This window comes from Cupriavidus sp. SS-3 (assembly GCF_035818815.1).
Lineage (GTDB): Bacteria > Pseudomonadota > Gammaproteobacteria > Burkholderiales > Burkholderiaceae > Cupriavidus > Cupriavidus taiwanensis_C.
This window is the reverse complement of record NZ_JAYLVT010000003.1, coordinates 1-57,015: the sequence shown is the minus strand read 5'-3', so window position 1 is coordinate 57,015 and position 57,015 is coordinate 1. Positions and strand designations below refer to the sequence as shown.

Annotated in this window: 49 protein-coding genes, 1 tRNA gene and 1 riboswitch (1 of these 51 only partly in view); of the genes, 30 read left to right on the top strand and 20 right to left on the bottom strand. The window is 66.5% G+C overall.

Features of this window, described 5'->3' with window-relative positions; translation table 11 throughout:
• The 4 genes from U9J39_RS06155 to U9J39_RS06140 all read left to right on the top strand — a co-directional run.
• On the top strand, positions 1 to 1,111 hold the 3' portion of the coding sequence (locus tag U9J39_RS06155) for a glycosyltransferase family 4 protein (RefSeq protein ID WP_116312320.1). Its footprint begins 29 nt before the window's first position; only the last 1,111 of its 1,140 coding nucleotides appear in the window; the start codon falls outside the window, past its left edge; it ends in the stop codon at positions 1,109 to 1,111.
• Positions 1,038 to 1,523, top strand: a complete 486-nt coding sequence (locus U9J39_RS06150) for a diacylglycerol kinase (protein WP_115708754.1) — start codon at positions 1,038 to 1,040, stop codon at positions 1,521 to 1,523. The genes U9J39_RS06155 and U9J39_RS06150 overlap by 74 nt, the downstream gene beginning before the upstream one ends.
• Before the next feature lie 107 nt (positions 1,524 to 1,630).
• A complete protein-coding gene (locus U9J39_RS06145; protein WP_115708753.1) occupies positions 1,631 to 2,332 on the top strand; it encodes a TetR/AcrR family transcriptional regulator in 702 nt (233 codons plus the stop codon).
• Positions 2,329 to 2,913 carry a TIGR00730 family Rossman fold protein gene (locus U9J39_RS06140; RefSeq protein WP_116312319.1) on the top strand — a complete coding sequence of 195 codons (585 nt, stop codon included), beginning with the start codon at positions 2,329 to 2,331 and terminating at the stop codon, positions 2,911 to 2,913. Before U9J39_RS06145 ends, U9J39_RS06140 begins: the two co-directional genes overlap by 4 nt.
• A 34-nt stretch (positions 2,914 to 2,947) precedes the next feature.
• Here the strand turns inward: U9J39_RS06140 and U9J39_RS06135 are convergent, their stop codons facing one another.
• From U9J39_RS06135 to U9J39_RS06115, 5 genes are all read right to left on the bottom strand, one after another.
• A complete protein-coding gene (locus U9J39_RS06135) occupies positions 2,948 to 3,544 on the bottom strand; it encodes a DUF924 family protein (RefSeq protein ID WP_115708749.1) in 597 nt (198 codons plus the stop codon).
• Positions 3,545 to 3,588: 44 nt separating this feature from the next.
• Positions 3,589 to 4,005: a group II truncated hemoglobin gene (locus U9J39_RS06130; RefSeq protein WP_115679806.1), complete on the bottom strand. Its 417-nt coding sequence runs from the start codon at positions 4,003 to 4,005 to the stop codon at positions 3,589 to 3,591.
• A gap of 36 nt (positions 4,006 to 4,041) precedes the next feature.
• On the bottom strand, positions 4,042 to 6,657 hold the full coding sequence (locus tag U9J39_RS06125; RefSeq protein WP_326346759.1) for an ABC transporter permease: 2,616 nt from the start codon (positions 6,655 to 6,657) through the stop codon (positions 4,042 to 4,044).
• Positions 6,658 to 6,742: 85 nt separating this feature from the next.
• Positions 6,743 to 7,342 carry a DUF4126 domain-containing protein gene (locus U9J39_RS06120; protein WP_115708746.1) on the bottom strand — a complete coding sequence of 200 codons (600 nt, stop codon included), beginning with the start codon at positions 7,340 to 7,342 and terminating at the stop codon, positions 6,743 to 6,745.
• Positions 7,343 to 7,450: 108 nt separating this feature from the next.
• A complete protein-coding gene (locus U9J39_RS06115; RefSeq protein ID WP_326346758.1) occupies positions 7,451 to 8,548 on the bottom strand; it encodes a substrate-binding domain-containing protein in 1,098 nt (365 codons plus the stop codon).
• Positions 8,549 to 8,691: 143 nt separating this feature from the next.
• Between U9J39_RS06115 and U9J39_RS06110 the strand changes: the two genes are divergently transcribed.
• The 5 genes from U9J39_RS06110 to U9J39_RS06090 all read left to right on the top strand — a co-directional run bounded on the left by U9J39_RS06110 (position 8,692) and on the right by U9J39_RS06090 (position 13,765).
• A complete protein-coding gene (locus U9J39_RS06110) occupies positions 8,692 to 9,525 on the top strand; it encodes a substrate-binding domain-containing protein (protein ID WP_326346757.1) in 834 nt (277 codons plus the stop codon).
• A 533-nt stretch (positions 9,526 to 10,058) separates the two neighbouring features.
• Positions 10,059 to 10,220, top strand: coding sequence for a hypothetical protein (locus U9J39_RS06105; protein ID WP_172581725.1), 162 nt, complete (start codon positions 10,059 to 10,061; stop codon positions 10,218 to 10,220).
• A 58-nt stretch (positions 10,221 to 10,278) separates the two neighbouring features.
• On the top strand, positions 10,279 to 11,172 hold the full coding sequence (locus tag U9J39_RS06100; protein WP_147299311.1) for an aKG-HExxH-type peptide beta-hydroxylase: 894 nt from the start codon (positions 10,279 to 10,281) through the stop codon (positions 11,170 to 11,172).
• 49 nt (positions 11,173 to 11,221) lie between these two features.
• Positions 11,222 to 12,583 (top strand): ABC transporter ATP-binding protein, encoded by a 1,362-nt coding sequence (locus U9J39_RS06095; RefSeq protein ID WP_326346756.1) that lies wholly within the window; start codon positions 11,222 to 11,224, stop codon positions 12,581 to 12,583.
• 9 nt (positions 12,584 to 12,592) lie between these two features.
• Positions 12,593 to 13,765, top strand: coding sequence for a JmjC domain-containing protein (locus U9J39_RS06090; RefSeq protein WP_326346755.1), 1,173 nt, complete (start codon positions 12,593 to 12,595; stop codon positions 13,763 to 13,765).
• Between the two features lie 539 nt (positions 13,766 to 14,304).
• Here the strand turns inward: U9J39_RS06090 and U9J39_RS06085 are convergent.
• Positions 14,305 to 15,258 (bottom strand): LysR substrate-binding domain-containing protein, encoded by a 954-nt coding sequence (locus U9J39_RS06085; RefSeq protein ID WP_115708736.1) that lies wholly within the window; start codon positions 15,256 to 15,258, stop codon positions 14,305 to 14,307.
• 231 nt (positions 15,259 to 15,489) lie between these two features.
• Here U9J39_RS06085 and xdhA point away from each other — a divergent pair, with 231 nt between their 5' ends.
• The 7 genes from xdhA to U9J39_RS06050 all read left to right on the top strand — a co-directional run bounded on the left by xdhA (position 15,490) and on the right by U9J39_RS06050 (position 25,275).
• The gene (xdhA, locus tag U9J39_RS06080; RefSeq protein ID WP_116312315.1) at positions 15,490 to 16,992 is read left to right on the top strand and encodes a xanthine dehydrogenase small subunit; all 1,503 of its coding nucleotides are present in this window, start codon (positions 15,490 to 15,492) and stop codon (positions 16,990 to 16,992) included.
• A 27-nt stretch (positions 16,993 to 17,019) separates the two neighbouring features.
• Complete coding sequence (xdhB, locus tag U9J39_RS06075; protein WP_326346753.1) at positions 17,020 to 19,380, top strand: xanthine dehydrogenase molybdopterin binding subunit; 2,361 nt, start codon at positions 17,020 to 17,022, stop codon at positions 19,378 to 19,380.
• Between the two features lie 143 nt (positions 19,381 to 19,523).
• Positions 19,524 to 20,513 carry a xanthine dehydrogenase accessory protein XdhC gene (gene xdhC / locus U9J39_RS06070; protein ID WP_116312313.1) on the top strand — a complete coding sequence of 330 codons (990 nt, stop codon included), beginning with the start codon at positions 19,524 to 19,526 and terminating at the stop codon, positions 20,511 to 20,513.
• Positions 20,514 to 20,568: 55 nt separating this feature from the next.
• Positions 20,569 to 21,624, top strand: coding sequence for an adenosine deaminase (locus tag U9J39_RS06065; RefSeq protein WP_062797700.1), 1,056 nt, complete (start codon positions 20,569 to 20,571; stop codon positions 21,622 to 21,624).
• 76 nt (positions 21,625 to 21,700) lie between these two features.
• Entirely contained in the window at positions 21,701 to 23,023 is a 1,323-nt protein-coding gene (guaD, locus tag U9J39_RS06060; RefSeq protein ID WP_326346752.1) for a guanine deaminase, read from the top strand.
• A 190-nt stretch (positions 23,024 to 23,213) separates the two neighbouring features.
• The gene (locus U9J39_RS06055) at positions 23,214 to 24,386 is read left to right on the top strand and encodes a fatty acid desaturase (protein ID WP_326346751.1); all 1,173 of its coding nucleotides are present in this window, start codon (positions 23,214 to 23,216) and stop codon (positions 24,384 to 24,386) included.
• A gap of 49 nt (positions 24,387 to 24,435) precedes the next feature.
• Positions 24,436 to 24,672: riboswitch (yybP-ykoY riboswitch) on the top strand.
• Between the two features lie 27 nt (positions 24,673 to 24,699).
• Positions 24,700 to 25,275, top strand: a complete 576-nt coding sequence (locus tag U9J39_RS06050) for a TMEM165/GDT1 family protein (protein ID WP_115708726.1) — start codon at positions 24,700 to 24,702, stop codon at positions 25,273 to 25,275.
• Between the two features lie 165 nt (positions 25,276 to 25,440).
• Here U9J39_RS06050 and U9J39_RS06045 read toward each other — a convergent pair whose 3' ends face one another.
• Entirely contained in the window at positions 25,441 to 26,646 is a 1,206-nt protein-coding gene (locus tag U9J39_RS06045) for a urate hydroxylase PuuD (protein ID WP_115708724.1), read from the bottom strand.
• Between the two features lie 31 nt (positions 26,647 to 26,677).
• Entirely contained in the window at positions 26,678 to 27,031 is a 354-nt protein-coding gene (gene uraH / locus U9J39_RS06040) for a hydroxyisourate hydrolase (protein WP_012352291.1), read from the bottom strand.
• Between the two features lie 299 nt (positions 27,032 to 27,330).
• On the opposite strand from uraH, the gene U9J39_RS06035 reads away from it, so the two are divergent.
• The 6 genes from U9J39_RS06035 (at position 27,331) to U9J39_RS06010 (ending at position 33,025) form a co-directional block, all read left to right on the top strand.
• Positions 27,331 to 28,107: a GntR family transcriptional regulator gene (locus U9J39_RS06035; RefSeq protein WP_115708723.1), complete on the top strand. Its 777-nt coding sequence runs from the start codon at positions 27,331 to 27,333 to the stop codon at positions 28,105 to 28,107.
• Positions 28,108 to 28,277: 170 nt separating this feature from the next.
• Positions 28,278 to 29,684, top strand: a complete 1,407-nt coding sequence (locus tag U9J39_RS06030; protein ID WP_115708721.1) for a nucleobase:cation symporter-2 family protein — start codon at positions 28,278 to 28,280, stop codon at positions 29,682 to 29,684.
• A 155-nt stretch (positions 29,685 to 29,839) separates the two neighbouring features.
• Entirely contained in the window at positions 29,840 to 30,790 is a 951-nt protein-coding gene (gene puuE, locus U9J39_RS06025) for an allantoinase PuuE (protein WP_326346750.1), read from the top strand.
• A complete protein-coding gene (gene uraD / locus U9J39_RS06020; RefSeq protein ID WP_092308361.1) occupies positions 30,787 to 31,305 on the top strand; it encodes a 2-oxo-4-hydroxy-4-carboxy-5-ureidoimidazoline decarboxylase in 519 nt (172 codons plus the stop codon). The genes puuE and uraD overlap by 4 nt, the downstream gene beginning before the upstream one ends.
• Before the next feature lie 179 nt (positions 31,306 to 31,484).
• Positions 31,485 to 32,552, top strand: a complete 1,068-nt coding sequence (locus U9J39_RS06015) for a porin (RefSeq protein ID WP_115708717.1) — start codon at positions 31,485 to 31,487, stop codon at positions 32,550 to 32,552.
• 227 nt (positions 32,553 to 32,779) lie between these two features.
• A complete protein-coding gene (locus U9J39_RS06010) occupies positions 32,780 to 33,025 on the top strand; it encodes a hypothetical protein (protein ID WP_012352285.1) in 246 nt (81 codons plus the stop codon).
• A 104-nt stretch (positions 33,026 to 33,129) separates the two neighbouring features.
• On the opposite strand, the gene U9J39_RS06005 is transcribed toward U9J39_RS06010, so the two are convergent.
• Both U9J39_RS06005 and U9J39_RS06000 read right to left on the bottom strand, forming a co-directional pair.
• Positions 33,130 to 35,451 carry an NADP-dependent malic enzyme gene (locus U9J39_RS06005; protein WP_115708715.1) on the bottom strand — a complete coding sequence of 774 codons (2,322 nt, stop codon included), beginning with the start codon at positions 35,449 to 35,451 and terminating at the stop codon, positions 33,130 to 33,132.
• A gap of 335 nt (positions 35,452 to 35,786) precedes the next feature.
• Positions 35,787 to 36,425, bottom strand: a complete 639-nt coding sequence (locus U9J39_RS06000) for a DUF4136 domain-containing protein (RefSeq protein ID WP_326346749.1) — start codon at positions 36,423 to 36,425, stop codon at positions 35,787 to 35,789.
• Between the two features lie 274 nt (positions 36,426 to 36,699).
• On the opposite strand from U9J39_RS06000, the gene pepN reads away from it, so the two are divergent.
• The 3 genes from pepN (at position 36,700) to U9J39_RS05985 (ending at position 40,748) form a co-directional block, all read left to right on the top strand.
• A complete protein-coding gene (gene pepN / locus U9J39_RS05995) occupies positions 36,700 to 39,411 on the top strand; it encodes an aminopeptidase N (protein ID WP_326346748.1) in 2,712 nt (903 codons plus the stop codon).
• A 99-nt stretch (positions 39,412 to 39,510) separates the two neighbouring features.
• Positions 39,511 to 40,527 (top strand): class 1 fructose-bisphosphatase, encoded by a 1,017-nt coding sequence (locus U9J39_RS05990; protein ID WP_018006958.1) that lies wholly within the window; start codon positions 39,511 to 39,513, stop codon positions 40,525 to 40,527.
• Positions 40,528 to 40,672: 145 nt separating this feature from the next.
• Positions 40,673 to 40,748, top strand: a tRNA-Thr gene (locus U9J39_RS05985).
• A gap of 40 nt (positions 40,749 to 40,788) precedes the next feature.
• Here U9J39_RS05985 and U9J39_RS05980 read toward each other — a convergent pair.
• The 3 genes from U9J39_RS05980 to U9J39_RS05970 all read right to left on the bottom strand — a co-directional run bounded on the left by U9J39_RS05980 (position 40,789) and on the right by U9J39_RS05970 (position 43,547).
• Entirely contained in the window at positions 40,789 to 41,043 is a 255-nt protein-coding gene (locus tag U9J39_RS05980) for a hypothetical protein (RefSeq protein WP_115708709.1), read from the bottom strand.
• Between the two features lie 68 nt (positions 41,044 to 41,111).
• On the bottom strand, positions 41,112 to 42,029 hold the full coding sequence (gene ppk2, locus U9J39_RS05975; RefSeq protein WP_115708707.1) for a polyphosphate kinase 2: 918 nt from the start codon (positions 42,027 to 42,029) through the stop codon (positions 41,112 to 41,114).
• Positions 42,030 to 42,158: 129 nt separating this feature from the next.
• On the bottom strand, positions 42,159 to 43,547 hold the full coding sequence (locus U9J39_RS05970) for an FAD-binding oxidoreductase (protein ID WP_116313247.1): 1,389 nt from the start codon (positions 43,545 to 43,547) through the stop codon (positions 42,159 to 42,161).
• A gap of 226 nt (positions 43,548 to 43,773) precedes the next feature.
• Between U9J39_RS05970 and U9J39_RS05965 the strand changes: the two genes are divergently transcribed.
• Complete coding sequence (locus tag U9J39_RS05965; protein WP_326346746.1) at positions 43,774 to 44,886, top strand: CapA family protein; 1,113 nt, start codon at positions 43,774 to 43,776, stop codon at positions 44,884 to 44,886.
• A 281-nt stretch (positions 44,887 to 45,167) separates the two neighbouring features.
• On the opposite strand, the gene U9J39_RS05960 is transcribed toward U9J39_RS05965, so the two are convergent.
• Positions 45,168 to 46,781, bottom strand: a complete 1,614-nt coding sequence (locus tag U9J39_RS05960; RefSeq protein WP_326346745.1) for a DUF342 domain-containing protein — start codon at positions 46,779 to 46,781, stop codon at positions 45,168 to 45,170.
• Positions 46,782 to 46,969: 188 nt separating this feature from the next.
• On the opposite strand from U9J39_RS05960, the gene U9J39_RS05955 reads away from it, so the two are divergent.
• A complete protein-coding gene (locus U9J39_RS05955; protein WP_115708701.1) occupies positions 46,970 to 47,812 on the top strand; it encodes a class I SAM-dependent methyltransferase in 843 nt (280 codons plus the stop codon).
• On the opposite strand, the gene U9J39_RS05950 is transcribed toward U9J39_RS05955, so the two are convergent.
• Positions 47,813 to 48,424, bottom strand: a complete 612-nt coding sequence (locus tag U9J39_RS05950; RefSeq protein WP_326346743.1) for a DUF1415 domain-containing protein — start codon at positions 48,422 to 48,424, stop codon at positions 47,813 to 47,815. It lies immediately after the preceding gene.
• A 91-nt stretch (positions 48,425 to 48,515) separates the two neighbouring features.
• Here U9J39_RS05950 and U9J39_RS05945 point away from each other — a divergent pair, with 91 nt between their 5' ends.
• The gene (locus tag U9J39_RS05945) at positions 48,516 to 49,799 is read left to right on the top strand and encodes a TIGR03862 family flavoprotein (RefSeq protein WP_326346742.1); all 1,284 of its coding nucleotides are present in this window, start codon (positions 48,516 to 48,518) and stop codon (positions 49,797 to 49,799) included.
• Here the strand turns inward: U9J39_RS05945 and U9J39_RS05940 are convergent.
• Together U9J39_RS05940 and U9J39_RS05935 are read right to left on the bottom strand one after the other, a co-directional pair.
• A complete protein-coding gene (locus tag U9J39_RS05940; RefSeq protein WP_115708697.1) occupies positions 49,796 to 51,421 on the bottom strand; it encodes an NAD(P)/FAD-dependent oxidoreductase in 1,626 nt (541 codons plus the stop codon). The genes U9J39_RS05945 and U9J39_RS05940 overlap by 4 nt on opposite strands.
• A gap of 67 nt (positions 51,422 to 51,488) precedes the next feature.
• Positions 51,489 to 51,860 (bottom strand): hypothetical protein, encoded by a 372-nt coding sequence (locus U9J39_RS05935; protein ID WP_326346741.1) that lies wholly within the window; start codon positions 51,858 to 51,860, stop codon positions 51,489 to 51,491.
• A 175-nt stretch (positions 51,861 to 52,035) separates the two neighbouring features.
• Here U9J39_RS05935 and U9J39_RS05930 point away from each other — a divergent pair, with 175 nt between their 5' ends.
• On the top strand, positions 52,036 to 53,472 hold the full coding sequence (locus tag U9J39_RS05930) for an aminotransferase-like domain-containing protein (RefSeq protein ID WP_326346740.1): 1,437 nt from the start codon (positions 52,036 to 52,038) through the stop codon (positions 53,470 to 53,472).
• Positions 53,473 to 53,652: 180 nt separating this feature from the next.
• Positions 53,653 to 55,158: a sensor domain-containing diguanylate cyclase gene (locus U9J39_RS05925; protein WP_116313244.1), complete on the top strand. Its 1,506-nt coding sequence runs from the start codon at positions 53,653 to 53,655 to the stop codon at positions 55,156 to 55,158.
• Between the two features lie 25 nt (positions 55,159 to 55,183).
• On the opposite strand, the gene U9J39_RS05920 is transcribed toward U9J39_RS05925, so the two are convergent.
• The 3 genes from U9J39_RS05920 to U9J39_RS05910 all read right to left on the bottom strand — a co-directional run bounded on the left by U9J39_RS05920 (position 55,184) and on the right by U9J39_RS05910 (position 56,889).
• Positions 55,184 to 55,441, bottom strand: a complete 258-nt coding sequence (locus U9J39_RS05920; RefSeq protein ID WP_326346739.1) for a putative hemolysin — start codon at positions 55,439 to 55,441, stop codon at positions 55,184 to 55,186.
• Positions 55,442 to 55,510: 69 nt separating this feature from the next.
• Positions 55,511 to 56,413 (bottom strand): lipid A hydroxylase LpxO, encoded by a 903-nt coding sequence (lpxO, locus tag U9J39_RS05915; protein ID WP_115706358.1) that lies wholly within the window; start codon positions 56,411 to 56,413, stop codon positions 55,511 to 55,513.
• A gap of 164 nt (positions 56,414 to 56,577) precedes the next feature.
• The gene (locus U9J39_RS05910) at positions 56,578 to 56,889 is read right to left on the bottom strand and encodes a hypothetical protein (protein WP_326346738.1); all 312 of its coding nucleotides are present in this window, start codon (positions 56,887 to 56,889) and stop codon (positions 56,578 to 56,580) included.
• Between the last annotated feature and the right edge of the window lie 126 nt (positions 56,890 to 57,015).

Sequence of the window (57,015 nt, the reverse complement as noted above, 5' to 3'; positions counted from 1 at the left end):
GGAACCGCAGGTCAATGGCGTGGTGCGCACGCTCAAGTCGACGCGCCGCGAACTGGAGGCGATGGGCCACACGGTCGACATGATCACTCCGCAGGAATTCCGCACGGTGCCCTGCCCGACCTACCCCGAGATCCGGCTGTCGCTGCTGCCGGGCGCGCGCGTGCGGCGGCGCATCGAGGCCTTCGGCCCCGACGCGCTGCACATCGCCACCGAAGGCCCGCTCGGGCTGGCGGCGCGCAGCCACGCGCTGCGCCGCAAGCTGCCCTTCACCACCGCCTACCACACGCGCTTTCCGGAATATGTGCAGGCCCGCTTCGGCATTCCGCTGGCGTGGACCTACCGTTTCCTCGGCTGGTTCCATGGCCCCGCCCAGGCGGTGATGGCGCCGACGCCGGTGGTGCTGGACGACCTGCGGCGCTACCGCATTACCAACGCCGTGCTGTGGACGCGCGGCGTGGACCTCGACGTGTTCACGCCGCAGCGCGCCAATGTGCTCAACACCGCCCACCCGATCTTCCTGTACGTGGGCCGCGTGGCGGTGGAGAAGAACGTCGAGGCATTCCTGGCGCTGGACCTGCCCGGCTCCAAATGGGTGGTCGGCGACGGCCCGGCGCTGCCGGCGCTGCGCGCGCGCTATCCCGGCGCCAACTATCTGGGCGTGCTGAGCCAGCCCGAGCTGGCGCGGGTGTATGCTTCCGCTGACGTGTTCGTGTTCCCGAGCCGCACCGACACCTTCGGGCTGGTGCTGCTGGAAGCGCTGGCCAGCGGCTTGCCGGTGGCCGCGTATCCGGTCACCGGCCCGATCGACGTGCTCGGCGACAGCCCCGCCGGCGTGATGCACGAAGACCTGCGCGAGGCCTGCCTGGAAGCGCTGCGCATCGACCGCGCCACGGCCCGGGCCCACGCCGAGCGTTTCTCGTGGCGCGCCGCGTCCGAGCAGTTCCTGGCCCACCTGCGGCCGTTCGCCGCCGCCAGGCCAGGCCGGGGCGGCGCAGCGGCCCAACCCGCCACAGCCCAGCCTTCCGCCCCGCAAACCCATGCCGAAACCGCATCCGGAACTGCCGTCCGACCCGCCAATGCAGAGGCCGCCGCCCGCCATGCAGAGCGCTGACTACTCCGTCGACCAGAATCCGCACAAGGGCAACCGGGGCCTGGCGCGTGCCTGGCATGCCGCCATCAATTCGCTGTCGGGGCTGCGCTATGCGGTGCTGGAGGAGAGCGCGTTCCGCCAGGAGCTGACCCTGGTGGTGTTGCTGACGCCGTGCGCCTTCCTGGTGCCGGTGACGGCGGTCGAGCGCATCCTGCTGCTGGGCACGCTGCTGGTAGTGCTGATTGTCGAACTGCTCAACTCCAGCGTCGAGGCCGCGGTCGACCGCATCTCGCTGGAGCGGCACAGCCTGTCCAAGCGCGCGAAGGACTTCGGCAGCGCCGCGGTGATGCTGGCGCTGGTGCTGTGCGGCGGCACCTGGATCACCATTGCCGGACCGCACGTGCTGCGGTGGGTGCAGGCGCTGGCGGGCTGAGCCGGCCCGCGGGGGACCGAGGGGCACAGAATGGGCAAGGCAGGCCGATTGCTTATAATCGCAACCCTGCCCCCGACTTACCGATCGCACCGATCGCCCGGACGCCCATGGAACCGAAACCGCAAACCGGCCCCCGACGCACCAGGGACCGCATCCTCGACGTCTCGCTGCGCCTGTTCAACGAAGTCGGCGAGCCCAACGTCACCACCACCACGATCGCGGAAGCGATGGAGATCAGCCCCGGCAATCTCTACTACCACTTCCGCAACAAGGACGACATCATCAACTCGATCTTCGTGCGCTTCGAGCAGGAGATGGAGCGCCGCCTGAAGATGCCGGACGACCACAAGGCCACGCTCGACGAAAGCTGGGGCTACCTGCAGTACATGTCCGAGTTCCTGTGGAACTACCGCTTCCTGTACCGCGACATCAACGACCTGCTGGCGCGCAACCGGATGCTGGAGACCAACTTCAAGCGCATCGTCGAGCAGAAGCAGCGTTTTGCGCACGAGATCTGCCGCCAGTTCATCGAGGACGGCGAGATGGAAGCCACGCCCGATCAGGTCGAGGCCATCTGCACCAACATGGTGGTGGTCGCCACCTACTGGCTGTCGTTCCAGTTCGTGCAGCATCCGCGCCAGTACAACGACCCCGAGCAGATCCGCGGCTACCTGCACGGCTCGAGCTACCACATCTTCTCGATCCTGGCCCCGTATCTGCGCGGCCGGGCACGGGAGGCATTCGACCAGCTGGCGCGCGACTACGCGGCAGCCAAGGCCGCCGCCGGCGCGGCAAAGGAAGCCAAGTGAAATCCGTCTGCGTGTATTGCGGGTCCAGCCCCGGCAACCGTCTCGAATACGCCGAGGGCGCGCGCCTGCTCGGCCGCACCCTGGCCGAAGGCGGCCTGACGCTGGTGTACGGCGGCGGCAAGGTGGGCCTGATGGGCATCGTCGCCGATGCCGTGCTGGAACATGGCGGCAGGGCCGTCGGCATCATCCCGGAAGCGCTGATGCAGAAGGAAGTCGGCCACCGCGGCCTGACCGAGCTGCACGTGGTGCGCAACATGCACGAACGCAAGCAGATGATGGCCGACCGCGCCGATGCCTTTGTCGCCATGCCCGGCGGCGTGGGCACCTTCGAGGAACTGTTCGAAACCTTCACCTGGCTGCAGCTGGGCTACCACGCCAAGCCGGTGGGCCTGCTGAACCTGGCCGGGTTCTACGACGGCATGCTGGGCTTCCTGTCGCACGCGGTGCGCGAAGGCTTCCTGAAGCAGGTACACGCCGACCTGCTGCACGTCGGCGACACGCCCGCGGGCCTGCTGGCGCAACTGGCCGCCGCGCCGCGCGTGCGCGTCGACAAGTGGCAGGAGGCGCGCGACAAGACCTGAGTGCGCCCCGCCGGGCCGGGCCTCCCGGCCCGGCTCAGAACGACGAGCCCGGCTGCTGCAGGAACGCCTGTTCCTCGGCCGTGAGAGGCCGGCCCAGTAACGCGTTGCGATGCGGGAAGCGGCCAAAGCGCGCGATGATCGCGCGATGCTTGTCGGCCCATTCCACCACGTCGACCGCGCCACCGCTGGCATCGCGCAGCTGCGTCATCAGCCGCACCGCCTCGTCCTGGTCTTCCAGCGCCTCGGAATGCTCGAACGGCATGTAGCAGAACATGCGGTGATAGTCGGTGGGCAGCGCGCGGTCCATGCCGGAGGCGACGATGCGCCGGGCCAGTGCCAGCGCCAGCGCATCGGTGCCGAAGCTGCGCGGATCGTTGCGGAACATGTTGCGTGGGAACTGGTCCAGCAGCACCACGCGCGCGCACGCGCCCTCGGGCGTCACCGACCAGTCGTCAGGCGCCCCGTCGCAGGCGACCTGCCAGTCGGACAGGAAGTTTGCGCGAATCTGCGCGTCGAACGCATCCGACTTGGTGAACCATTGCGGCCGCGCGGTATTCCAGGCGGCCGAGCCGGGGCGGTCGAACCAGAAATCCAGCACACGCAGGGCGTCTTCAGGCAGTTGGGCTGTCATCGGCAGGGGAAACCTCTCGGTGTAGAAACGGGAGCCTCGGCGCCCTAGCGCGCCACGTTGCGCATCCAGTCGGCAGTCTGGAAGAAGGCCTGCATCAGGCGCAGCTGCAGGTCTTCGGACAGGCCGATGTCCTGCATCGCCAGCGCCATGCAGCGCATCCACTGGTCGCGCTCGCTGACGCCGATCTCGAACGGCATATGCCGCGCGCGCAGGCGCGGATGGCCGAAGCGCTCGATAAAGTGGTTGGGGCCGCCCAGCCAGCCGCACAGGAACCAGAACAGCTTGTCGCGCGAGCCGTCGAGCGACGGCGGGTGCAGCGCGCGCAGCCCCGCGAACTGCGGCTCCAGGTCCATCAGGTCGTAGAAGCGGTCGACCAGTTCGCGCACGCGCGCCTCGCCGCCCACCAGTTCAAAGGCAGTGACCTCGGCATTGCCGGGCTTGTCGTCGGATTCAGTACTCATCACACACTCGGTCTGCGGCGGCAGCGGCACGCGGGCTCAGGCATCGCGCAAGGTCGCCAGCGCAGGCTGGCGCAGCACTTCGCGCAAGCCCAGCCAGCCGCCGGCAAAAGCGCACAGCATGCCAGAAACCACGCCGACCGGCACGATCCACGCATTGAAGCGGTAAGGGAAGTCGAACACGAACTGCGACAGCCCCCAGCCCACCGCGATCGCGCCGAGGCTGGCCAGCAGGCCGGCGAGGCCGCCCACCACCAGGAACTCGGCATATTGCGTCTGCCGCACCAGCGCCGCGGAAGCACCCAGCGCCTTGAGCAGGCCCGCGTCGCGCATGCGCTCGTCGCGCGCGCCGGACAACGCCGCGTACAGCACCGTCACGCCGGCGGCCAGCGTGAACACGAACAGGAACTCCACCGCCGCGATCACCTGGTCCAGGATGTCCTGGATCTGGCGCAGGATCATGTCGGTGTTGACCACGGTGATATTGGGAAAGGCGGCGATCAGCCGGTTGCCCAGCGCGGCGCTCGCGGGCGGCAGGTGGAACGAGGTGATGTAGGTCTCGGGCATGCCCTGCATCGCCCGCGGCGGCAGGATCACGAAGAAATTGACCCGCATCGAGCCCCAGTCGAGCTTGCGCAGCGAGGTCACGCGCGCCTGCACGGGCTGCCCGGCCACGTCGAAGCGCAGCGTGTCGCCCAGCCGGATCCCCAGGGTCTTGGCGATGCCCTCTTCCACCGATGCGCCCGCCTCCGCACCGTCGGACCCGTTCGACCAGCGGCCGGCGATGACGCGGTTGCCCTCCGGCAGCGCATCGGTATAGGACAGGTTGAATTCGCGCTCGACCAGGTTGCGCGCGCGCCCGTCCTCGAAGCTGTCGCCGCGGATGGTGCGCTCGCCGATATGGGTCAGGCGCCCGCGTACCATCGGATAAAGCAGGTCGGTGATGCCGGCGCCGGCCAGCATCTGGCGCAGCGGCTCGCGCTGGTCCGGCTGGATATTGATGATGAAGCGGTTGGGCGCGTCGGCCGGCGTGGCCTGGCGCCACGAATCGACCAGGTCGTTGCGGGTCATGCCGAGCAGCAGCAGCGCCATCAGCCCGACCGCCAGCGCCACGGTCTGCAGCACCGTGACCGCGCGGCGGCGCTCCAGCACCGCCAGCGCGAAGCGCCATCCCACCGCCGCGCGCCCGCGCAGGCGGCCCCGCAGCAGCCGCGACAGCAGCGTCAGCAGGCCCAGCGCCAGCACGCCGAACACCACGCCCGCGGCGACAAAGCCGCCGGCGGTGGTCAGCCCCAGCCGCAGGTCGCGCGCCGCCACCAGCAGCAGCGCGACAAAGGCGCCCAGCCCCAGCGCATAGGCCACCCAGGCCGACACCGGCGGCAGCCCGATATCGCGCCGCAGCACCCGCAGCGGCGCCACCCGCGTCAGCGCCAGCAGCGGCGGCAGCGCAAACCCGGCCAGCAGCACCAGGCCCGCCAGCACGCCCACCAGCGCAGGCAGCAGCGACGGCTGCGGCAGCGACACCTTGAGCAGCCCGCCCAGCGACAGCAGCAGCCCATAGTGCGCCAGGTAGCCGAGCAGCACGCCGGCCAGCGCGCCGGCCGCGCCGACCAGCAGGAATTCCAGTCCGAAGGCCCGCAGGATCTGCCCGCGCGACAGCCCCAGGCACTTGTAGACCGCGCAGGCATCGGTGTGGCGCTGCATATAGCGGCGCGCCGACATGGCAATCGCCACCGCCGCGATCATCGACGACAGCACCGCCACCAGCGACAGGAAGCGCTCGGCGCGGTCCAGCGTGGCGCGCATCTGGGGCTGGCCGGATTCCAGCGACTCGACCCGCGTGTTGCGCAGCTTGCGGCGTTCGATCTCGTCCTGCGCCCATTTCTGGAAGGCCGCGCCGGCGGCGTCGGGACCGGCCACCAGCAGCCGGTAGGTCACGCGGCTGCCCCAGCCGATCAGCCCGGTGCTGTCCAGGTCCGCCAGCGGCATCAGCACGCGCGGCGCGAAGTTCATGAAGCCAGTGCCGCGGTCGAGTTCCTGCGTGATGATGCGGTCGATGCGGAAGCTGCGGCTGCCCAGCTGCAACGTGTCGCCCACGGCAACCCCCAGGGCGCCCAGCAGCGCCTCGTCGACCCATACGGTGCCCGGCGCGGGAATGCCTTCGGCGGGCGCATCCGGCGCCCCCGCCGCGCTGGCCACCTTGAGCTTGCCGCGCAGCGGGTAACCGTCGCTCACTGCCTTGAGCGCGGCCAGCTGGCTGGGGGCGTCGCCGCCGGCCGGCGCCTTGCCGTTGGCGGTAGCCATGCTCGGGAAAGTGACGGTCTGGGCCACGGCCAGCCCCGCCGCTTGCGCACGCCGCGCGAAGGCGGCATCGAAGGGCTGGTCGGCGACCAGCAGCACGTCGGACGCGATCATCTGGCGCGCGTCGCGCTCCAGGCCCAGCCGCATGCGGTCGGCCATGAAGCCCACGCTGGTCAGCGCGGCCACGGCCAGCACCAGCGCAAACAGCAGCAGGTAGAGCTCGCCCGCCAGCCAGTCGCGCCGGGCCATGCGCAGCGCCTGGCGCCAGGCGGAAAATTTGCCGCCGGTGGCGGCGTGCAGTCCGGCGGGTTGGGCCGCAGTGGCCGGGACGTCGATGGCGGACTCGGAGGGCATCGGTTGGTTGGTTCTTGGTTGCTGGCGCCGGTGCGCCTCGGGTCAGTCGGGCAATGCAAAAAAGCTGGCAGGAACGGCCGCGCCGCTAGCGCGGCGCGTCATGCCGGGCTCCGCCGCGCAGGCTGGCATGAAGGCGGCGCACCCCGCGCCACAACTTCGGCAGCAGCCACACCGAGCCCAGCAGGAACACCGCCAGCAGGACCAGGAACAGCACCGGCACGAAGAAGGCCAGCAGCAGGCTGCCGGTGGCGGTCAGGTCCTCAGTGAATGAGGCCGTCCAGTTGGAAAACGGTTCCGGCGACACGTTGATCAGCGCGCGCGTGCCGGCCTTGACGGCATGCGCGGTGCCGGCCAGCGTGCCGCCGACCAGGCCCGCCGCCACCACCCATTGCGGATCCAGCTGGCCGAACGCGGCGGCGGCCAGGATCGCCCCGGCGGGAATGCGGATGAAGGTATGGATGCCGTCCCAGACGGTGTCGAAGGCCGGCACCTTGTCGGCGACGAACTCGGCCACGGCCAGCACCGCGGCCACGCCGATCACCCACCAGGACTCCAGCGGCTGCAGCCCCGGCGGCAGTTCCAGCCAGCCCAGCCGCGCCAGCACCCCGGCGGCCAGCACGGCCAGATACAGGCGAAATCCGCTGGCCCAGGACATGCCCGCGGCCAGCGCGGCGGTTTCCAGCATGGCGCTCCTTGCAAGGGTCCGGCGCGGGCCGGCGCAGAGACCGGCGCGCCCTGGCAGGGAGTGTAATACGGACCGGCCCGACCGGTCCGGGATCGGCCCGGCCCTGGCTCAGCTGCCTTCCTTGCCGTCCGGGCCAAACCACGGCAGCGCCTCCTGCGGGGTCAGGATCCCCGCCGGCTCGGCCATGGTATAGCCGGGCAGCGCCTCGATGCGCCGGGCAAAGACCGGATCGGCCAGCAAGGCCAGCAGCGCGGCCATCCAGGCGGCGGTCTGGTCGTTCTTGCGCAGCGCCAGGTAATAGGCCTCGCGCGTCAGCGGCACGAACGCCAGACCGTGGGCCTCGGCGTTCATGCGCAGCCCGAAACCCGCCTGGGCGCGGCCGCTGTGCACCGCTTCCGCCACTTTTTCATTGCTGAACTCGGTCTCGTCGTAGCCGTTGACCAGATCGGGATACAGGCCCTCGGCCGCCAGCAGCTGGTCGAACAGCATGCGCGTGCCCGAGCTGCGCTGCCGGTTGACGAAACGCGCCTGGCTGCGCGCCAGGCCGCGCAGGTCGTGCACCTCGCGCGCCAGCTCGGGCGCCAGGATCAGGCCCTGCTCGCGCCACGCCAGCCGCAGCAGCCGCACGGCGCCGGGCCGCAGCCACTTGCGCAGGGTCACATGCGCCACCGAGCCCGCGGTCTGCACCGGCGAAACATAGAACCCGGCCAGCTCCGACTGGCGCTCCTGCAGGCAGATCAGCCCTTCCACGCTGCCGCAGAACACCGTGTCGAGCTGCAGCGGACTGCCGGCAGTGCCCAGCGCAGCGGCCAGCACTTCCACCGCCGGGTCATGGCTGCCGGTGAAATGTAGGCACGACTGCGGCTGCTGGGCGTCGTCCAGGTCGGCGATGAACTCCGCCATGGCGCGCTGCACCGCCGGCTCGATCGACTCGCGCAGGCGCAGCTCGGCGCGCAGCAGGCGCTCGCCGAAGCGCGTCAGCGAGGCGCCGCGCCCGCGCTCCATATCCAGCATGCTGCGGCCGAGCATCTCTTCCCACGACCGCATCACGCCCCAGGCGTGGCGGTACGACAGCCCGATCTCGCGCGCGGCACGGTGCAGCGATCCGGTTTCGCGCACCGCCTTGAGCAGCTGGAACACCTTGGCATTGGCGCGCGGATTGTCGTCGGAGGCGATCACCGGAAACAGGTCGAAGCGGAAGGTCATAGGTTCCCCGCTACATATTTACTTGTCGATCTCGGCTGGACCACAATGAATACCCCATTCTTATGTTGTTTTGCCGAATTCTCCCTGAGATCCGAAGGCAAAATCAATTATGTCTGCAAGAACATAATAACGAGGAGTCGCCGATGCCCCGCCGTGCCCAATCCTTGCGCCACCGCGCGCGCCACGTTGCCGTGCCGCTGCTGTGCCTCGGCCTGCTGTCGGCCGCGCAGGCCGGCGAGATCAAGCTCGCCACCACCACCAGCACCGAGAACTCTGGTCTGCTGAAGCACCTGCTGCCGCGTTTCGAGCAGAAATCAGGCGTCACGGTGAAAGTCATCGCCGTCGGCTCCGGCAAGGCCATGAAGATGGGCGAGATGGGCGATGTCGACGTGCTGCTGGTGCACGCGCGCAAGATGGAGGATGCCTTCGTCGCCGCCGGCTACGGCGTCAACCGGCGCGATGTCATGTACAACGATTTCATCGTGGTCGGGCCGGCCAGCGACCCGGCTGGGGTCAAGGGCGGCAAGGACGTGCTGGCCGGCTTCCGCAAGCTTGCCGCCAGCGGCAGCAAGTTCATCTCGCGCGGCGACAATTCCGGCACCGACGTGATGGAAAAGGGCTACTGGAAGCAGCTGGGCATCGAGCCCAAGGGCCAGCCGTGGTACGTCAACGCCGGCCTGGGCATGGGCGAGGTCCTGACCATGGCCGCGCAGATGCCGGCCTATACGCTGTCGGACCGCGCCACCTATGGCGCCTACCGCGCCAAGACCGGGCTTGCGATCGCCATCGAGGGCGATCCGAAGATGTTCAACCCGTACGGGATCATCGCGGTCAACCCGGCCAGGCATCCGGACACCAATTACAAGGATGCGATGAAGCTGGTGGAGTGGATCACGTCACGTGAAGGACAGGACGCGATTGCGGGGTACAAGGTAGGTGGGGAGCAGCTGTTTTTTCCAAACAACAGTACGAAGTAGCACCCAGCGTGAGGCTTGCCTCAGGACCTCACCTCACTCCAGCAACCATCCAGATCAACTTTCTTACAGCGTTATCTGGTCGCCATACGATCTTCGCGGACTACATTTCGGTCTGCAGCCAACTCATCGCCAGTCTCTGAGCGTTGCTACCAGAAACTGCTTCTACCTGCCTCCGACAGAGCGCCATTCTTCACCAGAGAAGACTCACGGATTCTGGCTATTGCCACAATGCGCAGCAATTTTCTGATTTGCCCATCAAATTTCAGAAACAAGCATCAAATATCGAATAACTAATAAACCTTGATGCAAGCATTGAATCATTCCAGCTCATTTCCTACCATCCTTTAGGCAAAGGCTGGATCTCCCTTTTTCCAACTCGATCCCTTTTGCAGACTTTCGGGGCAAAAAGTAGCGGTAGACATTTTTTATCTACCTTACATCGGGATTCTCACAGGAATTTTCCCAAAGAAGCTTCCCATCAAACGCCACGAATTTGATTGCCAACTTAAAGAGGTTTATCTAAAGGAGCTATCATGCAAGATATGGATATCGACACCATCATCCAATCATCTGTCGAGGAAGCCACGGATCAGGATATTGACAAGGCCGCGCGAGAAATCGAACGCCAGATTCAAGGCCGTTCTTGGAATATGAATCAACCCCTCAACATGATTGCGTACGAAGATCAAAGCTGACATCGGCAGAAGCGGCGCCCCACGGGGGCGCCGTCACTTCCCCCAAAAGGAGTGGATCATGCTTTTGCAATTTGGAATTCAGTCTCAAATCAGCAACTTGGTGACCCTGATCGGCGCCCAAGATCTGTCCACCGCTCGCTCCCTAACCTCCATTGGCGACATCCAAAGTGCCTATCGCAGTTTCATCGAGCATGTACAAAATCGGCGTCCAAGCGGGTCGCCTGGTGCTACTAGGATCATCACAAGCGCGAGAGAAGCGAATCAATTTCGCTCCGTGTTCACAAATGACTCCTTACTAAATGACAAAAAACAATCAGAAGTCATCAGAACGTGTCGGGATGCGCAAGCAACAGAGAAGCGGGCCCTGCTCAAGCGTGCACTAAAAGAGCTCGCTCTGCACTCCAATGAACACCGACTTCTGTTCGACACCGTTATCACCGACATATTTATTCTCCCGTCGGAAATCGCGAGAGCAGGCTCAACGTCCAGCGCATTGGGTGTGATATGGGCAAATCCGAAACTTCAATATAGCCTGCATGATGTCATTGAGATGCTCGTGCACGAACTCACACATCACGAGATGTTCTTGGACGAATTGCGTCATGCACACTATGACTACAAGACCATGCTCGACAAGCGAACGTGGGCTCAATCGGCGATTCTTCATGTCTCACGCCCGCTTGATAAGGTTTTGCATAGTGCAGTGGTTGCAACCGAAATATTGCTGCTGCGGGAGCAGATTCTTGGTCATCCCATTCGTCCGGCAATTCACCCGCCGACGCCGATGCTAATGAGATATGTGGGTGAATCCCTGGCTTCAATGGATGCCGTGCTTCAGAGCAAATCGGCGAGCAGCGGGATCTTTCTAGATCGCGCCTTTGAAATCCTCGAAAGCGTAAAGCGAAGCTATGCCGCGCTTATACATAACCCTTGGACCGCAACGCTGCATTAGATTGACTCGCAGGAGATAAACGCCAATGAGGAAAATAGGAGTCAGCCGCATGACTGACCTCGAATCGCGCCAGTGGAAAGACCTCTTCCTCCTTTCGGCGGCAGGTTGGACACTTATCCTTATCTTGGTCCACCAGGGAATCATTGCTGCGTCATCGTATTTTCTGACTCGCTTGATCGAAGCATTCCAAGCAGGGGCAGACTATCGGTCCTACCTATTCCAATATCTTCTGTCCATGGTGCTTCCTTATTTTCCCGGCTGTGTATCCTATCTCGCCTTGCAAGCCTGGATAAATCAAGCTCATCGTAGATTCTCAGCTCGCCTGCCGGAGACCATTTTTGAACATACAGGCAAGCACAGCGACAATGCACTCCGAGAAGCCACCGAGGCCGCCTATTCGAGGAATTCATTCGCGGTATTGAAGGACTATCTGACGTTTTTGCATCAGTTCGCCACCCTGTTCTTGAACAGCGCGCTTAGCATCGTCGTGTTGGCGCTCCTGCTGCCGGCGAATCTCGTGGAGGGGTATACGATCAGTGTACTTGCATCGATCACGCTGATCCTATTGCTACGTCCGAGCGTTCATTCATTATCAACAAGAACTGAAACTGCCCTGATTTCCTATGGCGAAGCACTCTGTCAGGTCTGGGATAACTCTGTTCTGGGAAATAGATATAACTTTGATCTATGGAGCGATTATCGAGAACAACTTTCGGAGAAGTACTATCGAGAGTCAAACAAGCTGCAGTGCTTGAAGCAAGCTGGAAATCTGGCACTAGCTCTAATCTCTCTGGTGCCGACCACCTATCTCATCGTCGCTGCCGTTCAAAGCAACTCAGCCGAGCCAATTTTGATCGCCGCAATTGTGGTCAATTTAACGCGGATTTTCCATATCCTCAACTCTCTAAGCGGTCTAGTCAATCAAATTTTGGATTTTTCAGCGATGAATGCGCGTATACGGGTAATGATGAGCCCAGAGCTGAGATTTGGTGGCCCTTCTCATTTCCCCACGAAGCCTCGCGGAGATATTTATTTCAACGGCACACTAATATACGAATACAAGTCGGTGGTGGAAATAGTGCGAAGCTGCAATCATGGGCGTTTTACGATACAGGGCGCCAATGGGGCTGGAAAATCTACGTTGCTGCAGATCCTCAAGCAAGCCTTGTCTGGCGATGCTATTTTTGTCCCGAGCCAAAACGGCAAGCTGCACTGGCGCGCCACCGGGATTGAGAAATCAACGGGCGAACGGGCAGTCGAGCATTTGCTAGAGATTTCCAAGTATCCCGAGGCAAAGTATCTCCTTCTTGATGAATGGGATGCGAATCTCGACGCATCAAACACCAACGCAATACATGACATCTTGGAGTCCCTTAGCCAGCACAAAGTAATAGTCGAAATCAGACATTAGGAGCTAACTATGGAAGAGTCATATTTAGTGGAAGCCATCCTGGGCTCAGAAGAGCTGTTACGAAGCTACCGGAACAGAAGTTTCTGGAAAGGCCAAGTTGATCCTAGGAAGTTGCAGTCCATCTTTTCTTGGCATCGTCTCAACGAATTGCTCGCTACTCATAGAATCACCAATGATCGTTTGCGTCTTTCTCTAGCGGATGACTACCAGACCGCAAATATGCTAGCTTTTCGGCCAGGCCGAGACCAGTTCGGACGCCCGACAGATGTCCTATCCATCAGCGCGCTACATCGACTTATGGGGCTCGGAGTTACTGGCGTTTTGGAGGCGACCCAGGAACTGATTCCTCCACTCGAAGTACTGACATCCGAGATTAGTACAAGGCTCCACGCGCGCTCTTCGGCTAACGCCTTTTTTTCGTTCGGCTCGTCCTCTGGTTTTGGACCACACAACGATGACCATGACGTGATCGTTGTTCAATTCTGCGGTCAAAAGCAATGGGAGTTCTTCCGTACGTCCGCATCTCCTAAGAAGGCTAAAGTGGGTGACTTAGCTGCTCCTGGAACTGCAGACAAGGGCGACCGCATAGTGATACAAGAGGGCGACGTATTGTTTGTGCCGAAGGGAACCTGGCACGACGTAGCGGCACTTAACACGCCAAGCCTTCACATCACCATCAGTATCGTTTTTCCAACGATATCCGATCTCGTCAGTTGGCTATTGATGCAACGCCGCTACAGCATTCCTTTTCAGGATATTCGCAGTGACGATGATCCGGATAATGTCGCCAATCTCTGCGCCGATTTCCTTCACACGGAAATAAAAAGTGACATCGTACCAACCTTCCTAAGTGAATACTACTCACGATATTCCGCACACAGAATTAATCCCGCATTTCCTCATCTTAATCGGGTGACACCTGGAGATTCCTTCATCCGTCTCCCATACACGTTCATACCAGTTCACGACGATGAACGAACTGCAACACGCGTGATCTCGGCCTTAGGCCGCAAACATTGCATTAGCGAACTGGAGCACGAAATATTAAAGCACCTCTCTCACAAAGCCCCTAGCACGCTGAAAGACATTCAATCATTCGATCCGAAACACCGACCTGACACAGTGGGGACCATCAAGGCAATCGAGGGGTTATTGGATAAAGGGCTAATTTCGAAAATGTGAGCAACTGTTATATATACGCACCAGATATAACATGCGTGACTTTTCAATACGCTCTGCCATCGTCGCCTCTTCGCTCTAAAATGAAGCCCCCCCCTTTCTCCCTCGTCCCGGGCAGGCACACCATCGCGTGAATACGAATGTTCCGCAGAGTCTCGCGATGTCTACAGAGAAAATCCAGAATAGGTTCGAGTTGACGCCAATGGCGCACCGAACCTCGTACGGTTGAAAGGACGAAGTGTCGCTCACCCATTTGAAACTCAACCAGCCACGCCTTCTCTGGCAGACGATACACATCCACGTCAATCGAAGCAGGCAACATGCCTGCCAGATGCCGGATTTCCTGTATCGTAACCAAAGTCGCCTGATTTACTCCGTGCTGCGCTCTCCGCATTTAACGCTCTCCGCGTCGAGAATACAGGGGCGCGTAGCATAATTTACGACCCAATCCCTACTGCGGCAATTTCGGTTTTCCAAGCATCACATGAACTTTTTCAGCTCCTATGACCTGAAAGGAGGAGCATCAGTCGATTTGGCGAAGATCACCCGCCGCCCGCCTCGGCCTCCAGCCGCGGCAATTGCGGCAGATCCGCCGCCACCTCCGCAATCATCCGCCGGATCCACATCACATCCGGCGCCGCATGGCAGCGCTCGTGCCAGAGCTGGTAGAAGCGCATGCGCGGGAACGACACCGGGGACGGCACCATGCGGATCGGCAGGTACTGCGCGTAGTGCGCGGCAAACTGCCGGCCGGTGGTGAAGACCATGTCAGTCTTCATCAGCACATAGGGCACCAGCCCGAAGTACGGCAGCGTGACCTGGATATTGCGCTTGTAGCCCTGCTCGGCGAGCGCCTGGTCGATCATGCTGCGCTGCATCGACGCGTAGGGCGCCGGCGCCAGGTGGGGCATCTCCAGGTAGTGCTTGAGCGTCAGCCCCTTGCGCGCCAGCGGGTGCTGCGCGCCCAGCATGCAGACCACCTCGTCGTCGAACAGCGGCGAGATATGCAGGTGTTCCGGCGGCGACAGCCAGTTGCCGACCACGATATCCAGCTGTCCCTGCTCGAGGTCGTCGAGGAAGTCCGACGACGATGTCATCGGGTGCACGAACAGCTTGGCGCCCGGCGCCAGCCGGCGCACGCGCTCGACGATATTGGGCAGGAAGAAGGCGTCCAGGTAGTCGGGCGCGCCCAGGTGGAAGGTGCGCGTGGTGGTGGCCGGGTCGAACTGCTGCGGCGGCCGTGCGATGCGGTCCATCGCCGCCAGGCTCTGCTCGGCCAGCGCCAGCAGCTCGCGGCCGCGCTCGGTCGGCACCATGCCGTTTTTGCCCCGCACCAAAATGGCGTCGCCGGTGATCTCGCGCAGGCGCTTCAGGGTATTGCTGATGGCGGGCTGCGACTGGCCCAGACGCACGGCGGTGCGGGTCACGCTCTGCTCGGTGAGCAGGGTGTGGAGCACCCGCAGCAAATAAGTATCGAGATGATCGCGTCCGTGCATGGCGATGGCGGCCCGCCGGCGGAGCCGGATGGGTGGCGTGGGGGATGGGAACGGCGCATAGTGTATGACAGGCACCCCACAAACGGTCAAATCACCCTCCCTCGGGGGGCTGCCGCCTGGTGCGGCGGCGCACCGTCCGAGGTGCCCGCTGATGGGGCATATCACCTGGGCCGAATATTGCTGGAAAGGCCCGGGTGCTATGTTTCCGCCATCACCAAGAGAGAGAAGACCATGGAGACGCAAACCATCCGCTTTTTCCATCGCGGCCAGGTCAAGGAAGTATCCGAAGCCCCCATTACCCGCACCGTGCTGCAGTACCTGCGCGAGGACGCGCGCTGCACCGGCACCAAGGAAGGCTGCGCCGAAGGCGACTGCGGCGCCTGCACTGTCGTGATCGGCGAGCTGCAGGACGGCGGCGACGTCGAATTCAAGGCCGTCAACGCCTGCATCCAGTTCCTGCCCACGCTCGACGGCAAGGCCCTGATCACGGTCGAGGACCTGCGCCAGGCCGACGGCAACCTGCACCCGGTGCAGGAAGCCATGGTCGAATGCCACGGCTCGCAGTGCGGCTTCTGCACTCCCGGCTTCGTGATGTCGCTGTGGGCGCTGTACCAGCAGCACACGCCGGGCGGCGCGGCCCCGTCGCGCCAGACCATCTGCGACACGCTGACCGGCAACTTGTGCCGCTGCACCGGCTACCGCCCCATCATCGACGCCGGTGAGCGCATGATGGCCCTGCCCGCCCCCACCGCGGACAAGCTCAACCCGAAGCAGATCGCCGACACCCTGCGCAACCTCAAGCGCGGCGAGACCTTCCGCTACCGCGCCCAGGGCCAGGAGTTCTTTGCCCCGCGCACCGCGGCCGAGTTCGGCGCGATCAAGGCAGCGCAGCCCGATATCCGCATCCTGGCCGGCAGCACCGACGTGGGCCTGTGGGTCACCAAGCAGTTCCGCGAGCTGGGCAACCTGCTCTACGTGGGCCAGGTGGAAGACCTGAACCGGATCGAACAACGCGACGGCATGATCGAGATCGGCGCGGCGGTGACGCTGGAAAAGGCCTACGCGGCACTGAACGCCGCGCATCCCGAGCTCGAAGAACTGTGGAAGCGCTTCGCCTCGCTGCCGATCCGCAATGCCGGCACGCTGGGCGGCAATATCGCCAACGGCTCGCCCATCGGCGACTCGATGCCGGCGCTGATCGCGCTGGGCGCGGAAGTGGTGCTGCAGCACGGCGAGACGCGCCGCGCGCTGCCGCTGGAAGACCTGTACCTGGCGTACCAGAAGACGGCGATGCAGCCGGGCGAGTTCGTCGCTGCGCTGCGCGTGCCGGTGGCCGGCCCGCAGCACTTCCGCACCTACAAGCTGTCCAAACGCTTTGACGAGGACATTTCCGCCGTGTGCGCCGCGTTCGGCATCACCGTGCAGGACGGCATCGTCACGCAGGCCCGCGTCGCCTTCGGCGGCATGGCGGCGACGCCCAAGCGTGCCGCCGCGACCGAGGCGGCGCTGACCGGCCAGCCGTGGAACGAAGCCACCGCGCGCGCCGGCATGGCCGCGCTGGCGCAGGACTACACGCCGCTGTCTGACATGCGCGCGACCGCTTCGTACCGCAGCCGCGGTGCCGCCAACCTGCTGTACCGGTTCTGGCTCGAAACCAGCGCCAACGCGCTGCCCGCCGCAGCCGTCAATGTCCGCGCGCTTGGCGCCGGCGCCCCCGAAACCGCCACGGCCTGAGCCAGAGAGAACAAGGAAAGCATCGGCATGAACAAGCAAACCGAACCCTTCCTGCTCGACGCCGCCGCCGAACAGGTTCCGCAGGTCGGCATCTCGCGTCCGCACGAATCCGCCCACCTGCACGTGGCCGGCACCGCGACCTACACCGACGATATCCCCGAGCTGGCCGGCACGCTGCACGCCGCGCTCGGCATGAGCACGCGCGCGCACGCGCGCATCAAGTCGGTCTCGCTCGACAAGGTACGCGCCGCGCCGGGCGTGGTCGACGTGCTGACGGTGGACGACATCCCCGGCACCAATGACTGCGGCCCGATCATCCATGACGACCCGATCCTGGCGCGCGGCGTGGTGCAGTTCGTCGGCCAGCCGGTCTTTATCGTAGTGGCGACCTCGCATGACGCGGCCCGTCGCGCCGCCCGCCTCGGCGTGATCGACTACGAAGACCTGCCGCCGGTGCTGTCGCCGCAGGCCGCGCACGAGGCCGGCAGCTATGTGCTGCCGCCGATGCACCTGACACGTGGCGAACCGGCCGCGCGCATTGCCGGCGCGGCCCGCCAGGACAGCGGCACGATCCACCTGGGCGGCCAGGAGCAGTTCTATCTCGAAGGCCAGATCTCGTACGCGGCCCCGCGCGAGAACGACAGCATGCAAGTGTGGTGCTCGACCCAGCACCCCACCGAAATGCAACACGCCGTGTGCCATATGCTGGGCTGGCAGGCGCACCAGGTGCTGGTGGAATGCCGCCGCATGGGCGGCGGCTTCGGCGGCAAGGAATCGCAGTCGGCGCTGTTCGCCTGCTGCGCCGCGCTGGCGGCCTGGAAGCTGATGTGCCCGGTCAAGCTGCGCCCGGACCGCGACGACGACATGATGATCACCGGCAAGCGCCATGACTTCGTGTTCGACTACAGCGTCGGCCACGACGACGAAGGCCATATCGAAGGCGTCAAGGTCGAGATGGTGTCGCGCGCCGGCTTCTCGGCCGACCTGTCGGGCCCGGTGATGACCCGCGCCATCTGCCACTTCGACAACGCCTACTGGCTGCCGAACGTGCAGATCGACGGCTACTGCGGCAAGACCAACACGCAGAGCAACACCGCCTTCCGCGGCTTCGGCGGCCCGCAGGGCGCGTTCGCGGTCGAGTACATCCTGGACAATATCGCCCGCACGGTCGGCAAGGATTCGCTCGACGTGCGCCGCGCCAACTTCTACGGCAAGACCGAGAACAACGTCACGCCCTACGGCCAGACCGTGGAAGACAACGTCATCCACGAGCTGATCGACGAACTGGTGGCCAGCAGCGAATACCGCGCCCGCCGCGAGGCCACGCGCGCGTTCAACGCCACCAGCCCGGTGCTGAAGAAGGGCATCGCCATCACCCCGGTGAAGTTCGGCATCTCGTTCAACGTGGCCCACTTCAACCAGGCCGGCGCGCTGGTGCACGTCTACAACGACGGCTCGGTGCTGGTCAACCATGGCGGCACCGAAATGGGCCAGGGCCTGAACACCAAGGTTGCGATGGTGGTGGCGCACGAACTGGGCATCCGCATGGAACGGGTGCGCGTGACCGCGACCGACACCAGCAAGGTGGCCAATACCTCGGCCACCGCGGCATCGACCGGCGCCGACCTGAACGGCAAGGCCGCACAGGACGCCGCGCGCCAGATCCGCGAGCGCCTGACCGCGTTTGCCGCGCGCAAGGCCGGCGTGGAGCCGTCCGAAGTGCGCTTCAACGACGACCTGGTCAGCGCCGGCGAGCTGCGCCTGTCGTTCGGCGAGCTGGCGCGCGAAGCCTACGTGGCGCGCGTGCAGCTGTGGTCCGACGGCTTCTACACCACGCCCAAGCTGCACTGGGACCAGAAGACGCTGCAGGGCCGCCCGTTCTACTACTTCGCCTACGGCGCCGCATGCTCCGAGGTCCTGGTGGACACGCTCACCGGCGAATGGAAACTGCTGCGCGCCGACGCGCTGCACGACGCCGGCCGCTCGCTGAACCCGGCGATCGATATCGGCCAGGTCGAAGGCGCCTTCATCCAGGGCATGGGCTGGCTGACCACCGAGGAACTGTGGTGGAACAAGGACGGCAAGCTGATGACGCACGCCCCGTCCACGTACAAGATCCCGACGGTCAACGACTGCCCCGAGGAATTCAACGTGCGCCTGTTCCAGAACCGCAACGTCGAGGACAGCATCCACCGCTCCAAGGCGGTGGGCGAGCCGCCGCTGCTGCTGCCGTTCTCGGTGTTCTTCGCGATCCGCGACGCCGTGGCCGCGCTGGGCGATTACCGCATCAACCCGCCGCTGAAGGCGCCGGCCACCAGCGAGGCGATCCTCGATGCCGTCGATGCCGTGCGTGCTGCGGCGGTGCAAGTGGCTGCGCAGGCAGCCTGAACGGTGGCAAGGAAGCGCGCGCCTGCGGAGGCCCCGGACTTTCCCCCCTCGACTGCGTTGACAGGCGAGGGGCCGGCGGAAGAAGCAGGCGCGCGCCACCACTGACACAAGCCATACCACGCATCACCACAAGGCCCCCGACCATGCAGGACGCACCGCTCAAACCCTTCCGCTTCGCCGACGCCGCCCGCATGGTGCGTGCCGGCGTGCCGGTGGCGATGGTCACCATCGTCGAGGTCAAGGGCTCGGCGCCGCGCGAGGCCGGCATCCGCATGCTGGTGAGCGCCGACGACCTGGTCGGCACCATCGGCGGCGGCCATCTGGAATGGCGCGGCATGGATATCGCCCGCGAGATGCTGGTGCGCGGCGAGCCGCGCCGGATCGAGCGCATTCCGCTGGGCCCGGCGCTGGGGCAGTGCTGCGGCGGCGTGGTGCAGCTTGCCTTCGAAGTGCTGGGCCAGGCCGACCTGGCCTGGCTCGATGCGGTCGAGCGCAATTTCGCCGCGCAGCGCGCGCTGCAGCGGCAGGTGCCGGCCCGCGGCGCGGTGACCTTTTGCGACAGCCGCGCGGTGCTCGCCGGCGTGGAGCTGCAAGCGGACGGCAGCTGGACCGACACGCTGGTGCCCGACACCATGCACGTGGTGCTGTTCGGCGCCGGCCATGTCGGCCATGCACTGGTCAAGGTGCTGGCCACGCTGCCGTGCCGCGTGCACTGGGTCGACGAGCGCGACACGCTGTTCCCCGGCGGCCTGCCCGACAACGTCGAGGCCGAGGCCAGCGACACGCCCGAGGCGGTGGTGGCGCAGGCGCCAGCGGGCAGCTACTTCCTGGTCATGACGCACAGCCACGCGCTGGACCAGACCCTGTGCGAGGAAATCCTCAAGCGCACCGATTTCGCCTACTTCGGCCTGATCGGCTCCAAGACCAAGCGCGCGCGCTTTGAACACCGCATGGCCGAGCACGGCATCGACCCGGCCAGGTTTGCGGAAATGACATGCCCCATGGGGGTTCCCGGGATCACCGACAAGGCTCCGGCTATGATTGCGGTTGCCATCGTCGCCCAGCTGCTCCAGGTCCGCGAACAGCGCCTTGCCGCGCTGCGTGCGGGCCGCACGGAGGCGGTGCATCCCTGAACCCGTGCCGCCGGTGCTGCCGGCCGGCACAGAAAAGCCCAGAAACGAGGCCCCCATGACCATCGATGCCGCGCTCGCGGAACAGATCCGCCGCACCCCCAAGGCCGAACTGCATGTGCATATCGAAGGCACGCTTGAGCCGGAACTGATCTTCCGGCTGGCGCAGCGCAACCAGGTGGCGCTGCCCTACCCCAGCGTCGACGCGCTGCGCGCCGCCTACGCCTTCACCGACCTGCAGTCGTTCCTGGACATCTACTACGCCGGCGCCAGCGTGCTGCTGACCGAGGAAGATTTCTTCGACATGACCATGGACTACGTCAAGCGCGCCGTCGCCGACAACGTCCGCCACGCCGAGATCTTCTTCGATCCGCAGACCCATACCGCGCGCGGCGTGCCGATCGGCGTGGTGATCGACGGCATTGCCGATGCCCTGGCGCAGGCCCGCACCGAGTACGACTTCTCGAGCAGCCTGATCCTGTGCTTCCTGCGCCATCTGTCGGAGGAAGACGCATTCGCCACGCTGGAAGCGGCGCTGCCGTATCGCGACCGCTTCGTCGGCGTCGGGCTCGACTCGTCGGAAAAAGGCAACCCGCCCGAGAAATTCGCGCGCGTGTTCGCCCGGGCGCGCGAGCTCGGCCTGCACCTGGTGGCGCACGCGGGCGAGGAAGGTCCGGCGCAATACGTGACCGATGCGCTCGACATCCTCAAGGCCGAGCGCATCGACCACGGCGTGCGCGCCATCGACGATGCCGCGCTGGTCGAGCGCCTGGCGCGCGAGCGCGTGGCGCTGACGGTGTGCCCGCTGTCGAACGTCAAGCTCAAGGTCTACCCCGACCTGCGCGACCACCCGCTCAAGCGCATGCTGGACGCGGGCGTGGCGATCACCCTGCATTCGGACGACCCGGCCTACTTCGGCGGCTATATGAATGCGAACTGGGAAGCCACCTTCGACGCACTGCCACTGGACGCGGCCGACGCGCACAAGCTGGCCCGCAACAGTTTTGAAGCGGCCTTCCTGCCTGCCATGCAGAAGGCCGAGTTCCTGGCGGAAGTCGACCACTTCTGGTCCGCTCCGCCCAAGTCCCCGCCCGCGACGGCCCCCGCGGCCTGAGCACGGCGCATGCCAATAGCCCGGCCTGCTGCTTGCACCATGCGGTGCCGCGCGGGCCGGCCCCGAGAGACAAACCATGACGACCCACCCCACCACTGACTCCCGTACCCGCGCCATCCGCGGCCGCGTGCTGCATTTCCTGCGCGACCCGCAATTCCATGAGGACGCGTATCAGTATTGGGACGACGGGGTGCTGATCGTCACCGACGGGCGCATCGCCGCCGCCGGCGACTACGCCCAGCTGGCCGCGCGCATCCCGGCCGGCGCCGAGGTCATCGACCACCGCGGCAAGCTGATCGTGCCCGGCTTTATCGACACCCACGTGCACTACCCGCAGACCGACATGATCGCGTCGCCGTCGCCGGGCCTGCTGCACTGGCTCGACACCTACACCTTCCCCGAAGAGCGCCGCTTCGCCGATCCCGACTACGCGCGCGGCGTGGCCGGTTTCTTTACCGAGGAACTGCTGCGCAACGGCACCACCAGCGCGGTGGTCTGGAGCACGGTGCACAAGGCCTCGGCCGACGCCCTCTTCGCCGAAAGCGAGGCGCGCAACCTGCGCATGGTCACCGGCAAGGTGATGATGGACCGCAACTGCCCCGAATTCCTGCGCGACACCGCCGAAAGCGGCGCCCGGGATTCCGCCGACCTGCTGTCGCGTTGGCATAACAAGGGCCGGCTGTCGTACGCGATCACGCCGCGCTTCGCGCCGACCTCGACCGAGGCGCAGCTGGCCGCCTGCGGCGAACTCGCGCGCGCCTATCCGGACGCGTTTATCCAGACCCACGTGGCGGAGAACCGTGACGAGGTCAAATGGGTGGCCGAGCTGTTCCCGGACGCGCGCAGCTACCTGGACGTCTACGACCGCTATGGCCTGCTGCGTCCCGGCGCGATGTACGGCCATGCCATCTACCTGGACCAGGACGACCGCCGCCGGCTGGCCGACAGCGGCGCCGCGGTGGCGCACTGCCCGACTTCCAACCTGTTCCTTGGCAGCGGCTTCTATGACTTCCACCAGTCCGATGCCAACCGCCTGAACGTGACGCTGGCCACCGACGTCGGGGGCGGCACCTCGTTCTCGATGTTCCGCACCATGAACGCCGCGCACAAGGTGGCACGCATGGGCGGCTACTACCTGACCGCGCTGCGCATGTTCTACCTCGCCACCCGCGCCGCGGCCGAGGCGCTGGGCTGGACCGGCCGCGTCGGCAGCTTCAGCGAGGGCTGCGAGGCCGACTTCATCGTGCTCGACCCCAAGGCCACGCCGCTGATCGCACGCCGCAGCAACCGCTCGGAAACGCTGGAAGAGGAGCTGTTTGCCTTCGCCATGCTGGGCGACGACCGCGCGATCGACAGCGTCTACGTGATGGGCGAGGTGGCCAGCGTCCCGGCAGCCTGATCCGCCACACGGCAGCATCCCGTTGCCCGCCGCGCCCGCGGCGGGCCCGCCCTTTACCGCTTCCGCCGTCCCACCGGCTTGACGACCGTCAAGACTGTCTTCGACAAAGCCTTCTAACCTTGCGGTTCCGCCGCGGCCACTCTGCCTTGCCGCGCACCAATACCGATCGACCGCAATCAGAAGGTTCTGCATGACCGCATATCAATCCGCTCAATCCGTCGAGCCCGCCCCCGGGCACGCCCAGGCGCATCCCGGCGCGCGCGCCCATGCCCCGCACCCGGCTCCGCTGCCTGAACCGATCGCGCCGGACGCGCCGCTGCCATCGCGCAAGATCATCCGCGGCTGGCTGATCCCGCTGGGCCAGCGCAGCACGCCGCGCGCACTGATGCTGTTCGCCTTCGATTACCTGCTGTTCGGCGCCGTGCTGGCCGGCGTGGTAGTGGCGCCGCACTGGGCCGCCAAGCTGGCGCTGGGCGTGCTGGCCGGCCTGGTGATCGCGCGCCTGTTTATCATCGGCCACGATGCCTGCCACCAGAGCCTGACTCCGCGCCGCGGGCTGAACAAGTGGCTGGGCCGGCTGACCTTCCTGCCGTCGCTGACGCCGTACAGCCTGTGGGAAGTCGGCCATAACGTGGTCCATCACGGCTACACCAACCTGAAGGGCTTCGACTTCGTCTGGGCGCCGTATTCGCTCGACGAATTCAACGCGCTGCCGCGCTGGCGCCGCGTGATGGAGCGCATCTACCGCACCGGCTTCGGTCCGGGCCTGTATTACCTGATCGAGATCTGGTGGTGCAAGCTGTTCTTCCCCAGCAAGCGCCAGATGGCCACGCGCCGGTCGATCTTCACCGGCGACTGCGTGCTCGTGGCGGCGTTCGGGCTGGCCTGGATCGGCGCGCTGGTCGGCCTGGCGCTGGCCACGCAGCAGTCCGTCTGGATGCTGGTCGGCGCCGGCTTCGTGCTGCCCTTCCTGGTGTGGAACGTAACCGTCGGCTTCGTGCTGTACGTGCACCATACCCACACCAGCGTCGCCTGGTACGACACCAAGGCGATGTGGGCCAGGGCCCAGCCGTTCGTCTCGACCACCGTGCACCTGCGCTTTCGCCATGGCATCGGCGCGGCGCTGCACCACATCATGGAACACACCGCGCACCACGTCGACATGAGCGTGCCGCTGTACCGCCTCAAGCGCGCGCAGGCGCTGCTGGAGCATGCGCTGCCGGGCCGCATCATCATCGAGAACTTCTCGTGGCGCTGGTATTTCGACACGGCGCGCCGCTGCAAGCTCTATGACTTCAAGGCGCTGTGCTGGACCGATTTCCGCGGCCGCCAGACCAGCGAGAACGCGCCGGTACCGGCCTGATCGCCTTGCCGGCCGCGACGGCGGTGGACGATCCACCGCCGTCGCGGTTATAATCGCCGCTTCCATTGGGGAGTAGCCGCCCTGCTCTCACCGCGCCGCGCAATGCGGACTCCGGGGGACAGGGGCGTACGTCAACAGACTTGACCGCTTGCGGTTATGGCGTGCGCAGCTCCGGACCCGCCTGGCCAAACCGGCCCAGGCAGCGTCCATGCCTGGCGAGACCGATGACCATCCCTTTCTGGCCGGGCCGGGAAAGGGTTGCGTCATTGGCATCTCGCGATGCATTGCGGCCCGGTTACCCCACAAGACCAATATGGAAGCCTTCCTCGTCTCCACAGGCATCGTCGCTCTCGCAGAAATGGGCGACAAGACGCAATTGCTGTCGCTGGTGCTGGCCGCGCGCTACCGCAAGCCGGTGCCCATCATCCTCGGCATCCTGATCGCCACCCTGTTCAACCACGGCTTCGCCGGCGCGCTCGGCGGCTGGATCACGCACGTGGTGGGCGAAAGCCTGCTGCGCTGGATCCTCGGCCTGGGCTTTATCGCGATGGCCGCATGGATGCTGATCCCCGACAAGTTCGACGACGCCGAGCAGGCCAAACCGGTCAAGGGCTTCATTGGCATCCTCGGCACCACCCTCGTCGCCTTCTTCTTTGCCGAGATGGGTGACAAGACCCAGATCGCCACGGTGGCTCTGGCGGCGCGCTTCAGCGATGCCGTGCTGGCGGTGGTCATGGGGACGACCTTCGGCATGATGGTCGCCAATGCGCCGGCTGTGTTGCTGGGAGACAGGTTTGCCAACAAGATGCCGATCGGCCTGGTGCACAAGGTTGCCGCCGGCATCTTCCTGGTGCTGGGCGTGCTGGCGTTGCTGAATATCGGCGGATAAGCGCAAGGCAAAAAAAACGGGGCACAAGGCCCCGTTCAAACCCTCGCCGGTCCGGTACTGACGGTTGCCAACCGCTCAACCCTCCGGACCGTCGATCACCGATGCTCGGATTTCGCAGGCTGGCTCTGCACGAGCCAGCCCCGATGCTTCTCAGTTCAGGACACGTTAATTCGTAGTCTTGGCACCGCCTTCGAACCACTGCCCCAGCAGCGCGCGCTCGTCGTCTGTGATCTGCGTCACGTTGCCCAGCGGCATCGCCTTCTGCTGCACCGCCTGCTGGTAGATCAGCTGGGCGTGGGCCTTGATGTCCTCGGGCGTCTCGAGCTTGATGCCCTTGGCCGCGGTCGGCATCATCTTCGGCTGCTCGGCGTGGCATTGCACGCAGCGCGCGTTCATCACTTCCTGCACCTTGGCGAAGCTGACCGCCGCGGCGGCCTCGCCATCGGCCTTGGCCACGGCCGGGCGCGGCTGCGGCGCGATCATCACGGCGACAACTCCCAGCGCGGCGACGCCGGCGGCAGGCCACAGCACGTTGATCTTGCCCTTGTGCTTCAGGATGAAGAACTGGCGGATCAGCACGCCCGACAGCATGATCAGGATCAGCACCACCCAGTTGTACTTGTGGGCGTAGGTCATGCTGTAGTGGTTCGACAGCATCGCGAACAGCACCGGCAGCGTGAAATAGGTGTTGTGCACGCTGCGCTGCTTGCCGCGCTTGCCGTGGATCGGGTCCACCGGCTGGCCGGCCTTCAGTGCCGCCACCACCTTGCGCTGGCCCGGGATGATCCACGCCAGCACGTTCGCGCTCATGATCGTCGCGACCATCGCGCCGGTCAGCAGGAACGCCGCGCGGCCCGAGAAGACATGGCATGCGACGTAAGCGGCTGCCGCGATATAGATCGCCACCAGGATGCCGACCAGGCGGTCGTTCTTGTTGAACAGGCGGCAGATGCTGTCATAGACGATCCAGCCGATCAGCAAGTACGACACCGCAAAGCCGACCGCCGCGCCGGGCGACATGTCGAACACGTTCTTGTCGATCAGGAACGTGCTGGCGTTGAACAGGTACAGCACCACCAGCAGCGCAAAGCCGCTCATCCAGGTGGAATACGACTCCCAGTAGAACCAGTGCAGGTTCTCCGGCAACTGCTTGGGCGCGGTCAGGTACTTCTGCGGGTTGTAGAAGCCGCCGCCGTGCACCGCCCACAGCTCGCCGTCGACACCCTTCTCCTTCAGGTCCGGCGCGGTGGGCTTGGTCAGGCTGTTGTCCAGCCACACGAAATAGAACGAAGAGCCGATCCATGCGATGGCGGTGATGACGTGCACCCACCGCAGCAGCATATTGGCCCAGTCGAGGATATAGCCTTCCATGTCTTGTCTCCCGTTTCCCTATGCCACCGCGTCAGCTGCCGCGGTAGGTCGAGTACGACCAGGGCGAAACCAGGAGGGGCACGTGATAGTGCGCATTGACATCGGCAATGCCGAAGCGCAGCGGCACCACGTCCAGGAAGGCCGGCTCGGGCAGCTTCACGCCCTGGGCGCGGAAATAATCGCCGGCGGCGAATTCCAGCTCGTACACGCCCGCGGCGAGATCGGCGCCCTCCAGCAGGGGCTGGTCGCAGCGGCCGTCGTGGTTGGTGACCACGGTCTTGAGGGTTTCGCGACGATTGTCGACAATTTTATGGAGAGTAATCGACATGCCCTGCCCGGGCGTGCCCGCAGCGGTGTCGAGAACATGGGTGGTCAAGCGTCCCATCGTATTTGTCCTTTTGCGATTGGGTTGTGAGGGGCGCCGCTGCCTTCACTAGCACCATGTGTGGGAATGGTGCCCGCTCGGTACGTCTGGTAACGCATCCCGGCGCTGGGTTGGTGCGTGGCGACAATGCGCCTGCACTTCCCCGTTGGCAATTCAGGGATTTCCCTGAGTTGTCGAAAACCTGAGTTGGTTTTGTTGACAATATTGAGGCCGTAACCAAATAATTGTCAACAATTTTTGGATCACCGTACCCTGATACGCAGGATTTACGGTGCCATGCCTGACCTGCCGGTGCCACGATGTCCAAGAGCCTGAAGCTGATTGCCGCCAACGCCGAATCCAAGGCCCAAGCCGAGGCCGGCGAGCCGACCGAGATCCCGGGCAAGCCCGCCAAGCCTGCGCGCAAGGGCTCGGTCGAGGAGCGCATGTACCACGAGATCTACGACGCGATCATGGAGCACCGGCTGCCGCCGCGCACCAAGCTCACCGAGCATTCGCTTTGCGAGATCTATGCCACCGCGCGCCACACCGTGCGCAAGGTGCTGTCGCACCTGGCGGCCGACGGCATGGTTGACCTCGAGCCCAACCGCGGCGCCTTTATCGCCAGCCCGTCGACCGACGAGGCGCACGACATGTTCGAGCTGCGCCAGATGCTGGAGCGCGCGGTGCTGGAAAAGCTGGCCGCCATGCCTGACGTCAAGGCCGTGATCGCGCCGCTGCGGCAGATGGTGGCCAACGAGCGGCAGGCCTTCCTGACGCACGACCGTCCCAAGTGGATCCGCCTGTCCGCCGAATTCCACACCGCGCTGGCGGAACTGTCGGGCAATGCGCTGCTGGTCAACATGATGCGCCGCCTGGTGTCGCGCACCACGCTGATGATTGCCAGCGTGGAAGCGCCGGGCAACAACGCCTGCTCCTTCGACGAGCACGAAGAAATCCTCGACGCCCTGGAACAGGGCAACGCCGCACTGGCCCAGTCGCGCATGGCGCACCACCTCGGCGCCTGCGCCGACCGCGTGCAGCCGGACGAACCGGGCAGCTTCGATCTTCGCAGCGTGCTGGGCCGCTCCACCTAGCACGGTGTTCCCGTCACGCCCCCGCAAGAAGAAGGCAGCAGGCCCGTCGTCAGTACCGCGCCCAGGTAGTGCAAACGAGAGCGCGGCGACGGCAGGCCCATAACAACACCGACCAAACTGCCGGCACGGACGTGGCGTTCCCATCAAACCAAAGGAGAGGAGACGCACCAATGAATTCCGCAAGCACCACGGTCCCGACGGACCTCACCAACGAGCGTTTGCCTTCCGGGCGCCTGCTCGCGCTCGGGTTGCAGCACGTTCTGGTGATGTACGCCGGCACGGTTGCCGTGCCACTGATCGTGGGTGGCGCGCTCAAGCTGCCCAAGGACCAGCTGGCCTTCCTGATCAACGCCGACCTGTTCGCCGCCGGCCTGGCCACGCTGATCCAGGCCATCGGCTTCTGGAAGTTCGGCATCCGCCTGCCGGTGATGATGGGCGTGACCTTCGCCTCGGTGGCACCCATGATCGCCATCGGCACCGACCCCAATGTCGGCCTGCTCGGCATCTACGGCGCGGTGATCGCATCCGGGATCTTTGGCATCCTGATCTCGCCGATGATGGGGCGCATGCTGGGATTGTTCCCGCCGGTGGTGACCGGCACCGTGATCACGCTGATCGGCGTGTCGCTGATGCGCGTGGCCATCAACTGGTCGGCCGGTGGCCAGCCCACCACGCGCGCCGTCATCGACGGCGTCGTCAAGGAAGTGCCCAACCTGGCCTACGGCGACCTCACCAGCCTCGGCATCGCCGGCCTGACGCTGGTCATCATCCTGATGCTGACCAAATACGGCCGCGGCCTGGTCGCCAACTGCGCGGTGCTGCTCGGCATCATCATCGGCACGCTGGTGGCGATGGGCATGGGCAAGGTGTCGTTCGACGGCCTCGATGAAGCCAGCTTCGTCGCCGTCATCACGCCGCTGCATTTCGGCATGCCGACCTTCGAAGTGACCGCGATCCTGTCGATGTGCATCGTCATGCTGATCACGCTGGTGGAGTCGACCGGCATGTTCCTGGCGCTGTCGGACATCACCGGCAAGAAGCTGAGCAACGAGGACCTGACCCGCGGCCTGCGCGCCGACGGCCTGGGCACGGTGATCGGCGGCATCTTCAACACCTTCCCCTACACCTCGTTCTCGCAGAACGTGGGCCTGGTGACGGTGACCGGCGTGCGCTCGCGCTACGTCGCGGCAGCGGGCGGCATCATCCTGATCGCCTTCGGCCTGTTTCCCAAGATGGCCCACGTGGTGGCCTCGGTGCCGCAGTTCGTGCTGGGCGGCGCCGGCATCGTGATGTTCGGCATGGTCGCCGCCACCGGCATCCGCATCCTGGGTTCGTGCGATTTCAACCGCAACCGCCACAACCTGTTCATCGTCGCCATCTCGATCGGCTTCGGCATGATCCCGACGCTGGCGCCGACGTTCTTCCAGTACCTGCCCAAGTGGACCGACCCGTTCACGCACAGCGGCATCGTGCTCGGCACCATCGTGGCGGTGGCGCTGAACCTGTTCTACAACGGCATCCAGTCGCGCGAAGAGGCCATGCGCAACGCCGCGGCCAATTCGCACGGCACCGAGTAATCGAAGTACCGGCAAGGCTGGGCCGGCCCGCAGGGACCCGGCCCCGAAGCAGTACCGGCGCCGCCGCCGGCACCACTGGCATGCTCATTGCATGACGGTCGGCGCCTGCGGCGGGACGGCGGTGCAGGGTGGTTTCCTGAAGCAAGCAACGACACATGACAAACGATAACTATCCACGCGATCTCATCGGTTACGGCGCCCGCCCGCCGCACGCCCGCTGGCCGGGCGGCGCGCGCGTCGCGCTGCAGTTCGTGCTCAACTACGAAGAAGGCGGCGAAAACTGCGTGCTGCACGGCGACGCCGCTTCCGAGCAGTTCCTCTCCGAGATCGTCGGCGCCGCGGCCTACCCCGAGCGCCACATGAGCATGGAGGGCATCTACGAATACGGCTCGCGCGCCGGCGTCTGGCGCATCCTGCGCGAGTTCGAAAAGCGCAGGCTGCCGCTGACGATCTTCGGCGTGTCGATGGCGCTGCAGCGCCATCCCGAACTGACCCGCGCCTTCGTCGAGCTGGGCCACGAGATCGCCTGCCACGGCTGGCGCTGGATCCACTACCAGAACATCGACGAAGCCACCGAGCGCGAGCACATGCGCATCGGCATGCAGATCATCAAGGACCTGACCGGCGCGCTGCCGCTGGGCTGGTACACCGGCCGCGACAGCCCCAACACGCGCCGCCTCGTCGTTGAGCACGGCGGTTTCCTGTACGACTCGGATTACTACGGCGACGACCTGCCGTTCTGGACCGAGGTCGAAGTCAGCGGCGGCGAGAAGAAGCCGCACCTGGTGGTGCCGTACACGCTGGATTCGAACGACATGCGCTTTGCCACGCCGCAGGGCTTCAACACCGGCGAGCAGTTCTTCCAGTACCTGAAGGATGCGTTCGACGTGCTGTATGAAGAAGGCGATCCCGCGGGACAGGACAGCCCCAAGATGCTGTCGGTCGGCATGCACTGCCGCCTGCTCGGCCGCCCGGGCCGCTTCCGCGCGCTGCAGCGCTTCCTCGATTACGTGCAGGGACACGACAAGGTGTGGATCTGCCGCCGTGTCGATATCGCCCGGCACTGGGCCGCCACCCACCCCTACACTCCCCGGAATCAAGCATGAGCCAGACCTACACTATCGCCCAACTCAACACCATGCCGGTCGCCGAATTCGTGCAGGTGCTGGGCGGCATCTACGAACATTCGCCGTGGTTTGCCGAGACCGCCGCCGCGCAACGGCCCTTTGCCGATGGCGCCGCGCTGGCGCAGGCGCTGCGCCAGGCCGTCGATGAAGCCGGCGAAGCGGCGCAGCTGAAGCTGGTGCGCGCCCACCCGGAACTGGCCGGCAAGGCCGCCGTGCGCGGCGAGCTGACCGCCGAGTCGACGCGCGAGCAGAGCGGCGCCGGCCTGAACCAGTGCACGCCCGAGGAATTCGACCGCCTGCAGTCGCTCAACGCGGCGTACAACCAGAAGTTCGGCTTCCCGTTCATCCTGGCGGTGCGCGGCTACGACCGCCACGGCATCATCGCGGAGTTCGCGCGCCGCATTGAAAACACGCCGCAGCAAGAGTTGCAAACTTGCATCAACCAGATCCATCGCATTGCACAGTTCCGCCTCGACGACTTAGTATCCGCCTGAGAAAAAAAGCGTCACCTGTATAACAAAAACGCTGTACCCCGATGCCGCCGGCACCCAATGCAACACCACACCGAGCCCACGCCAGGCGGCACGAATAAAAGCACAAAGACATTACAAGAACCCGTCAGGGACCCAGTACACAACGTTCCAAGCAGGATCAAAACCACGGAGGTCTAACAATGCAGAAGCAGTACAAGCCGGCGCTCAAGCTGGCGGCGGTAGCGGCTACCCTTTTTTCCGGCGCGGCCATGGCCCAGTCCAGCGTCACGCTGTACGGCCAGGCTGACATGTTCGTCGGCGCCGTGAAGAGCCCGGGCTCGGGCGAACGCGCATGGGTGGCCAATTCGGGCGGGATGCAGACGTCTTACTGGGGCATCAAGGGCACCGAAGACCTGGGCGGCGGCACCAAGGCCATCTTCGACCTGAACGGCTTCTTCCGTACCGACAGCGGCAACAGCGGCCGCTTCAACGGCGACTCGATGTTCAGCCGCAATGCCTATGTCGGCCTGCAGAACGACAAGGCCGGCACCATCAAGCTGGGCCGCAACACCACGCCGTACTTCATTTCGACCATCCTGTTCAACCCGCTGGTCGACTCGTACGTGTTCTCGCCGACGATCTTCCACACCTACTTCGGCGCGGTCAGCGGCGCCGTCGCCGATCCCGGCATCATCGGCGATTCGGGCTGGAACAACTCCGTGGTGTACAGCACGCCAAACTTTGGCGGCCTGAGCGCCAACTTCATCTACGGCTTCGGCGAGCAGCCGGGCGCCGCGGGCAAGCAGAAGTTCGGCGGCAACGTCCTGTACTTCAACGGCCCGTTCGCCGCGACCGTGGCCTACCAGCAGGTGCGCTTCAACAACGTGCCGACCGACATGTCCGACCTCGGCCTGTCGCGCCAGGACGCCGCACAGATCGGCCTGTCCTATGACTTCAAGGTGGTCAAGCTGTTCGCGCAGGGCCAGTACATCAAGACCCGCGCCACCACCGCGCCGTCCGGCGACATCAAGCACATCGACGGCCAGTTCGGCGCATCGGTGCCCATCGGCGCCGGCAACCTGCTGGCTTCGTATGCCTATGGCAAGGTCGACAACTCGCTGGGCGACTTCAAGCGCAATACCTTTGCCGTCGCCTACGACTACAACCTGTCCAAGCGCACCGACGTGTACGCCGCCTACTACTACGACAAGATCACCGGCATCGAGCACGGCGACACCTTCGGCGTGGGCGTGCGCCACAAGTTCTGATGCGCTGAGCGCGTCACCGGCAGCACTGGAGCCCGCCTTTCGGCGGGCTTTTTTTATCGTGCGCGGGCGGCGCGCGCGGCACCCACCGTTGCCGCGCAATGCTGCACTGCGCCACGCAGTGCCACATGAGAAACTGCCGCTCCATAGGCGGATTCAATTGGATTGGCCCCGGCGCGCTTCCTAGATTGGTGTTCCAGGCCTCAAAAACCATGACAGCGAGGTGACACATGCGGCGATACGCGAAGACCCGTTCGGAACTGATGGCCATCCTGAACCAGTGCCTCGACAACAACCCCGAGTGCGGCGAATGCGAGCTGCACGCGGTGCGAATGCACCAGCCTGACCATACCGGTTGCAACTGGAGCGCGGAAGTCGATTTCCCGCAGGAGTCCGTCGACAACCTGGGCCACCAGCTCGCGGCGGCAAAATCGATCATCGTGGTCATGCGCGAGCAGTACAACGTGCTGCAATAGCCATCACCCCCAACCGTCCCTGGCCGCACGGATGCGGCGGGGCAACAAACAAAAAGGCCGGGTCATGGACCCGGCCTTTTGCATGGCGAAGGCTTCGCGTCGGATCAGCGCACCGCGTTGCACTCGGCCACGGCGACGGCCGTCATATTGACGATCCGGCGCGTGGTGGCCTGCGGGTTGAGGATGTGCACCGGCTTGGCCGCGCCCAGCAGGATCGGGCCCACCGTCACGCCCTGCCCGCCCGTGATCTTGAGCAGGTTGAAGGCAATGTTGGCGGCGTCCAGCGTCGGCATCACCAGCAGGTTGGCGCTGCCGGCCAGCTTGGTCGACGGCAGGAAGTGGCGGCGCACGTCCTCGACCAGCGCGGCATCGCCCTGCATCTCGCCTTCCACCTCCAGGTGCGGCGCCTCGCGCGCGAGGATCTGCGCGGCCTCGCGCATCTTGCGCGCCGACGGGCGCGTCGACGAGCCGAACATCGAGTGCGACATCAGCGCCACCTTCGGCTGCAGGCCGAAGCGCGCGATTTCTTCCGCGGCCAGCTGGGTGATGGCCGCCAGCTGTTCCGCGCTGGGGTCGTCGTTGACGAAGGTGTCGGTGATGAACAGCGTGTACTTCTCCAGCATCAGCGCGTTCATCGCCGCAAACACATGCGCGCCCGGCGCCAGGCCAATCACGTCGCGCACGTGCTCGAGGTGCGCCTCGAAGCGGCCGACCGTACCGCACAGCAGCGCGTCGGCGTCGCCCATGTGCATCAGCATGGTGCCGATCAGCGTGTTGGAGCGGCGCAGCGCCACCTTGGCCATGTCCGGGGTCACGCCGTCGCGGCCGCGCAGCGCGTGGTAGGCCTCGTGGTAGGCGCGGTAGCGCGGGTCGTCCTCGGGGTTGATCAGCTCGAAGTCCACGCCCGGCTTCAGGCGCAGGCCGGCCTTGTCGATGCGCATCTGGATCACGTGGGGGCGGCCGATCAGGATCGGGCGTGCCAGGCCTTCGTCGACCACCGACTGCACCGCGCGCAGCACGCGCTCTTCCTCGCCCTCGGCATAGGCCACGCGCTTGGGCGCGGCCTTGGCGGCCGAGAACACCGGCTTCATGATCAGGCCGGTGTGGTAGACGTAGGTCGACAGCTGCTGGCGATAGGCTTCCAGGTCCTTGATCGGGCGCGTGGCCACGCCCGACTCTTCGGCCGCCTTGGCCACCGCCGGCGCGATCTTCTCGATCAGGCGCTGGTCGAACGGCGTCGGGATGATGTAGTCGGGGCCGAACTTCAGCTCGCGGCCGCCGTAGGCCGCGGCCACGGCGTCGTTGAGCTCGGCCTCGGCCAGCTCGGCGATAGCCTTGACGCAGGCCAGCTTCATCGCTTCCGTGATCTTGGTGGCGCCGCAATCGAGCGCGCCGCGGAAGATGTACGGGAAGCACAGCACGTTGTTGACCTGGTTCGGGTAGTCCGAACGGCCGGTGGCGATGATGCAGTCCGGGCGCGCGGCCTTGGCCACTTCCGGGCGGATCTCGGGCTCGGGGTTGGCCAGCGCCAGGATGATGGGCCGCTCGGCCATGGTCTTGACCATCTCGGCGGTCAGCACGCCGGCGGTCGAGCAGCCCAGGAAGACGTCGGCGCCGTTGACGATGTCGGCCAGCGTGCGCGCCGAGGTGTCCTGCGCGTAGCGGGCCTTGTTGGCTTCCATGTTGGCGTCGCGGCCGACATAGATCACGCCCTTGGAATCGACCACCGAGACGTTCTCGCGCTTCACGCCGAGGCTGACCATGGTGTCGAGGCAGGCGATCGCGGCCGCGCCGGCGCCCGATACCGCCATCCTGACCTTGGCGATATCCTTGCCGACCACCTTCAGGCCGTTCAGCAGCGCCGCCGCCGAGATGATCGCGGTGCCGTGCTGGTCGTCATGGAAGACGGGGATGTTCATGCGCTCGCGCAGCTTCTGCTCGATGTAGAAGCACTCGGGCGCCTTGATGTCTTCCAGGTTGACGCCGCCCAGCGTGGGCTCCAGCGCGGCGACGATCTCGACGATCTGGTCCGGGTCGCGCGCATCGAGCTCGATGTCGAATACGTCGATGCCGGCGAACTTCTTGAACAGGCAGCCCTTGCCCTCCATCACCGGCTTGCCGGCGAGCGGGCCGATGTCGCCCAGGCCCAGCACGGCGGTGCCGTTGGTGACCACGGCCACCAGGTTGGCGCGCGAGGTGTACTCGGCGGCGGTGGCGGGATCCTTGGCGATTTCCTCGCAGGCGTACGCTACGCCCGGCGAATAGGCCAGCGACAGGTCGCGCTGGTTGGACAGCGCCTTGGTCGCGGTGACCTGGATCTTGCCCTTGGTCGGGCTGCGGTGGTATTCCAGCGCGGCGAGGCGCAGCTGCGCTTCAGGACTGTTCGGGGCATGTTGCGGTGCATCACCGCCGTTCTTGCTGCTCATTGGCTCGTCCGGAAAATGGCCCGGACCGAAGCGCCCCTCTCCCGCCATGGTTCGGCCGGCTCAAGCGACAAGCCGGCAGCGAAGGACAAGCTCTGGCAGCGAAACTGACGACTCCGGCAGCCAGGCCGGAAAAATCGAGCAGCTATTCTAGCCCACGCGCCCGTGCAAAGTACCACCGCGGCACGCCCGCAGGCCGCATTTTGCGCGGATTCTGGCCGTTAAACAGCTTTTACCATTGGGTATGCAATGGCGGTGCAGAAGCATGCTCCTGCATGCATCCGCACGCATGGCGCTGCGCGGCCTGCGAGGGCGGGTGGTAACTGACGGCGGCCGCCCTAGTGGGCGTCCTTCCCCACCTCCAGCGTCACGCGACGCGGACGGCCGCTGTCGGACGGGAAGTCGGTGAAGGCACTGCGGATCAGGTAGGGCATCATCGCCGGCAGGCTACTGTTCTCGGCCTGGTTCTGCGCGGTGACCTGCCAGACCCGCTTGCCGCTGACCGCATCCTTGAAATACACCCGCAGGCTCGAGAACGTCACCGGCACGTCGCGCACCACCGTCTGCGGCGGCCAGTAGCCCGGCCCCCACGGGCCCCATGGCCCCCATGGCCGGTAGTAGCCCGGTCCCCAGTACGGGCCCCAGTACGGGCTCCACGGGCCGTACCACGGATCCGGATAGACCGTCTCGGCCACGCGCACCAGCCCCGGCACCGAGTCGTAATCCATGCTGACCAGGTAGCGCGCCTGCCGGGCCGGGACCTGCTCGAAGCCGACGCCCGCCAGCGCGGCCGCCAGCCACTGCTCATAGGTCTGCCGGTCGAGCTGGGCCGCCTGCTCGGCGCTATGCTCGAAACTGTAGGTGCGCGGCGCGTCGTTCTGCCAGCCGGGCTGGCGGAACGACGTGACATCGGTGGTCACGGTGCTGGCGCACCCCGTCAGCAGCAGCGCCGTCAGCAGCGCCAGCGCGCCCCGCATCCTGCGCAGCCCGGGCCACCGGCCCGCTGCCCCTTGATTGCCGACACCGCCTGCGCGCTGCCACATAGTGCTACCTCGCTCTTCTGTCTACTGAAACCCTGCGTGTCTCTGAGACCACGCCGGCGCCGGGGAATTCCCTGCACCGCTTGGTGCGGCGCCCGCCAGACCGCGCCCCGACCCCTTGGCTACAATGAGGACTTCAGCGCCATGCTTTGCTTGCACGCGCGTGGCCGCCCCCCTTTTCCTAACGGTCTTCCGAAGACAGGATCCTTCCATGCTGCGCACCGACACGCCCGTTACCGTCTATCGCAAGGACTATACCCCGCCACCGTTCGCCATCGACCACGCTGCACTGGTGCTGGAACTCGATCCCCAGCGCACCGTGGTCACCAGCACGCTGCGCTTCGCGCGCACGGCGGGCGCGCCCGACGCGCCGCTGGTGCTGGCCGGCGAAGAACTCGAACTGATCGGCGTCAGCCTGGACGGCAAACCGGTGGCCAACGCCACCCAGGACGGCGGCACGCTGACGCTGCCCGGCCTGCCGGCGCAGGGCACGCTGGAAATCACCACCGCCTGCCAGCCCGCGGCCAACACCACGCTGTCGGGGCTCTATGTGTCCAACGGCAACTTCTTCACCCAGTGCGAGGCCGAGGGCTTCCGCCGCATCACCTATTTCCTCGACCGCCCCGACGTGATGGCGACCTACCGCGTCACGCTGCGCGCCGACCGCGCCGCCTATCCGGTGCTGCTGTCCAACGGCAACCTGGTGAGCCAGCGCGAACTGCCCGATGGCCGCCACGAAGCCGTGTGGGAAGACCCGTTCCCCAAGCCGTCGTACCTGTTCGCGCTGGTCGCGGGCAAGCTCGAATGCATCGAGCAACGGATCCAGTCCGCCTCCGGCAAGGACAAGCTGCTGCAGGTGTGGGTCGAGCCGCGCGACCTCGACAAGACCCGCCATGCGATGGATTCGCTGGTCCATTCGATCCGCTGGGACGAGCAGCGCTTCGGGCTGGAACTGGACCTGGAGCGCTTCATGATCGTCGCCGTGGGCGACTTCAACATGGGCGCGATGGAAAACAAGGGCCTGAACATCTTCAACACCAAGTATGTGCTGGCCAACGCGCAGACCGCCACCGATACCGACTTCGCCAATATCGAGGCGGTGGTCGGCCACGAGTACTTCCACAACTGGACCGGCAACCGCGTGACCTGCCGCGACTGGTTCCAGCTGTCGCTGAAGGAAGGCCTGACGGTGTTCCGCGACCAGGAGTTCTCGGCCGACATGATGGGTTCGGAATCGGGCCGCGCGGTCAAGCGCATCGAGGACGTGCGCGTGCTGCGCCAGGTGCAGTTCCCCGAGGACGCCGGCCCGATGGCGCATCCGGTGCGCCCCGACAGCTACGAAGAGATCAACAACTTCTACACGGTCACGGTGTACGAGAAAGGCGCCGAGGTCGTGCGCATGTACCAGACCCTGCTCGGCCGCGAAGGCTTCCGCAAGGGCATGGACCTGTACTTCCAGCGCCACGACGGCCAGGCCGTGACCTGCGACGACTTCCGCGCCGCCATGGCCGATGCCAACGGCCGCGACCTGACCCAGTTCGGGCTGTGGTACAGCCAGGCCGGCACGCCGGTGGTGACCGCGCGCACCGCGTGGAACGGCGACGATGGCAGCCTGACGCTGACGCTGACGCAACGCTGCCCCAAGGTCGGCATCGAGACCCGCGCCGGCACGCCCGACAAGCAGCCGTTCCATATCCCGTTCGCGCTCGGCCTGCTGGGCGCGGACGGCAACGACCTGCCGCTGCAGCTCGAGGGCGAGAGCGCGCCCGCCGGCACCACGCGCGTGCTCGACTTCACGCAGGCCGAGCAGAGCTTCCGCTTCATCAACCTGCCGCGCGGCGCGCAGGCCCCGCTGCCGTCGCTGCTGCGCAATTTTTCCGCGCCGGTGATCGTCGATGCCGAGTACACCGACGCGCAGCTGACCTTCCAGCTGTCGCACGACAGCGACGCCTTCAACCGCTGGGAAGCCGGCCAGCGCCTGGCCACGCGCGCGCTGCTGCAGCTGGTGGCCGACGTGCAGGCCGGGCGCGAGCTCACGCTCGATCCCGCGCTGGTGCGCGCCATGCGCGCGGTGCTGACCGACGACACGCTCAACCCCGCCTTCCGCGAGCAGGCCCTGGTGCTGCCGGCAGAGGCCTACCTGGCCGAGCGCATGGGCGTGGCCGATCCCGCCGCCATCCACCGCGCGCGCCAGTTCATGCGCGAAGGCCTGGCGCGCGCGCTGCAGGCCGACTGGCTGGCCGCCTATGAAGCCAATGCCACGCCGGGCCCGTATTCGCCCGATGCCGCCTCGGCGGCGAAGCGCGCGCTGCGCAACCTCGCGCTCGGCTACCTGGCCGACAGCGGCGACGCCGCGATGCAGGCGCTGGCCGACCAGCAGTACCAGCACGCCGACAACATGACCGACCGCTTCGCCGCGCTGTCGGCGCTGGTCAACAGCTTCGCCCCCGGCCGCGAGCACGCGCTGGCGGACTTCTACCAGCGCTTCGAAGACGACCCGCTGGTGATCGACAAGTGGTTCTCGCTGCAGGGCATGCAGCGCGGCAGCGTCGGCCCGCAGGCCGGTGGCCCGCACGCCGGCAAGCGCACCATCGACACCGTGCGCGCGCTGATGGAGCATCCCGCCTTCAACCTGCGCAACCCCAACCGCGCGCGCTCGCTGATCTTCAGCTTCTGCTCCGGCAACCCCGCGCAGTTCCACGCCGAGGATGGCTCGGGCTACCGCTTCTGGGCCGACCAGGTGCTGGCGCTGGACGCCATCAACCCGCAGGTGGCGGCGCGCCTGGCGCGGGTGATGGACCGCTGGCAGAAATACGAACTGGCGCTGCGCGACCGCATGCGCGCCGAGTTGGAACGCGTTGCCGCCTGCAGCACGCTGTCGCGCGACGTGCGCGAGATCGTTGGCAAGGCGCTGGCCGGCTGAGCGCGCCGGCGACGGGACAGGCAGCCCGGCCCACGCCCCCGATGCCCGGCCCCGCGCGGCCGGGCATGTAGAATTGCGGCCATCCAAGGAGAACCAACCATGACTCGCATCAGCCTGACCCGCTACCTGGTCGAGGAACAGCGCAAGCACAACACGATCCAGCCCGAACTGCGGCTGCTGATCGAAGTGGTCGCGCGAGCCTGCAAGGCCATTTCCAACGCCGTCAGCAAGGGCGCCCTCGCCGGCGTGCTGGGCTCGGCCGGCACCGGCAACGTCCAGGGCGAAACCCAGCAGAAGCTGGACGTGATCGCCAACGAAGTGCTGCTCGACGCCAACGAATGGGGCGGCCACCTGGCCGCGATGGCGTCGGAAGAAATGGAATCGTTCTACGAGATTCCCAACCGCTACCCGAAGGGCGAATACCTGCTGATGTTCGACCCGCTCGACGGCTCGTCGAACATCGACGTCAACGTCTCCATCGGCACCATCTTCTCGGTGCTGCACATGCCCAAGCCCGGCCAGACCGTGACCGAGGCCGACTTCCTGCAGCCCGGCACGCACCAGGTCGCGGCCGGCTACGCCGTGTACGGCCCGCAGACCACGCTGGTGCTGACGGTCGGCAACGGCGTGCACATGTTCACGCTGGACCGCGAGGCCGGCAGCTTCGTGCTGACCCAGTCCAACGTCACGATCCCGGAAGACACCAAGGAATTCGCCATCAACATGTCGAACATGCGCCACTGGGCCCCGCCGGTGCGCAAGTACATCGACGAGTGCCTGGCTGGCGACGAAGGCCCGCGCGGCAAGAACTTCAACATGCGCTGGGTGGCCTCGATGGTCGCCGACGTGCACCGCATCCTGACCCGCGGCGGCATCTTCATGTACCCGTGGGACAAGCGCGAGCCGGAAAAGCCCGGCAAGCTGCGGCTGATGTACGAAGCCAACCCGATGGCGATGCTGGTCGAGCAGGCCGGCGGCGCCGCCACCAACGGCGAGCAGCGCATCCTCGACGTGCAGCCGACCAAACTGCACCAGCGCGTCTCGGTGATCCTGGGCTCGAAGAACGAGGTGGAGCGCGTCACGCGCTACCACCAGGAAGCGCAAGCCAAGGCCTGATTCCGGCCACGGCCAGCCTGAAACGGGGCGCGCCGCGCCCCGTTTTTCGTGCCGGCGCCGGATGGCACCGGCGACACAAAAGGGCTTCACAAGGCCGGAAAACGCTGCTACTATTGCGGGCTGTTCCAGATCGCCGGAACATGTTGCCGAAGTAGCTCAGTCGGTAGAGCAGCTCATTCGTAATGAGAAGGTCGGGGGTTCGATTCCTCTCTTCGGCACCACCAGAATTCCAGGGCCCAGCCCGCGCAAACCCGGACAGCGTCACGCTCTCCGGGTTTTTTGTTGCGCGCGTTCCGGCGATGATGGGGGCGGATCAGGTGGCGGCAATGGCGCCGGCTGGCGCCCCAGCCGTTGCGCCCACCAGTAGCGCAAGGGGTGTTCCAGATCGGGATAGAGCACCGGCTGGCTGAAGCAGCCGGCACGCTTCATCAGGAGATAGGCGGCAAGCATGGCCGCCCAGAAAGCTAGCAGTTCCACGATCACGGCCGCCGCGGATGTCGGGGTGGCCGCTTTCATTATAGGTAGCCGCCTCCGGCATGGGGCCGATGGCGCACCCCGTGGATACCCTAGGCGCGCTGCGCCGCTCAGTACACCTCCGGCACGATCATCTCCTTCGCCACCGGCTGGCGCACGTAATCCTCGTGGCGTTCACGGCCGGGCAGCACCACCGTGGGAGACTCGACTTCGGCATACGGCACCAGGCTCAGCAGGTGATGGATGCAGTTCAGCCGCGCGCGCTTCTTGTCGTCGGCCTGCACCACCCACCACGGCGCCTCGGCGATGTGGGTGCGCTCGAGCATGATCTCCTTGGCCCGCGTGTAGTCTTCCCAGCGACGCTGCGATTCCAGGTCCATCGGGCTGAGCTTCCACTGCTTGAGCGGATCATGGATGCGGCTGAGAAAGCGCAGGCGCTGCTCGTCATGCGTGATCGAGAACCAGTACTTGATTACCTGGATGCCGGAACGCACCAGCATCTTTTCGAATTCGGGCACGGAGCGGAAGAACTCTTCGTACTGGTCGTCGGTACAGAAGCCCATCACGCGCTCGACGCCGGCGCGGTTGTACCAGCTGCGGTCGAACAGCACGATCTCGCCAGCGGCGGGCAGGTGCGCGACGTAGCGCTGGAAATACCACTGGGTGCGTTCGCGGTCGTTGGGCGCGGGCAGCGCGGCCACGCGGCAGACCCGCGGGTTCAGCCGCTGGGTGATGCGCTTGATCACGCCGCCCTTGCCGGCGGCGTCGCGCCCCTCGAACAGGATCACGACCTTGTGCCCGGTGGCGGCCACCCAGCTCTGCAGCCGCACCAGTTCGCCCTGCAGCCGGAACAGCTCGCGGAAATAGCGCCGGCGGCTGTCCTGCTCGGCCTGATCGTCCAGGTGCACGGGATCGCCAAAGGCCTCGCTGGCCTCGCGATCGTCCAGTTCCAGTTCGATCTCTTCGTCGTAGTAGTCGGCCACCTCGTTGTGGATGCGCCGCACCAGCTCTGCTTCACCCGGTCTCATCTGCTTGCTCTCCCTGTGGATACAACGCGGTCGCGGCGATGCTGGCATGGCCGTATTGCAGCCGCGTGAAGGCGGAGCAGGCGGCCCTGCCCCCTGCCCCATGCGGCCCGCCACGCGATACGCCGCCTTTCAGCCCGCGGGATTGATGTTGTGGTTATGGCGGAACAGGTTGTCGGGATCGTAGCGCCGCTTGACTGCCACCAGCCGCTCGTAGTTCGGCCCATAGGCAGCGCCGACGCGGTCCACCTCCTCCTGCGTGAGGAAGTTGACATAGACGCTGCCGAGCGCGAACGGCGCGGCCGCGCGGAACACCTCGCGCGCCCAGCCGATGCAGCGGTCGTCGTCCGCGGGACTGTCCCAGCGCCCGTGCAGGTTCATGATGAATTTGGCATCGCGGTTGGCGTAGGCGGTGGCGTCGGGCGCGACGCGGTTGGTCTGCCCGCCCATGGCGCCGATAAAGACCTCGCATTGCGGCGACGGCAGCTTGCCGATCTGCTCGATCAGCATCGCGATCAGCCCGTCGTCCAGCCCGGCGAAGTTATGCGACTTCCAGTAGTTGCGCGCACCCGGCGTCAGCAGCGGATCGAAAGCCTGCTGCCACGCGGTGAGCGGCATCGGCCCCAGGTGCTCGCCATACGGGGTGCCAAGTTGGCGCAGCGGCTCCACCAGTTGCGGCCCCTGGTCCGGGGGACCGATATAGCAGATCGCCAGCGCCGCGACCGGCTTGCCGTGCGCCTCGGGCGGCAGGAACGGCAGCGGCGGCGCCTGGCGCAGCACCACCCACACGGTCAGCTCGTCGGGCATCGATTCATACAGCTCGCGATAGGCCGGCAGCACGCTGGCGGCCTGCTCCAGCGGATAGACGATCAGTCCGCCATAGACCTGCGGCCCGACCGGATGCAGGCGGAACTCGAACATCGTCACCACGCCGAAGTTGCCGCCACCGCCGCGCAGTGCCCAGAACAGATCGGCGTTCTCGTCGCTGCTGGCGCGCACCAGCTTGCCGTCGGCGGTAACGACCTGCGCCGACACCAGGTTGTCGACCGTGGTGCCGAACTTGCGGCTGAGCCAGCCGAAGCCGCCGCCCAGCGTCAGCCCGGCCACGCCGGTGGTGGAATTGATGCCGAGCGGCGTGGCCAGGCCCTGCGCCTGCGCTTCATGGTCGAAGTCGCGCAGCGTGGCGCCCGGCTCCACCCACGCGCGTTGCGCGTGGGGATCGACGCGCACCGAGCGCATCGTCGACAGGTCCAGCACCATGCCGCCCTCGCAGATCGCCAGCCCGCCGATGTTGTGGCCGCCGCCGCGTACCGACAGCAGCACCCCATGCTCGCGCGCGAAGTTCACCGCCGCTGCAACGTCGGCGGCGCCTGCGGCCTGCACGATCCACTGCGGATGGCGGTCGATCATCGCGTTCCAGATCCGGCGCGCGTCGTCATAGCCGCCGTCGCCCGGCTGCAGCAAGCGTCCGCGCAACTGCGCCTTAAGTGCTTCAATATGTTCCTGCGATGGCTGGGCCATGATCTGCCTCCCGATGCTGATTGTGAACATCGGACGACACGCGGCGTCAGGAGCAAAAAAATGGCCACGAGGACCGATGACTTCATCATTTAAGGCAGGCACCGCGCGAATGTAAATGCGCGCTGCGCGCGGCGCATTCCGCGGGTGGGGCCCGGATCCAGCCGTGGCCGCGCGGCCTATCATGGAGGCACGGCGGCACGGTGCCCGCGCGCCGTGCGCCTGCACGATGGACCCTGCCAGCCAACCTCCCCTGTTCCTGTGCGGCGACGTGATGACCGGTCGCGGCATCGACCAGATCCTGGCGCATCCCAGCCAGCCGCTGCTGCATGAATCGTACGTGCATTGCGCGCTCGACTACGTGCGCCTGGCGGAACGCAAGGCCGGCCCGATCGCACGCCCGGCCGGGTCGGACTATCCGTGGGGCGATGCGCTGGCGGAACTGGCAAGCCGCGCCGCGCGGCCGCGCATCGCCAACCTGGAAACCGCCATCACCACCAGCAACGATGCCTGGCCCGGCAAGTCCGTGCACTACCGCATGCATCCGCGCAACGTCGATTGCCTGCAGGCCGCCGGCATCGACTGCGCGGTCCTCGCCAACAACCATGTGCTGGACTGGGGCCGCGCGGGCCTGGCCGATACGCTGGACGCGCTGGACGGGGCGCACATCGCGCACGCCGGGGCCGGCGCCGACGAGGCCAGCGCGGCACGCGCCGCAGTGCTGCCTCGGCCCGGCGGCGGTCGCGTGGTGGTGCTCGCCTTCGCCATGACTAACGCCGGCACGCCGGCGGCGTGGCGCGCCACCGCCGGGCACTCGGGCGTGAACCTGCTGGACGACTGGTCCGCGGCCTCGCAGCAACACATTGCCGCGCAGGCGCGCCAACTGCGGCGCCCAGGCGATGTCATGGTGCTGTCGATCCACTGGGGCCCGAACTGGGGCTACCACATCGACCCCGCGCAGCGCGCCTTCGCCCGCGCGGTGGTCGAGCATGCAGGCATCGACATCGTGCACGGGCATTCCTCGCACCATCCGCTCGGCATCGAGCTGCATGCCGGCAAGCCTATCCTGTATGGCTGCGGCGACTTCATCAACGATTACGAGGGCATTGGCGGATACGATAGCTACCGCCCCGACCTGGCGCTGATGGCATTCGTCAGCTTCGCTGGCGGCGGCAGTGCGGAGCTGCGGCTGGTGCCTTTGCGGCGCAGCCACTTCCGGCTGGCGTATGCGCGCGAAGTCGACATGGCATGGCTGCAAGCCATGTTCGAAGCACAGGGACGCGCGCTTGGCACACGCGTGGCGCGCAGCGGACTGCACGAGTTGCGGCTATGGGCGGCATGAGCCGCAAGCCTACCCTGCCACGATTCCTGTACTTGCCGGTGCTTGCCCGCACTTGCAAAAGGGCCGGCGCAAAAACAGAAAGGCCAGCGCGATGGCTGGCCTTCCCGTTCATTCAAGTGCCACGTGTGTCGGTTCGGTGTAACGCTTCCACAGAGTGCTGATCCGCTTCTGCATTCATTGCCCAACGCTAGCTCGGTCGCCCATCCTGCGGCACCCCAGGACATACCTGCAGGATAGTACAAATCCCCGCGGATCAAAGCGGGATCAACGAAGCGCACGCTTCAGCCGACCATGATGCGGTCGTCGACCAGCCGGATCTGGCCACCGGGCTTGTCTTCCATCACTTTGAGCACGCGGCTGCCCACCTGCAGGGTGACCCCGCCATGGATGCGCCGCGGGGCGTCGATGACGGCCTCGGCGGCGGGCTGCATCTGCTGCCCCAGGTCGGTCAGGCGCGCCTCCAGCTCGAACAGGTCGCGCGACAGCTTGAACAGGGTCGCGCGCGCCTTTTCGCGCAGGTCGCCGACGGCGCGCTCCGGGTGCTTGGCAAAGAAGTCCACCAGCTGCCTGACCTTGTTCTGCTCTTCCAGCATGCGCCGGCGCTCGGCCTCGAGCGCGGCGCGCTGGGCGTCGGCATAGGGATTGAGGCCGACCTGGATGCTGGTGGCGGTGCCGGCCGGCGCGCCCAGCACCGCGGCGCGCACCGCCAGCAAGGCGCGGCTGCGGCCGCCGCTGATGCTGCCCTGCACGCCGGTGCCGCCCACCACGATGCGCTGGCCGGCGGCGACATCGCTCTGGCGGATGCCGCTGTCGACGGTGACTTCGGTGCCGGCCTCGACCACCGCATTCTCGATGAAGCGCGCCTTCACCGCGCCCTTGCAGCGCACGCTGGCGCGGCTGATACCGCCTTCGGCATGGGCGCTTTCCGACTTGCCGATAATGCCGCCCTTGACGATGACGTTGCCGCCGGCCTCGACGCTGGCGGCTTCGATGGTGCCTTCGACCACCACGTCGCCGCTGACGTTGACCGACATGCCGGTGCGGATGTCGCCCGACACGCGCAGCGTGCCATCGAACGCCACGTTGCCGGAGTGCAGGTCCACCGATTCCACCTGCACCACGGGACTGACCGAGATGCCGTAGACCCCGACCACCGGCGACCCGGCTATCACCGCGCGCAGCAGCCCGGGGTCGTCCGCATCGGTCGCCGCGCCGGTCAGGCCCTCGGCAAACGGCGGGTCGTCGACCGGATCGGCGGCGATCGGCTGGCCGAACACGTCGACGCCGGCATGGCCCGGCACCGCCGCAATGCGCCGCATCAGCGGCGTGCCGGGGCTGACCAGCAGCAGGTTGCCCAGCTCGCGCAGGTCCACCTTGCCGGCATCGTCGTCGCGCTGCGCCGGCTTGCGTGGCTCCAGCAGGTTGATGAAGCGCGCCGGCTCGCCCTGCCGCGGCGACATGCCGGCGGCAATGGTGCGCAGCTCGCAGCCGCCTTCGGCCAGCGCGGCGTCCAGCGCGAGGGATTGAATCGGCGCCACCACGCCGCGCTCCGCGACGGCGCGGCGGATCTCGTCCGCGCTGACCGGCCGGCCGCCCTCCGGCGGCATCAGCGTCAGCCGCACCGCCAGGCCGTCGGCGGTGATGTCGAGCTCGAACGCGCCGTCGACCAGTGCGCCGATGGTGGCGTCGATCTCATGCTCGGCCCGCTGGCATTGCGCCAGGAACTGCGCCACCGCGCGCGCATCCAGCCGCGCGCCGGACCAGCCCAACCCCTCCAGGCACTGCTGCAGGGTGGCCAGGTCCGGCGGCAGCCGGCCCGGCTGCGGCGTGTAGCGTGCATGCACCTGTTCGCCCGGCTCGGCAAGCTCCAGGCGCAGTCCCGATTCATGCGTCATGCGTCCCCTGAATCGTCTGGCGGCGACGGCGCAAGCCGGCGCTCTGCTTGTTATCGATTCATCACCAACGGCAGGCGCGCCGGGAACTTTAGCGCACACGGCAAGCCCCGGCGGCCGCCGGCCGACTTTTCGGTAAACTGTCGCCATTCCGGAGCGCGCCGCGCTCCGCAGCCTGTGCAGTCCCCTCCATGTCAAATACCCACGAAATCCGCCCCGGCCAGTCCATCGAGCTGCTCAAGGAACTCCATATCCTGACCCGCGACGGCAAGATGAACCAGGACAGCCGGCGCAAGCTCAAGCAGGTCTACCACCTGTTCCAGTTCATCGAACCGCTGCTGCAGGAAGTCAAGGCCGCGCGCGGCCGCGTCACGCTGGTAGACCACGGCGCCGGCAAGTCGTACCTGGGCTTCATCCTGTACGACCTGTTCTTCAAGGCCCTGCAGGACGACTCGCACATCTATGGCATCGAAACCCGCGAAGAACTGGTGAAGACCTCGCAGGCGCTGGCGGCGCGGCTGGGTTTTCCGGGGATGTCGTTCCTGAACCTGTCGGTGGCGGACTCGATCACCTCGCCGCAGCTGCCGCCCACCGTCGACGTGGTCACCGCGCTGCATGCGTGCAATACCGCCACCGACGACGCCATCCGCTTCGCGCTGGCCAAGCGCGCGCAGCACATCGTACTGGTGCCGTGCTGCCAGGCCGAGGTGGCAGGCGTGCTGCGCAAGCACAAGGGCAAGCTGCTGGCGGGCAATCCGCTCACGGAGATCTGGCGCCACCCGCTGCATACGCGCGAGTTCGGCAGCCAGGTGACCAACGTGCTGCGTTGCCTGCAGCTGGAGGCGCACGGCTACCAGGTCAGCGTGACCGAGCTGGTCGGCTGGGAACACTCGATGAAGAACGAGCTGATCATCGCGCAGTACAAGGACCTGCCGCGCCGGCGTCCGGCCGAGCGGCTGGAAGAGGTGCTGGGGCGGCTGGGACTGGAAGAGCTGCGCGAGCGCTTCTTCACCGAGCCGGCAGCGGTGGCGTAACTACGGCTTCCCGGACTCGGACCCTGACTCGGTCCCGGGTTCAGCCTCGCCCGCCATCCAGCGTCGCCAGCCCTCGTGGCCGAGGCGCCGCATGACCGCCTGGTTGCGCTCGTAGATGTCAGCCGCATCGGGAAACGCCGCCGCCGCGCGCGCGATCGAATCCTCGCGCAGCAGGTGCAGGATGGGGTACGGCGCGCGGTTGGTGTAGTTCTCGATATCGTCCGGCTCGGTCCCGGCAAACTGGTAGTGCGGATGGAAGCTGGCGATCTGCAGCGTGCCTTCCAGCCCCAGGCTGGCGAGCAGGCGTTCGGCGAAGTACAGCAGGTCGTTGAAGTCGAGGAAATCGGCCACCGCGTGCGGCAGGATCAGCAGGGTGGTGTCGATCTGCGCCGGATCGGCATCGGCCAGCAGGCGCAGTTCGCGCTCCAGGTCATCCATCACATCGGGCGCCTCGGTGACAGCGCTGACCACATAGCGCACCTGCTCCTTCACGTACACGCTCTTGGCGAACGGGCACAGGTTGAGCCCGATCACCGCGCGTTCCAGCCAATGGCGGGTGGCGGCAATGACGGCATCGTCGGGCTGGCTGGCGGAGTGCGTGGCGGAAGACATGATGGCAAGGTGCGGCAAACCGTCATTCTAGCGCTGCCGCAGGCTCTATAATCCGCGGCGGAAACACCCCCTGTCCTGCCGAGCCCCGCCGATGCCCTCTGCCGCCATGCCCGCCCCTGACCATGCCACTCCCGACGTTGCCGTCATCGGCGGCGGCCCGGCCGGCCTGATGGCCGCCGAAGTGCTGGCGGCGCAGGGTGCCAGCGTGGCCCTCTATGACGCGATGCCGTCGGTCGGCCGCAAGTTCCTGATGGCCGGCAAGGGCGGCATGAACCTGACCCATGCCGAGCCGGAGCCGGCCTTCCTGGGCCGCTACGGCGCGCGCACCGGGCAACTCGCGCCGATGCTGGCGGACTTCGGCGCGCAGGCGCTGCGCGACTGGGTGCATGGGCTTGGCATCGAGACCTTCGTCGGCAGCTCCGGCCGCGTCTTCCCCACCGACATGAAGGCCGCGCCGATGCTGCGCGCGTGGCTGCACCGGCTGCGCGAGTCGGGCGTGCAGTTCCATATGCGGCATCGCTGGCTGGGTTGGGACGATGGAGACGGCGATGACGGCGCCCGGCATGCGCTGCGCTTTGCCACGCCGCACGGCAACACGGTCGTGCGCGCGCGCGCCGTGGTGCTCGCGCTGGGTGGCGCCAGCTGGGCCAGGCTGGGGTCCGATGGCGCATGGGTGCCGCGCCTGGCCGGGCGCGGCGTCGAGATCGCGCCGCTGCGTCCCGCAAACTGCGGGTTCGACGTGGCATGGAGCGAGGACTTTGCCGCGCGCTTTGGCGGCGCGCCGGTCAAGCCGGTGGCAATCGCGCTGAATGACCGTGACGGACACGCGCACTACCGCCAGGGCGAATTCGTCATCAGCCGCGACGGCATCGAAGGCAGCCTGGTCTATGCACTGTCGGCACCGATCCGTAACCGCATCGAAGCCGATGGCGAGGCCACCATCCATCTCGACCTGCTGCCGTCGCACAGCGCCGAACAGGTCAGTGCGCAGGTCGAGCATCCACGCGGCTCGCGTTCGTTGTCGAGCCACCTGCAGAGCCGGCTCGGCATCACCGGCGTCAAGGCCGGCCTGCTGCGCGAATGCCTGTCCCGCGACGCCATGCTCGATCCCGGCACGCTGGCCCTGTCACTGAAGGCGCTGCCATTGCGCGTGCTGCGCCCGCGCCCGATCGACGAAGTCATCAGCAGCGCCGGCGGCGTGCGCTTCGAAGCGATGGATGCCAGCCTGATGCTGCGCGCCGTGCCCGGCGTGTTCTGCGCGGGCGAGATGCTGGACTGGGAAGCGCCCACCGGCGGCTACCTGCTGACGGCATGCTTCGCCAGCGGCCGCACCGCGGCGCTGGGAGCCGCGGCTTATCTCAGGACGCAGGCTTAAACCGCCCTGCCGCCGACGATACTGAGCGCCACCGCCTCGGCCACTTCGATGCCGTCGATCGCCGCGGAATAGATGCCGCCCGCATAGCCCGCGCCCTCGCCCGCGGGGTACAAGCCCTTGACGTTGATGCTCTGGTAGTCGTCGTGGTTGCGGCGGATGCGCAGCGGCGACGAGGTGCGCGTCTCCACCCCGGTCAGCACCGCGTCATGCAGCGCGAAGCCCGGCAGCTTCTTGTCGATCTCGGGAATGCCTTCGCGGATCGCCTCGATCACGTAGTCGGGCAACGACGTGCTCAGGTCGGTCGGGGTCACGCCCGGCTTGTACGAAGGCTCGACCGAGCCCAGCGACGTCGACGCGCGGCCGGCGATGAAGTCGCCGACCAGCTGGCCCGGCGCATTGTAGTTGCCGCCGCCCAGCTCGAACGCGCGCTCTTCCCACTTGCGCTGGAACTCGATGCCGGCCAGCGGGCCGCCCGGGTAGTCTTCCGGCGTGATGCCGACCACGATGCCGGCGTTGGCATTGCGCTCGGCGCGCTTGTACTGGCTCATGCCGTTGGTCACCACGCGGCCGGGCTCCGATGCCGCCGCCACCACCGTGCCGCCCGGGCACATGCAGAAGCTGTACACCGAACGGCCGTTGCTGCAGTGGTGCACCACCTTGTAGTCGGCCGCGCCCAGCAGCTTGTTGCCCGCGAACTTGCCAAAGCGGCTGCGGTTGATCAGCCCCTGCGGATGCTCGATGCGGAAGCCCAGCGAGAACGGCTTGGCCTCCATGAACACGCCGCGCTCGTGCAGCATCTGGAAGGTATCGCGCGCGCTGTGGCCCACCGCCATGATGACGTGGTCGGCCTCGAGATACTCGCCGTTGGACAGCGTCAGGCCGCGCACCTGGCCGCCATCGATATCGATGTCGTCGACGCGGGTCTCGAAGCGGATCTCGCCGCCCAGCTCGATGATCTCGGCGCGCATCTTTTCGACCATGCTGACCAGGCGAAAGGTACCGATATGCGGGCGCGCCTTGAACAAGATGTCTTCCGGTGCGCCGGCGCGCACGAACTCGTTAAGCACCTTGCGGCCATAGTGCTTCGGGTCCTTGATCTGGCTGTACAGCTTGCCGTCCGAGAAAGTGCCGGCGCCGCCTTCGCCGAACTGCACGTTCGACTCGGGATTGAGCACGCTCTTGCGCCACAGGCCGAAGGTGTCCTTGGTGCGCTCGCGCACTTCCTTGCCGCGCTCCAGGATGATGGGGCGGAAGCCCGACTGCGCCAGGATCAGGCCGGCCAGCAGCCCGCACGGGCCCATGCCGATCACCACCGGGCGCGGATGCGTGCCGCCCTGCGGCGCGCGCGCGACGAAGTGGTACGCCATGTCGGGCGTCACGCTCCAGTTCGGCTTGCCGGCCATGCGGCGGATGGCCGCGGCCTCGTCGCTCACCTCGATATCGATGATGTAGGTCAGCTTGATATCCGAGCGCTTGCGCGCATCGTGGGCACGGCGGAATACGGTATAGCCGATCAGGCCGTCTCCCTTGACACCGATCTGCGCGGCACCGGCGCGCACGGCGGCGTCGAGGTCGCTTTCGGTATGGTCGAGCGGGAGTTTGACTTCACTTAGACGTAGCATGGGGAACCCGGGAACTGCGGCCGGGGGGTTGGGCACACCAATGTGCCAGGCCGGCCGGAGCGCAATTTTATCGTCTTTGGCGCGTCGGGTCGGGAATCCGCAGCGGAGCCGGCCCGGCGGCCGGGCGCGGACGGTGCCAGGGCAATACCAGGCACGCCCGCAACCGAGCCAGCCAACCCGGCGGCACCGTGACCGATAACGCTCCGCCCCGGCTCGCCGACACCGTCAGCCAGCCGCGCGCTGGAACGATCCAGGTGTCGCCCGCGCGCAGACGCCGCTGCGGCATGTGGCAGTGGCCGGCGAGCCATTGCATCGGCCCGGCCAGCGCCATCTCGCCGGCGGTGGCGTGCAGCACGGTGCCGGCCGCCACATGCAGCCGCAGGACCTGGCCGGCCGGCAGTGGCATCACGGTCGGGGTGTAGTCGAGATCGCTTGGCATGGCAGGACTCCGGTAGCTGGCACAGGACTCCAGCCTATCGACCGCCTCGCGCGCGCGGCAGGCACAAGGCCGCATCGCGGCGACCGGAACAGCAGCCAGGATTTCCGCCTGTTACGATACAGCGCCCCCGCCTCTGTATCTGTATCGATGCGGCCCGACACGCCACCATGCCGCCATGGACACCACACCGCTCTATCGCCAGCTTGCCGGCCATTACCGCCGCGCCATCGACTCCGGCACGCTCGCCACCGGCGACCGCATGCCGTCGGTGCGCGCGCTGATGGCGCTGCACGGCGTAAGCCTGTCGACCGCGCTGCAGGCCTGTCGGCAACTGGAAAGCGACGGCCTGCTCGAAGCGCGGCCGCGTTCCGGCTACTTCGTTGCCGCGCCGCGGCGCGCAGCACTGGCCGCGCTGTCCGAACCCGCCGCCGCGTTGCCCGACCCGGCCCAGTATGTCGGCATCCACCAGCGCATTTCCGGCCTGCTCGCGCGCGGCCAGCACGAGCACGTGCACACCAACCTGGGCGGCGCCTACTGCGCGCCCGCGCTGTACCCGACCGAGGCCCTGCGCAGTGCAGCGGCGCGCGCGCGGCGCCGGCATCCGCAGCTGTTCGGCGAGGGCGTCGAGCCCGACGGCTACCAGCCGCTGCGCGCCGCGATCGCACGGCAGGCGCTGCGCAGCCGGGTGCAGCTGGCCCCGGAAGAGATCGTCATCACCAACGGCTGCACCGAGGCCCTGAACCTGGCCCTGCGCGCGGTGGCGGGCCCCGGCGACGTGATCGCGGTGGAGTCCCCCACCTACTACGGCCTGCTGCAGATCCTGGAAAGCCTGGGCATGCGCGCGCTGGAAATCCCGTGCAGCCCGCAGACCGGCCTCTCGCTCGAGGCGCTGGAGCTGGCGGCGCAGCACTACGACAACATCCGCGCGGTCGCGGTGGTGCCGAACCTGCAGAACCCGCTCGGCTGCATCATGCCCGACGCGCACAAGGCGCGGCTGGTGCAATGGTGCGAGACGCGCGGCATCGCGCTGATCGAGGACGACTGCTTCTCGGCCACCGCCGACAGCGACGCGCCGCCGGCCGCGGCCAAGGCCTGGGATGGCAGCGGCAACGTGATCCACTGCGCGTCGCTGCACAAGGTGCTGGCGCCCGGCATGCGGCTGGGCTGGATCGCCGCGGGCAAGTGGCAGGCGCGCGTCGAGATGCTGAAGTTCGGGCTGTCGCGGCCCAACGAGATGCTGTCGCAGATGGCCGCCGCCGATTTCCTGGCGTCGGGCGCGCATGACCGCCACCTGCGCCGGCTGCGCACGCGGCTGCGCGGGCAGCGCGAATGGTTCACGCAAACCATCGCCGCCAGCTTTCCCGCCGGCACGCGGCTGGGCGCGCCGCGCGGCGGCATGCACCTGTGGGTGGAGCTGCCCGCGCAGGTCTCGTCCGAGGCGGTGTTCGACCAGGCGCTGCAGGCCGGCATCCGCGTGATGCCGGGCGTCATGTTTTCCAACGCGGGGCGCTTCGACCACTGCCTGCGCATCAACTGTGGCGCGCCACGCTCGGCGCAGATCGAGCGCGCGCTCGGCACGCTCGCCACGATCGTGCAGCGGCTGGCGGGCTGAAGCCGAGTTGGCCGGCGCCCGGGCCGGCGCCGTTTTGCAACAACCCTCCCCTTTTACCGGCCGCTCGCCTATCCTAGTGCGCTGGCGCGCACGCGGCTGCCCGGCTGGTCCCCGGCGGCCCCGCTCGCATCGGTTGCCCACGGCCGCCGCGCGCCTGCAACAAGAACAAGGAGAATGGCCTTGACCAGTACATCCGTGGCGCCATCCGCCGGCAAAGGTAGCGGCGACCCCACCCGCACCCTTCCCGACGATTACCAGGCCCTGTTCCAGCTGGCACCCGTGTCGCTGTGGCTGGAAGACTTCAGTGCGGTGCGCGAGTGCTTCGCGCAATGGCGGCAGCAGGGCATCACCGACCTGCGCGCGCACCTGCGCGACGATCCGCGGCGGGTGGCGCAGTGTTCCGCGCTGATCCGCGTGATCGCGGTGAACCGGCGCACGCTCGAGTTATTCCGCGCGGCCGACCTCGACGACCTGGTGGCCAACCTCGACACCGTGTTCCGCGACGACATGTTCGAGCAACATGTCGAAGAACTGGGCCAGCTGTGGGACGGCGCCAACGGCTTTGCCAGCCAGACCGTCAACTACGCGCTGGACGGCGCGCGGCTCGACATCCAGCTCGAGGCCACGGTGATGCCGGGGCACGAACAGACCTGGGAGCGCGTGCTGCTGTCGATCAAGGACATCACCCCGCGCCTGCGCAGCGAGCGCGAGCTGCGCCGCAGCGAGCAGTATGCGCTGGGCCTGTTCGAGCATTCGCCGGTGTCGCTGTGGGTCGAGGACTTCAGCGCGGTCAAGGTGCTGATCGACGAGGTGCGCGCCGCCGGCATCACTGACTTCCGCACCTTCCTCAACGTCCACCCTGACTTTGTCTCGCGCTGCATGCAGGAAATCCGCGTGCTCGACGTCAACCAGCAGACCCTGCTGATGTTCGGCGCCGACAGCAAGGCCACGCTGCTGTCGCGGCTCGGCGACGTGTTCCGCGACGACATGCGCATCCACTTTGCCGAGCAGCTGATCGACCTGTGGCATGGCCGGCTGTGGCAGCAGCGCGAGGTCATCAACTACGCGCTCGATGGCCGCGCCGTCGACGTGTTCATGCAGTGGTCGGTGTTCCCCGGGCGCGAGGCGGATTGGGACCAGGTGCTCGTGTCGCTGACCGATATCACGGCGCGCAAGAAGGCCGAAGCCTATGTCGAGTTCCTCGGCAAGCACGACGTGCTGACCAAGCTCTACAACCGCGCCTACTATGAGGACGAACTGGCGCGGCTGGGCCGCAAGGGCCCGTGGCCGGTCAGCGTGGTGGCGGTCGACCTGAACGGGCTCAAGGTCGTCAACGACCAGTTCGGCCACGCCGACGGCGACAGCCTGCTGCGCCGCACCGGCGAGGTGCTGAAGAAGGCAGTGGGCGAGCAGGCCTGCGTGGCGCGCACCGGCGGCGACGAGTTCATGGTGTTGCTGCCCGGCCGCGACGAGCGCGGCGCCGCCACCGTGGTCGAGCAGATCGGCAAGGTGGTGGAGCTGAACAACCAGTTCTACCCCGGCACGCGGCTCAGCTTCTCCATCGGCCTCGCCACCTGCCAGGCAGGCGAACGCCTCGGCGACACCGTCAAGCTGGCCGACAGCCGCATGTACCAGGCCAAGCGCGACCACTACGCCGCGCTCGCCAACGAACGCCGCCGCGACTGAAGGCCGGGCGCTACGGCGCGACGCCTCAGCCCGGCGTGCACTCGCCGCGCAGCAGCGCCCATTCCTCGCACTGCTTGCCCGACGGGAAAGTGCAGATGCCGGTCTGGCCCGCCGGCGTCGACACGATCTGCAGCTTGCCGCCGCGCTGCGCGCAATTGACCGAGGCGGGGTTGGCCATGCCGATGGCGGCACCAGTGCTGGCGGGGCGCTCGGCGGGCGCGGTGGTGCAGGCGGCCGCGGCAAGGCTGGCCGCCAGCCCGAGGGCTACGGGAACAAGGCGCATCGGCATCTCCGGCAGGAGCAAACAGGTCCGCAAAACGAAAGAGCCGGCTGGCGCCGGCTCTCTTGCTGCTTACAGGTAGACGATCAAACCCACGCCCAGCACGATCAGGCCGAACTTGGCCACGTAGTAGAGCTGGCGGTTCCAGGCCTTGAAGCGGCGGCGATACTGGCCGCCCAGCCAGACAAAGCGGAACAGCCGGTTGATCATGCCGGTCTGGTCGTGCTCGTCGTTGGGCGAGCTGGCCGCGGTCATGACCTTGCGGCCCATCCAGTGGTTGAATTTCGCGGCCCAGCCGTAGCGCATCGGGCGCTCGATATCGCAGAACAGGATCAGCCGGTTGGCGTCGCTGCGGTTCTCGGCCCAGTGCAGGTAGGTCTCGTCGAACACCACGCCTTCGCCGTCGCGCCAGCTGTGGCGCTCGCCGTCGACCTCGATAAAGCAGCGGTCGTCGTTGGGCGTGGCCAGCCCCAGGTGATAGCGCAGCGAGCCGGCAAACGGGTCGCGGTGGGGATTGAGCTTGCCGCCGGGCGGCAGCTCGGCGAACATCGCCGCCTTGACCGTGGGCAGCTCGCGCAGCAGCGCCACGGTCTTGGGGCACAGCTGCTCGGCCGACGGATGCTGGGCCTCATACCACTTCAGGTAGAAGCGCTTCCAGCCGTACTTGAAGAAGGAATTGAAGCCGGCGTCGTCGTTCTTGTCGGCAGCCTTGATCTTGCGCATCGCCGCCAGGGCCAGGCCTTCATCGCGGATCTCCGGCCAGGCGGCGCGCAGCTTTTCCAGGTCGGGGAAACTGTCGACCGGGATATACGGGGTGCGCGGCACGCCCGAGAACGCGTACATGAAGCAGTTGATCGGCGCCACCAGGGCCGAATGGTCCAGCAGTTGGCGCCACAGGCGCAGGCGCACCTTGCCGCGGAAGTGCACATACAGGATGGCACCGAGGTAGCCCGCGACGATTATCCACTTGATCACCGAAATCCTCCTGGTCAGCCGCCTCCGCCGCATGGCACGCCGCGGCCCGGCCGGGTGAAAACCGGTATTTTAGCGAAATGGCTGGACCATCGCACTTTGCGACGGTTGCGGCACACGAGAGGGGCCGACGACCGCGCCGCGTGGTTGCGCCTGAAAGCAGCGAATCAGACGTCGCCGCGCGACTGGCGGGCGATGCGCTCGATCAGCGCGCGCGCGTCGTCGGGCTGGCCCTGCAGCGTCAGCAGGCGCGCGTTGAGCACCAGGTTCTCCAGCACCAGCTTGGCGGTCGAGGCCCACATCGTGGCCAGCAGTGCCTCCACCGGCAGGCCGGACGCTTCCAGCTCGCTGGAGCGCTCGGCGATCAGGCGGCAGGCCAGCCGGCGCAGCGCGGCGTCGTCGAACGGCAGGTCGGCGTAGTCGATCGGGTCTTCCTTCTCGACTTCCGTCATCAGTTGCAGCAGGGTGTCTTCGGTCATGGGCAGACTCCTGGCGAGGTGACGTCACACTCGAAACAAAGCTAAAGCAGCGGGGGGGGGGGGGGGGGGGGGGGGGGGGGGGGGGGGGGGGGGGGGGGGGGGGGGGGGGGGGGGGGGGGGGGGGGG

Coding starts and splice junctions, on each gene's coding strand:
- U9J39_RS06110 (WP_326346757.1), top strand. CDS start 8,692: ATGCCCCGCCGTGCCCAATCCTTGCGCCACCGCGCGCGCCACGTTGCC.
- U9J39_RS06100 (WP_147299311.1), top strand. CDS start 10,279: ATGCTTTTGCAATTTGGAATTCAGTCTCAAATCAGCAACTTGGTGACC.
- U9J39_RS06145 (WP_115708753.1), top strand. CDS start 1,631: ATGGAACCGAAACCGCAAACCGGCCCCCGACGCACCAGGGACCGCATC.
- U9J39_RS06150 (WP_115708754.1), top strand. CDS start 1,038: ATGCCGAAACCGCATCCGGAACTGCCGTCCGACCCGCCAATGCAGAGG.
- guaD (WP_326346752.1), top strand. CDS start 21,701: ATGACGACCCACCCCACCACTGACTCCCGTACCCGCGCCATCCGCGGC.
- U9J39_RS05970 (WP_116313247.1), bottom strand. CDS start 43,547: ATGGCCCAGCCATCGCAGGAACATATTGAAGCACTTAAGGCGCAGTTG.
- U9J39_RS05950 (WP_326346743.1), bottom strand. CDS start 48,424: ATGTCTTCCGCCACGCACTCCGCCAGCCAGCCCGACGATGCCGTCATT.
- U9J39_RS05910 (WP_326346738.1), bottom strand. CDS start 56,889: ATGACCGAAGACACCCTGCTGCAACTGATGACGGAAGTCGAGAAGGAA.
- xdhC (WP_116312313.1), top strand. CDS start 19,524: ATGCAGGACGCACCGCTCAAACCCTTCCGCTTCGCCGACGCCGCCCGC.
- U9J39_RS05955 (WP_115708701.1), top strand. CDS start 46,970: ATGTCAAATACCCACGAAATCCGCCCCGGCCAGTCCATCGAGCTGCTC.
- U9J39_RS05990 (WP_018006958.1), top strand. CDS start 39,511: ATGACTCGCATCAGCCTGACCCGCTACCTGGTCGAGGAACAGCGCAAG.
- U9J39_RS05965 (WP_326346746.1), top strand. CDS start 43,774: ATGGACCCTGCCAGCCAACCTCCCCTGTTCCTGTGCGGCGACGTGATG.
- U9J39_RS06135 (WP_115708749.1), bottom strand. CDS start 3,544: ATGACAGCCCAACTGCCTGAAGACGCCCTGCGTGTGCTGGATTTCTGG.
- U9J39_RS06125 (WP_326346759.1), bottom strand. CDS start 6,657: ATGCCCTCCGAGTCCGCCATCGACGTCCCGGCCACTGCGGCCCAACCC.
- uraH (WP_012352291.1), bottom strand. CDS start 27,031: ATGGGACGCTTGACCACCCATGTTCTCGACACCGCTGCGGGCACGCCC.
- U9J39_RS06085 (WP_115708736.1), bottom strand. CDS start 15,258: ATGCACGGACGCGATCATCTCGATACTTATTTGCTGCGGGTGCTCCAC.
- U9J39_RS06120 (WP_115708746.1), bottom strand. CDS start 7,342: ATGCTGGAAACCGCCGCGCTGGCCGCGGGCATGTCCTGGGCCAGCGGA.
- ppk2 (WP_115708707.1), bottom strand. CDS start 42,029: ATGAGACCGGGTGAAGCAGAGCTGGTGCGGCGCATCCACAACGAGGTG.
- U9J39_RS05930 (WP_326346740.1), top strand. CDS start 52,036: ATGGACACCACACCGCTCTATCGCCAGCTTGCCGGCCATTACCGCCGC.
- U9J39_RS06130 (WP_115679806.1), bottom strand. CDS start 4,005: ATGAGTACTGAATCCGACGACAAGCCCGGCAATGCCGAGGTCACTGCC.
- U9J39_RS06065 (WP_062797700.1), top strand. CDS start 20,569: ATGACCATCGATGCCGCGCTCGCGGAACAGATCCGCCGCACCCCCAAG.
- U9J39_RS06050 (WP_115708726.1), top strand. CDS start 24,700: ATGGAAGCCTTCCTCGTCTCCACAGGCATCGTCGCTCTCGCAGAAATG.
- U9J39_RS06115 (WP_326346758.1), bottom strand. CDS start 8,548: ATGACCTTCCGCTTCGACCTGTTTCCGGTGATCGCCTCCGACGACAAT.
- uraD (WP_092308361.1), top strand. CDS start 30,787: ATGAGCCAGACCTACACTATCGCCCAACTCAACACCATGCCGGTCGCC.
- xdhA (WP_116312315.1), top strand. CDS start 15,490: ATGGAGACGCAAACCATCCGCTTTTTCCATCGCGGCCAGGTCAAGGAA.
- U9J39_RS06095 (WP_326346756.1), top strand. CDS start 11,222: ATGACTGACCTCGAATCGCGCCAGTGGAAAGACCTCTTCCTCCTTTCG.
- U9J39_RS06035 (WP_115708723.1), top strand. CDS start 27,331: ATGTCCAAGAGCCTGAAGCTGATTGCCGCCAACGCCGAATCCAAGGCC.
- U9J39_RS05935 (WP_326346741.1), bottom strand. CDS start 51,860: ATGCCAAGCGATCTCGACTACACCCCGACCGTGATGCCACTGCCGGCC.
- U9J39_RS06005 (WP_115708715.1), bottom strand. CDS start 35,451: ATGAGCAGCAAGAACGGCGGTGATGCACCGCAACATGCCCCGAACAGT.
- U9J39_RS06045 (WP_115708724.1), bottom strand. CDS start 26,646: ATGGAAGGCTATATCCTCGACTGGGCCAATATGCTGCTGCGGTGGGTG.
- pepN (WP_326346748.1), top strand. CDS start 36,700: ATGCTGCGCACCGACACGCCCGTTACCGTCTATCGCAAGGACTATACC.
- U9J39_RS06030 (WP_115708721.1), top strand. CDS start 28,278: ATGAATTCCGCAAGCACCACGGTCCCGACGGACCTCACCAACGAGCGT.
- U9J39_RS06015 (WP_115708717.1), top strand. CDS start 31,485: ATGCAGAAGCAGTACAAGCCGGCGCTCAAGCTGGCGGCGGTAGCGGCT.
- U9J39_RS06010 (WP_012352285.1), top strand. CDS start 32,780: ATGCGGCGATACGCGAAGACCCGTTCGGAACTGATGGCCATCCTGAAC.
- U9J39_RS05940 (WP_115708697.1), bottom strand. CDS start 51,421: ATGCTACGTCTAAGTGAAGTCAAACTCCCGCTCGACCATACCGAAAGC.
- U9J39_RS05960 (WP_326346745.1), bottom strand. CDS start 46,781: ATGACGCATGAATCGGGACTGCGCCTGGAGCTTGCCGAGCCGGGCGAA.
- U9J39_RS06055 (WP_326346751.1), top strand. CDS start 23,214: ATGACCGCATATCAATCCGCTCAATCCGTCGAGCCCGCCCCCGGGCAC.
- U9J39_RS06105 (WP_172581725.1), top strand. CDS start 10,059: ATGCAAGATATGGATATCGACACCATCATCCAATCATCTGTCGAGGAA.
- U9J39_RS05920 (WP_326346739.1), bottom strand. CDS start 55,441: ATGCGCCTTGTTCCCGTAGCCCTCGGGCTGGCGGCCAGCCTTGCCGCG.
- U9J39_RS05980 (WP_115708709.1), bottom strand. CDS start 41,043: ATGAAAGCGGCCACCCCGACATCCGCGGCGGCCGTGATCGTGGAACTG.
- U9J39_RS06000 (WP_326346749.1), bottom strand. CDS start 36,425: ATGCGGGGCGCGCTGGCGCTGCTGACGGCGCTGCTGCTGACGGGGTGC.
- U9J39_RS05945 (WP_326346742.1), top strand. CDS start 48,516: ATGCCCTCTGCCGCCATGCCCGCCCCTGACCATGCCACTCCCGACGTT.
- puuE (WP_326346750.1), top strand. CDS start 29,840: ATGACAAACGATAACTATCCACGCGATCTCATCGGTTACGGCGCCCGC.
- U9J39_RS06090 (WP_326346755.1), top strand. CDS start 12,593: ATGGAAGAGTCATATTTAGTGGAAGCCATCCTGGGCTCAGAAGAGCTG.
- xdhB (WP_326346753.1), top strand. CDS start 17,020: ATGAACAAGCAAACCGAACCCTTCCTGCTCGACGCCGCCGCCGAACAG.